The 50546-nt window shown below is 55.2% G+C and carries 47 protein-coding genes, 1 rRNA gene and 1 pseudogene; 23 read left to right on the top strand and 26 right to left on the bottom strand.

Going from position 1 to position 50546, the window contains the following annotated elements; translation table 11 throughout:
* Both rrf and rlmM read left to right on the top strand, forming a co-directional pair.
* Positions 1–89 (top strand): 5S ribosomal RNA (rrf, locus tag HZS81_RS17045); the annotation flags it as partial.
* Positions 90–243: 154 nt separating this feature from the next.
* The gene (gene rlmM / locus HZS81_RS17040) at positions 244–1311 is read left to right on the top strand and encodes a 23S rRNA (cytidine(2498)-2'-O)-methyltransferase RlmM (protein ID WP_338401876.1); all 1068 of its coding nucleotides are present in this window, start codon (positions 244–246) and stop codon (positions 1309–1311) included.
* A gap of 27 nt (positions 1312–1338) precedes the next feature.
* On the opposite strand, the gene HZS81_RS17035 is transcribed toward rlmM, so the two are convergent.
* Positions 1339–1626, bottom strand: a complete 288-nt coding sequence (locus HZS81_RS17035) for an antibiotic biosynthesis monooxygenase family protein (RefSeq protein WP_179931716.1) — start codon at positions 1624–1626, stop codon at positions 1339–1341.
* 42 nt (positions 1627–1668) lie between these two features.
* Between HZS81_RS17035 and tusA the strand changes: the two genes are divergently transcribed.
* Positions 1669–1908: a sulfurtransferase TusA gene (gene tusA / locus HZS81_RS17030; RefSeq protein WP_422141822.1), complete on the top strand. Its 240-nt coding sequence runs from the start codon at positions 1669–1671 to the stop codon at positions 1906–1908.
* A gap of 63 nt (positions 1909–1971) precedes the next feature.
* Here the strand turns inward: tusA and HZS81_RS17025 are convergent, their stop codons facing one another.
* The 3 genes from HZS81_RS17025 to HZS81_RS17015 all read right to left on the bottom strand — a co-directional run bounded on the left by HZS81_RS17025 (position 1972) and on the right by HZS81_RS17015 (position 5240).
* Positions 1972–2670 (bottom strand): hypothetical protein, encoded by a 699-nt coding sequence (locus HZS81_RS17025; RefSeq protein WP_179931714.1) that lies wholly within the window; start codon positions 2668–2670, stop codon positions 1972–1974.
* A 122-nt stretch (positions 2671–2792) separates the two neighbouring features.
* Complete coding sequence (locus HZS81_RS17020; protein ID WP_241697546.1) at positions 2793–3821, bottom strand: DUF3080 family protein; 1029 nt, start codon at positions 3819–3821, stop codon at positions 2793–2795.
* Between the two features lie 6 nt (positions 3822–3827).
* Positions 3828–5240: an MATE family efflux transporter gene (locus tag HZS81_RS17015; protein WP_179931713.1), complete on the bottom strand. Its 1413-nt coding sequence runs from the start codon at positions 5238–5240 to the stop codon at positions 3828–3830.
* Positions 5241–5433: 193 nt separating this feature from the next.
* On the opposite strand from HZS81_RS17015, the gene HZS81_RS17010 reads away from it, so the two are divergent.
* Together HZS81_RS17010 and HZS81_RS17005 are read left to right on the top strand one after the other, a co-directional pair.
* Positions 5434–5991, top strand: coding sequence for an elongation factor P hydroxylase (locus tag HZS81_RS17010; protein ID WP_179931712.1), 558 nt, complete (start codon positions 5434–5436; stop codon positions 5989–5991).
* A gap of 89 nt (positions 5992–6080) precedes the next feature.
* A complete protein-coding gene (locus tag HZS81_RS17005; protein ID WP_179931711.1) occupies positions 6081–7310 on the top strand; it encodes a permease in 1230 nt (409 codons plus the stop codon).
* Positions 7311–7332: 22 nt separating this feature from the next.
* On the opposite strand, the gene HZS81_RS17000 is transcribed toward HZS81_RS17005, so the two are convergent.
* Together HZS81_RS17000 and HZS81_RS16995 are read right to left on the bottom strand one after the other, a co-directional pair.
* Positions 7333–7812 (bottom strand): hypothetical protein, encoded by a 480-nt coding sequence (locus HZS81_RS17000; protein WP_179931710.1) that lies wholly within the window; start codon positions 7810–7812, stop codon positions 7333–7335.
* A gap of 79 nt (positions 7813–7891) precedes the next feature.
* Positions 7892–8737: a TatD family hydrolase gene (locus HZS81_RS16995; protein ID WP_338401875.1), complete on the bottom strand. Its 846-nt coding sequence runs from the start codon at positions 8735–8737 to the stop codon at positions 7892–7894.
* 150 nt (positions 8738–8887) lie between these two features.
* Between HZS81_RS16995 and HZS81_RS16990 the strand changes: the two genes are divergently transcribed.
* Positions 8888–10819: an ATP-binding cassette domain-containing protein gene (locus tag HZS81_RS16990; protein ID WP_179931708.1), complete on the top strand. Its 1932-nt coding sequence runs from the start codon at positions 8888–8890 to the stop codon at positions 10817–10819.
* Positions 10820–10878: 59 nt separating this feature from the next.
* On the opposite strand, the gene HZS81_RS16985 is transcribed toward HZS81_RS16990, so the two are convergent.
* A complete protein-coding gene (locus tag HZS81_RS16985) occupies positions 10879–11331 on the bottom strand; it encodes a universal stress protein (protein ID WP_179931707.1) in 453 nt (150 codons plus the stop codon).
* A gap of 176 nt (positions 11332–11507) precedes the next feature.
* Between HZS81_RS16985 and HZS81_RS16980 the strand changes: the two genes are divergently transcribed.
* Positions 11508–12062: a preprotein translocase subunit YajC gene (locus tag HZS81_RS16980; RefSeq protein ID WP_179931706.1), complete on the top strand. Its 555-nt coding sequence runs from the start codon at positions 11508–11510 to the stop codon at positions 12060–12062.
* Here the strand turns inward: HZS81_RS16980 and slyA are convergent.
* The gene (slyA, locus tag HZS81_RS16975) at positions 12051–12506 is read right to left on the bottom strand and encodes a transcriptional regulator SlyA (RefSeq protein ID WP_179931705.1); all 456 of its coding nucleotides are present in this window, start codon (positions 12504–12506) and stop codon (positions 12051–12053) included. The two genes, HZS81_RS16980 and slyA, sit on opposite strands and share 12 nt — an antisense overlap.
* Positions 12507–12615: 109 nt before the next feature.
* On the bottom strand, positions 12616–13755 hold the full coding sequence (locus tag HZS81_RS16970; protein WP_179931704.1) for a DUF5924 family protein: 1140 nt from the start codon (positions 13753–13755) through the stop codon (positions 12616–12618).
* Positions 13756–13964: 209 nt separating this feature from the next.
* On the opposite strand from HZS81_RS16970, the gene fadB reads away from it, so the two are divergent.
* Both fadB and fadA read left to right on the top strand, forming a co-directional pair.
* Positions 13965–16127, top strand: a complete 2163-nt coding sequence (gene fadB / locus HZS81_RS16965; protein ID WP_179931703.1) for a fatty acid oxidation complex subunit alpha FadB — start codon at positions 13965–13967, stop codon at positions 16125–16127.
* A 24-nt stretch (positions 16128–16151) separates the two neighbouring features.
* The gene (gene fadA / locus HZS81_RS16960) at positions 16152–17330 is read left to right on the top strand and encodes an acetyl-CoA C-acyltransferase FadA (RefSeq protein WP_179931702.1); all 1179 of its coding nucleotides are present in this window, start codon (positions 16152–16154) and stop codon (positions 17328–17330) included.
* A 69-nt stretch (positions 17331–17399) separates the two neighbouring features.
* Here the strand turns inward: fadA and HZS81_RS16955 are convergent, their stop codons facing one another.
* Together HZS81_RS16955 and HZS81_RS16950 are read right to left on the bottom strand one after the other, a co-directional pair.
* Positions 17400–18488: a histone deacetylase family protein gene (locus HZS81_RS16955; protein WP_179931701.1), complete on the bottom strand. Its 1089-nt coding sequence runs from the start codon at positions 18486–18488 to the stop codon at positions 17400–17402.
* A gap of 120 nt (positions 18489–18608) precedes the next feature.
* Complete coding sequence (locus HZS81_RS16950; protein WP_179931700.1) at positions 18609–19070, bottom strand: flavodoxin family protein; 462 nt, start codon at positions 19068–19070, stop codon at positions 18609–18611.
* A gap of 107 nt (positions 19071–19177) precedes the next feature.
* Between HZS81_RS16950 and HZS81_RS16945 the strand changes: the two genes are divergently transcribed.
* From HZS81_RS16945 to HZS81_RS16905, 9 genes are all read left to right on the top strand, one after another.
* Positions 19178–19654: a YbhB/YbcL family Raf kinase inhibitor-like protein gene (locus HZS81_RS16945; RefSeq protein ID WP_179931699.1), complete on the top strand. Its 477-nt coding sequence runs from the start codon at positions 19178–19180 to the stop codon at positions 19652–19654.
* A 96-nt stretch (positions 19655–19750) separates the two neighbouring features.
* On the top strand, positions 19751–20092 hold the full coding sequence (locus tag HZS81_RS16940) for a zinc ribbon domain-containing protein YjdM (protein ID WP_179931698.1): 342 nt from the start codon (positions 19751–19753) through the stop codon (positions 20090–20092).
* 313 nt (positions 20093–20405) lie between these two features.
* The gene (locus tag HZS81_RS16935; RefSeq protein ID WP_179931697.1) at positions 20406–20870 is read left to right on the top strand and encodes an SUF system Fe-S cluster assembly regulator; all 465 of its coding nucleotides are present in this window, start codon (positions 20406–20408) and stop codon (positions 20868–20870) included.
* Positions 20871–20963: 93 nt separating this feature from the next.
* The gene (gene sufB / locus HZS81_RS16930) at positions 20964–22406 is read left to right on the top strand and encodes a Fe-S cluster assembly protein SufB (RefSeq protein WP_179931696.1); all 1443 of its coding nucleotides are present in this window, start codon (positions 20964–20966) and stop codon (positions 22404–22406) included.
* Between the two features lie 76 nt (positions 22407–22482).
* Positions 22483–23232, top strand: coding sequence for a Fe-S cluster assembly ATPase SufC (sufC, locus tag HZS81_RS16925; protein ID WP_179931695.1), 750 nt, complete (start codon positions 22483–22485; stop codon positions 23230–23232).
* Positions 23229–24572, top strand: coding sequence for a Fe-S cluster assembly protein SufD (gene sufD / locus HZS81_RS16920; RefSeq protein WP_179931694.1), 1344 nt, complete (start codon positions 23229–23231; stop codon positions 24570–24572). Before sufC ends, sufD begins: the two co-directional genes overlap by 4 nt.
* Before the next feature lie 29 nt (positions 24573–24601).
* Positions 24602–25870 carry a cysteine desulfurase gene (locus HZS81_RS16915; RefSeq protein ID WP_179931693.1) on the top strand — a complete coding sequence of 423 codons (1269 nt, stop codon included), beginning with the start codon at positions 24602–24604 and terminating at the stop codon, positions 25868–25870.
* Between the two features lie 20 nt (positions 25871–25890).
* Entirely contained in the window at positions 25891–26460 is a 570-nt protein-coding gene (sufT, locus tag HZS81_RS16910) for a putative Fe-S cluster assembly protein SufT (RefSeq protein WP_179931692.1), read from the top strand.
* Positions 26461–26547: 87 nt separating this feature from the next.
* Positions 26548–27198, top strand: a complete 651-nt coding sequence (locus HZS81_RS16905; RefSeq protein ID WP_179931691.1) for a SanA/YdcF family protein — start codon at positions 26548–26550, stop codon at positions 27196–27198.
* Here the strand turns inward: HZS81_RS16905 and HZS81_RS16900 are convergent.
* The 4 genes from HZS81_RS16900 to HZS81_RS16885 form a co-directional block, all read right to left on the bottom strand.
* Positions 27195–27641 (bottom strand): hypothetical protein, encoded by a 447-nt coding sequence (locus HZS81_RS16900; RefSeq protein ID WP_179931690.1) that lies wholly within the window; start codon positions 27639–27641, stop codon positions 27195–27197. The two genes, HZS81_RS16905 and HZS81_RS16900, sit on opposite strands and share 4 nt — an antisense overlap.
* Before the next feature lie 88 nt (positions 27642–27729).
* Positions 27730–28638, bottom strand: coding sequence for a 30S ribosomal protein S6--L-glutamate ligase (gene rimK / locus HZS81_RS16895; protein WP_179931689.1), 909 nt, complete (start codon positions 28636–28638; stop codon positions 27730–27732).
* A 116-nt stretch (positions 28639–28754) separates the two neighbouring features.
* Positions 28755–29195, bottom strand: a complete 441-nt coding sequence (locus HZS81_RS16890; protein WP_179931688.1) for a putative ATP-dependent zinc protease — start codon at positions 29193–29195, stop codon at positions 28755–28757.
* A 26-nt stretch (positions 29196–29221) separates the two neighbouring features.
* The gene (locus tag HZS81_RS16885; protein WP_179931687.1) at positions 29222–30280 is read right to left on the bottom strand and encodes a DUF3549 family protein; all 1059 of its coding nucleotides are present in this window, start codon (positions 30278–30280) and stop codon (positions 29222–29224) included.
* A gap of 286 nt (positions 30281–30566) precedes the next feature.
* Between HZS81_RS16885 and HZS81_RS16880 the strand changes: the two genes are divergently transcribed.
* Positions 30567–30899, top strand: a complete 333-nt coding sequence (locus HZS81_RS16880) for a YqcC family protein (protein WP_179931718.1) — start codon at positions 30567–30569, stop codon at positions 30897–30899.
* Positions 30900–30966: 67 nt separating this feature from the next.
* On the opposite strand, the gene HZS81_RS16875 is transcribed toward HZS81_RS16880, so the two are convergent.
* The 7 genes from HZS81_RS16875 to HZS81_RS16845 form a co-directional block, all read right to left on the bottom strand.
* Positions 30967–31632 (bottom strand): OmpW/AlkL family protein, encoded by a 666-nt coding sequence (locus HZS81_RS16875; RefSeq protein WP_179931686.1) that lies wholly within the window; start codon positions 31630–31632, stop codon positions 30967–30969.
* Positions 31633–31934: 302 nt separating this feature from the next.
* Positions 31935–35600: a bifunctional proline dehydrogenase/L-glutamate gamma-semialdehyde dehydrogenase PutA gene (gene putA / locus HZS81_RS16870; protein WP_179931685.1), complete on the bottom strand. Its 3666-nt coding sequence runs from the start codon at positions 35598–35600 to the stop codon at positions 31935–31937.
* Positions 35601–35895: 295 nt separating this feature from the next.
* Positions 35896–37386: a sodium/proline symporter PutP gene (gene putP, locus HZS81_RS16865; protein WP_179931684.1), complete on the bottom strand. Its 1491-nt coding sequence runs from the start codon at positions 37384–37386 to the stop codon at positions 35896–35898.
* A gap of 247 nt (positions 37387–37633) precedes the next feature.
* Positions 37634–40825 carry a bifunctional proline dehydrogenase/L-glutamate gamma-semialdehyde dehydrogenase PutA gene (gene putA / locus HZS81_RS16860; protein WP_179931683.1) on the bottom strand — a complete coding sequence of 1064 codons (3192 nt, stop codon included), beginning with the start codon at positions 40823–40825 and terminating at the stop codon, positions 37634–37636.
* Between the two features lie 181 nt (positions 40826–41006).
* Positions 41007–41867 (bottom strand): AraC family transcriptional regulator, encoded by an 861-nt coding sequence (locus HZS81_RS16855; RefSeq protein ID WP_179931682.1) that lies wholly within the window; start codon positions 41865–41867, stop codon positions 41007–41009.
* Positions 41868–41890: 23 nt separating this feature from the next.
* Positions 41891–42250 carry a hypothetical protein gene (locus tag HZS81_RS16850; protein WP_179931681.1) on the bottom strand — a complete coding sequence of 120 codons (360 nt, stop codon included), beginning with the start codon at positions 42248–42250 and terminating at the stop codon, positions 41891–41893.
* 281 nt (positions 42251–42531) lie between these two features.
* Complete coding sequence (locus HZS81_RS16845; RefSeq protein WP_179931680.1) at positions 42532–42939, bottom strand: CBS domain-containing protein; 408 nt, start codon at positions 42937–42939, stop codon at positions 42532–42534.
* Positions 42940–43136: 197 nt separating this feature from the next.
* Here HZS81_RS16845 and HZS81_RS16840 point away from each other — a divergent pair, with 197 nt between their 5' ends.
* The 4 genes from HZS81_RS16840 (at position 43137) to HZS81_RS16825 (ending at position 46628) form a co-directional block, all read left to right on the top strand.
* Positions 43137–43670, top strand: coding sequence for a YqaE/Pmp3 family membrane protein (locus tag HZS81_RS16840; RefSeq protein ID WP_179931679.1), 534 nt, complete (start codon positions 43137–43139; stop codon positions 43668–43670).
* A gap of 86 nt (positions 43671–43756) precedes the next feature.
* Positions 43757–44626 (top strand): carboxylate/amino acid/amine transporter, encoded by an 870-nt coding sequence (locus tag HZS81_RS16835; protein ID WP_179931678.1) that lies wholly within the window; start codon positions 43757–43759, stop codon positions 44624–44626.
* A 62-nt stretch (positions 44627–44688) separates the two neighbouring features.
* Entirely contained in the window at positions 44689–45624 is a 936-nt protein-coding gene (locus HZS81_RS16830) for an NAD(+) kinase (protein ID WP_179931677.1), read from the top strand.
* Positions 45625–45626: 2 nt separating this feature from the next.
* The gene (locus tag HZS81_RS16825) at positions 45627–46628 is read left to right on the top strand and encodes a metallophosphoesterase (protein ID WP_194249410.1); all 1002 of its coding nucleotides are present in this window, start codon (positions 45627–45629) and stop codon (positions 46626–46628) included.
* 261 nt (positions 46629–46889) lie between these two features.
* Here the strand turns inward: HZS81_RS16825 and HZS81_RS16820 are convergent, their stop codons facing one another.
* The 4 genes and pseudogenes from HZS81_RS16820 to HZS81_RS18120 all read right to left on the bottom strand — a co-directional run.
* Positions 46890–47657, bottom strand: a complete 768-nt coding sequence (locus HZS81_RS16820) for an ABC transporter ATP-binding protein (RefSeq protein WP_179931676.1) — start codon at positions 47655–47657, stop codon at positions 46890–46892.
* A 201-nt stretch (positions 47658–47858) separates the two neighbouring features.
* Positions 47859–48656 (bottom strand): inositol monophosphatase family protein, encoded by a 798-nt coding sequence (locus HZS81_RS16815; RefSeq protein ID WP_179931675.1) that lies wholly within the window; start codon positions 48654–48656, stop codon positions 47859–47861.
* Positions 48657–48766: 110 nt separating this feature from the next.
* On the bottom strand, positions 48767–50374 hold the full coding sequence (locus HZS81_RS16810; RefSeq protein ID WP_179931674.1) for an ATP-binding protein: 1608 nt from the start codon (positions 50372–50374) through the stop codon (positions 48767–48769).
* Between the two features lie 58 nt (positions 50375–50432).
* Positions 50433–50546, bottom strand: a pseudogene (locus HZS81_RS18120) (IS30 family transposase); the annotation flags it as partial.

Raw genomic sequence — 50546 nt, 5'->3', positions numbered from 1 at the left:
CCTGATCCCTTGCCGAACTCAGTAGTGAAACCGCTCAGCGCCGATGGTAGTGTGGGGTCTCCCCATGCGAGAGTAGGTCATCGTCAGGCACTTATCCGAAAAATCCCCCCGGGCTTATGCCTGGGGGGATTTTTTATGTGCGCCATCATAACGCTTGAGCATGATATGATGCCGCGTGAAAGTTACCGTGTGTTCTATGCGCGTTTGTTTATCAAGTGGCAAGTTAATCAAAAGGGGAGATCAGTGGCTCACGCGGTTCCATCAACATGGCTGGTGTATTGTCGACCTGGCTTTGAAAAAGCTGTTTTAGCCGAGCTGCAATACCATGCGGGTGTACATGGGGTTCTGTGTGTCGAGGAAAGTGGCGATGGGTGGGCAAGTCTAACGAGGAAGAACGAAGAGCCAATCAACACCTTACACCGTTTAGCTGCGTTTGATTTACTGATTTTTGCGCGACAAAGCTTAGTGGCAGTGCCGGAGTTAACGTTGAGTCGTGAGGATCGGTTAAGCCCTATTGTCGATCAGCTGCTAGAAGCTGGGTGGAGTTTTGATGCCATTTGGCATGAAACCCCTGATACCAACGATGGCAAAGCGCTCTCTCGCTTACTTAAGGCATTATCGCGCCCGCTTGAAAGCACATTGAAAAAGCGAGGCGCATTGCGTCGAAAAGCCGGAGGTCGGCGACTGCACGTATTCTGGAAAAGTGGTACTTGCGTGCAGCTGGGTATGTCGTTTCCGGGGAATCGCAGCGAACTGCCAGGGGGAATACGTCGCCTGCGGTCACCTTCACGTGCCCCAAGCCGCTCAACGCTTAAGCTCGAAGAGGCTTGGCATGAGTTTATTCCCAAGCAAGAGTGGGAACAGAGGCTTTCACCTCACATGACAGCAGCTGATTTAGGCGCAGCACCCGGCGGATGGACGTGGCAGCTCGTGCAAAAAGGCATGTATGTATATGCCATCGACAATGGACCCATAAATGCTGACCTGATGGCAAGCGGTCAAGTGGACCATCTAAAAGAAGACGGTTTTACGTGGGAGCCACCACAACGTTTGGATTGGTTGGTATGTGATATCGTCGACAAACCTATGCGTGTACTGGCGATGGTTGAGCGCTGGTTGGTTCGGCGGTGGTGTAAAGAAGCGGTTTTTAACTTGAAGTTACCCATGAAGAAGCGCTGGGAAGAAGTCACCAAGTGCCTTTCTCATCTCGAGTCGTCGCTGCATCAAGCAGGGGTGAAAAGCCGGATAAGATGCCGTCACCTTTACCACGACCGCGAAGAGGTGACGGTGCATGTCCGGCTGGAAAGCTAAGCATAGCCTTTCTAAAAATAGCTTTTGTTAATAACTGCCTTCGTAAACACGGATGGTTTCTTCTTCTGTGAGAAGTGGCAAAATACGTTGCATAGCAACAGCGCGATCTTCGCTGGAGTGCCACTCTTTCCAAGCACGTAAGTCGCGCCATTTGGTGATCATAAGGCGCCTGTCAGGATGCCCCATTTCGACTAAGGTTTCGCCCCCGACGAAGCCGCGAGCACCTAATGAAGCGCGCATTGCTTCGCGTGCGGCTTGCTCAAATTCTTCTTCCAGGCCAGGCATAATTCGCCGTTCAATGATAATTTTGATCATACCTTTTTGCTTCCTAAACCGAGGGTCTAAATGGCTGAGAACATGGAAACTTTACCTGACTACGACGCATTATTGGATACCAGCGGTCTCTATTGCCCCGAACCTATCATGATGATGCACAACAAAGTGCGTGATATGGCGCCGGGACAAGTGCTGCAGGTGGTCGCGACTGACCCTGCTACTACGCGAGATGTGCCTAAGTTTTGCCAATTTTTGGAGCACGAACTCATTGCCCAAGAAACGTCAGGTGAAACGTACCGCTATTTTATCCGCCTCGCCTGACTTCTCTAACCGTATGCTTTGATCGGCAGCCTACAAGGAGCATCTTGCTTGGCTGCCGTAGTGTTACGGCGCTGAAGGAACGGCAATGAGGGCTAAAGCTTCAAGCGTTGCGGGATCTTCTTCCAGAATGCGATTGGCGATATGGCGTTGGAAGAAATAAAGCTTAGGATGCCGCGAACGAGCACTGTAAAGGCAGGTATCACCTAGCAAAATGGGCGTCATTGTCGCTTTGTTTTCATCGGCAAGCAGCGCATCAACGTTACCATCGCTGTAGAGGTTCCAGCCATAAACCGGCTTCATCTGCCAAGGAGCCTTGTTGGTATCCATGCAGAGAGCGTGAGTCCCGAGCATATCGGGAATTTGCTGAATCAGCGTTACTTCTTGTGAAGCTTCATAGTCAAAGTAATCAGCAGCACTGGTAAGCTCATGCCATTTATGCTCAGGCGGCTCGGTAAAAATCTCTTCGGTTTCGGGGTCACGATAACCAACAAAGCAGCCGTTTTCATGGCTATCAAGGCGGTGGCATGGTGTCAGTGTCTCCATCCAGGGGATGAGCCCCACGACTTGCCCATCTTCGCGTAATCCCCAAGCCAATACCGGCATGCCGTAATAATTTTCTGGATCGGTGTCGAGCTGATACACCATTTCTAGCCCATCTAGCTCAGGGGCTAAGCGGGTCAAGCCCTTTTGCGCCTGTTGGCGCCGACGAACGGTTTCCAGGTCGATGACCTGGGCAGAACGGGGTGACAGTGATGCGCCCATGATGTCCCTCCTGGTGCTGCGTGGTCTCGACATTGGCAAAGCAGGCCTAGCAAGCTTTCCGCATAACTCACCAATAGCACAGCTTGAGGCGAAGGTTAAGGCCTAGGCGCAATTTTCCCTTATTAATCCGATGCTGATGCTTGGCACGCAGGAAATTCACGGCGTGCCGCTGTATGTGTTGTTAGCGCACGTTGGAAGTTTTTCCAGGGGGCATCCGGTGCTTCAAGCGATATCCAAGCACGGTAATAGCGCTGCCACTTGGCAGGGGGCGCCACGGGATGGCTGTCAATAAGCGTAGCGATCACGCTAAGCCAGGTGAAAGCGGTCTGTGCGAGTTGATCCAGGTAAGTCTGCCCCCAAGCGGGTAAACAGCGGCTTTGATCAGCGGACTGCAGTAGCGCGTTAGCTTCGTCCAAACGTTGTGTCGCCAGCATCAATGAGCGGAGCAGCTCGGCGGTTAAGGGGCGTTCTTGTAGCGTTTTAAGATGGTTCTCTAGTTGGCTGGAATCCTGTTCCCACTCTCGATCAAACTGGTGGAGTGTCATGTCGCGTAGATAGTGGAGAGCATCGAGACCTGACTTTATATCGCTTGTCTCTGGCGAAAGGTTTAGCTCGGTGGCGGAAAGCGGTTGGCTAGCACGTGAAAAGTTCTTTTCCCACTCACTTGAGTCAAAAATCGCGTTCCAACTAACGTAAGGCAGTTGCTTAGTTTTGGTCAGCGTAATCTCACGCAAGCGCTCGAGGTTTTCGGCGCTAAGTTCATTTGGCGCGTCGGTATTCCAGCAGTGACTGATGCGCTGCCACAGCTCGCGCTCATACAGCCACTGTTGGCTAGGCGGGGCAACGCGGCCGAGCTGGTTATTGCGGGCGGCAACCAGCGAGGTAATGTCGCACTCACGTAGCGCATAGACATTGAGCAAGCTTGCGCGGGTTTCGCTAATGTCAAAAAGCATCGATTGCCGTTCAGGAAACGCACCGATATTAGGCGGAGGCGAGCGATCAATATCGGCTGCGTTCAGTGAACCGCTAAGCTGCTGATGGTAGTCCTGCCAAAAACTTTCTGCCCCGCTGCCCTGACCGCAGCCCGTTAAGCTAAATAGCAACAAGCTGCTGATCATCCAGAGGAGGCAAGGACGTACCATGTGGCGCATAGTGGGCTACCTTTGGCGGCTAATACGGTGTAATCGCCAGCCCAATAGTAGGGCAGCAGTGCTCAAGCCAGCAATGAGTCCGATCCAGTAGCCATGAACCCCTAGTGCGCCAGAAAAAGCACCCCAGGTGCCAAGCCAGTGCCCGCCGCCGAGCCCGACAAACCAGTAAGAAAGCACGGTAATCACCATGACAATACGCGTGTCTTTATAGCCTCGCAGGGCCCCGGCAAGGTTGGCTTGCAGCGAGTCAGACACTTGATAGAAAACGGCCAATGCCAGCAATGATGCCGCAAGTGTTTGTACCTCAGAGTCAGTGGTATAAAGCGAAATAACGAACTCACCGGTCAACCATAACAGGGCGCTGTTGATCAAAGCGGTTACAAGGCTCACTGCAATGCCATTCCAGGCGACTAAGCGTGCATGCTGCCGGCGTTGTTGACCGAGGGTATTGCCCACACGCACGGTCAACGCCATGCTCAATGACATCGGTAGCATAAACAAAATCGTGGTATAGCTCAGGGCGACCTGATGGGCGGCCACCGTGATTTCACCGAAGCTGGCAATAAAGAGCGCGATCAGTGTAAACAGCGTGACTTCGACGAATATAGCGACGCCGATAGGAATGCCGACAATCGTCAGCTCTTTGATGCCCGCCCACTGCGGTGGTGTCAGCCGCTCCCAAAGCGACACCGCGCCGTAAACGTGCTTTCGGCGCGTGTAAAGCATCATGGCGAGCGCCATCGTCCACATCGAGATCGCGGTGGCAATGCCGCAGCCTAGAGCGCCCAACGCAGGTAGTTGTTGCACGCTTTGCGGTAGCCAAACGCCGAAAAGATCGACCAAGCCGTCGCCGCCGTAAATTAGCAGGTAATTCGCGGGGATATTAACGCTCAAGCCAATCAGGCTGATCCAAAGCACGGGGCGAGTATGATTCATGCCATCCGAAAACGCGCGCAGTGCCTGAAATAACGCAATTCCCGGCATACCAAACGCTACTGCGGCGAGGTAGGCAGCGGATGTTTGCGCGACATCCGCTGGCACATCCATAGCGTTAAAAATCGGAATGACGATCAGCCACAACAATGCGGCAGAAACGACACCGAGCAACAGGGCCACCCACAGCGCCTGGTGCACGGCAGGTCGAATAGCATCATGGCGTTGCCCGCCAAGTAGATGCGCCACAATCGGCGTTAGCCCCATTAGAGTGCCGGTCATAAACAGCATCAGCGGCATCCATAGGCTTGACCCCACCGACACAGCGGCGAGCGCGGTGGGGCTCTGGCGTCCGGTCATCATGACATCGACGACGCTCATACCCGCCTGAGCTAATTGCGCGCCACAGATAGGGAGTGCTAAACGCACAAGTGAACGCGTTTCAGGCCAATACAGTGTGGTGAATCTTTTGGCGGCACTACCCAACGTTGCGCTCCTTAAGAGTGATTTTTGCTGACTAATGAGACTATGGTAGCAGGAGTTGCTGTTGCTCGCGCTAACCACCGAGCGCACGATTTATCCTTACCCTAGCTTGCGATTATACTGCGGTCTTTTTTACGAGCGTTGGCTTTATCCCCGCGCTTTGGCCAACGTTTGCGATCTGAGAAAGGAGGGTTACATGGAAGGTGAATCGCGCTGGACCCTTGCCGACATTACCGCGCTTTTTGATGGACTTTTTGCCCAGCGTTACCAAACACGTTTGGTCCGCGGCGGTGATGAGCCGCTTTATACACCCGCTGATGCCACAACGCCTTATCACCAGGTGATATTTGCGCGCGGGTTTTACGCCAGCGCCCTGCACGAAATAAGCCACTGGTGCATCGCCGGTGCCAAGCGTCGCCAGTGGGAAGATTATGGCTACTGGTATTTGCCTGATGGACGCAATGCTGAGCAGCAAGCCGCTTTTGAAAGCGCTGAAATTGCGCCTCAGGCACTAGAGTATCTATTTACCCAAGCCTGTGGGCGTCGCTTTCATATCAGCGTCGACAATCTAGGCGGTGGCGTGCCTGTGGATCGTGACGCCTTCCAGGCGCGAGTCATGGACCGTGCGCAGCGCTACGAACGCGAAGGCTTGCCAAAGCGCGCAGCTGCTTTTTGCCATGCGTTGGAAGCTTATTATCAGCAAGGGCTTTCGTGTGAGGTCGCCATCGCTCAAGGCATTGCGAGATTGCAGTAAAGGCGACTATGTTGAAACGGTCGCATGAACCTGAATTCATCAAATAAGCGTAGCTTGAAGCCAATAATTCTGACTAAAGGACGATTTCGATGGATGATTTTTTTACATCATGGAGCGAAGCGGCCATGACCAGTATCGGTTTCTTTTGGATGGCGCTATGGGCTTTTGTGCTTGGTTACATCATTAGTAGCCTCATTCAGGTGTTAGTGACCAAAGAGCGCATGCAGAAGGTGATGGGCAAAGACGGCCCGCGCAGCGTTGCATTGGGCACCTTTTTTGGCTTTCTTTCGAGTTCCTGCAGCTTTGCTGCGTTAGCGACTACGCGTAGCATTTTCCAGAAAGGAGCTGGGCTCGCGCCGACAATGGCCTTTATGTTGGCCTCAACCAACTTGGTGATTGAGCTAGGCATCGTCATTGCCGTGTTCCTCGGCTGGCAGTTCGTGGTGGGGGAATATGTGGGAGGAATTATGCTGATCTTGGTGACCTGGATACTCATCAGGATTACGCGCCCACGTCGACTTGAAGCCCAGGCTCGCAGAAACGTTGGCGAGCCTGATGGCGGGGGGCAGCAGGTAGGCAAAGACTGGAAAGAAAAAATCACTAGTCTTCAAGGCTGGAAGGAGATTGGTCAGACCTACGTCATGGAATGGCAGATGGTTTGGAAGGATGTACTCATCGGCTTTACCGTGGCCGGGATAATTTCGGCCTTCGTTCCGGATGCTTTCTTTCAGACGTTGTTCATTGGCTCAGGTGGCGAAAATAATGCCAACCCTGGATTTCTGTCTGTACTGGCGCAAACGATTGTTGGCCCAGTTGCCGCTTTTTTCACCTTTATCGGGTCAATGGGAAATATTCCGCTGGCAGCGGTGCTGTTTGGCCAGGGCGTCACTTTCGCCGGCGTGATGGCGTTTATCTTTTCTGATCTGATCGTACTACCCGTTCTACGCATTAATGCCACTTACTATGGTTGGCGTATGGCTCTCTATCTGCTGGGGCTGATGTTCGTGGGCATCGTGTCGGTTTCACTGATTTTGCACTACACACTGGCTTTTATGGGGCTATTGCCAGACTTCGCCAGCGTGACAGCGCCAGGAGATCGGGAGTTCTTTAAGGTTAATTATCAGCTTTTCCTTAACATCGGTTTTTTGATCTTGACGGGCGTTATGTTCTGGTTCTGGAAGCTCTCTCAACAGGGACACCATGGTCATGAACATCATCACGACCACGGTGGTGCATCCCTGACGGATAAGGTACTAAAAGTCCTGGTTGTGATCGCCGTCGTTTGGCTGTTTGGCGGCCTCACGTTGTCATTGCTGTAAAAAAAGAAATGCTTTTGTGCGCTTAACCGTCTTCTGTCAGACGCTGATGCATTGACAGCATGACCTCAAGTTCATGCTCGGGGCGCATCGGCTCTAAGCCTAACTCGCTGAAGGTTTCCCGCCGCTGGCGATGCCACTCGCTAGCGGTAATCGAAGGGTAGAGCACCGAGGCCGGGGCTAGCTCCACGAAAGGGTCTAGTCCATAGGTGTCAAATAGCCGCGCCAGCGCTGCTTCGTCATCGCCGTTGTCGCTGGTATAGAGCGTGGCGGAGAAGTGGTCGTTCTCAAGCTCGCGAATCACTTCAAGAGGACTGACCCCCAAGCTCTCAAGCTCTTCAATACTGTAGGCACCCATGGCATTGGTATCTTCTTTGATCCAGCTATCGTCCGGCTGAATTAATGTTTGCTTCACTCGTCCATCGGGCATCGACCAGGCAATGGCTAGCGGTAGGCCCTCTTCGTCGCCTGTTTCTATGGCAATAAAGCCCGGTATCTCGCTCATGCTAACTCCTGTTTTTTCTATTCTGTCAGTGCCTGTTTCTGTAAGCACCCTGTTCTGGCACTATTTTGATCGAAAAATATTATGCTGGTAGTCGAAAGAATGCCTGCGCTGTTTGGGTAGTACGCTGGCCTAGCTCCGTTTCGCTAATGCCGTACCAGTGGGCAATCTCGCGTGCAATCCATGGCAACAGTGCCGGTTCATGACGGCGGCCTTTCAGCTTCGCCGGTAGATTACGCGGCAGCAAATACGGGCAATCGGTTTCAATCATCAAACGGTTCAGCGGAATATCGCCGACTAGAGGGCGTAAATGGTGCCCGCGCCTTTCGTCACAAATCCAGCCCGTCAAACCAATATGTAAGTCTAGGTCGAGATAGCCATAAAGTGTCTCTTTGTCCGCAGTGAAACAGTGAATCACCGCATCCGCTAAATCATCGCGCCAGCTTTTAAGCATTTCGCGCATGCGCGGGCCTGCATCACGCTCGTGGAGAAATAGCGGCAATCCGTTTTCAGCAGCTAGGGCGAGTTGCGCTTCGAAAGCGCGCTCTTGATCAGTCGGTGTGGAAAAGTTGCGGTTGAAATCGAGCCCACACTCGCCCACTGCCACCATCTTAGGGTGAGCGTAAAGCGCGGCCATTTCGCGACCGAGTGCTGGCCTCCAGCGACTTGCATCGTGGGGATGAACGCCCGCTGTGGCAAAAAAACCAGAGTACTGTTCGGCAAGCGCGGCGGCTTGTTTGGCGTGCTCAAGGTCTGTGCCGGTCAAAATCAGCGTGCTGACGTTCGCGGCGCGTGCGCGCTCGACGACCGCGGGGAGATCACGCTGAAAACTTTCATGCGTGAGATTAGCGCCAATATCCACTAATGGCTCAGGCGCATGAAATTGAAGCGCTTCTGGAAGAAAGTCGTCAAAGGCAGAATGTGCCACAAAAAAGCTCCTTACGTTGAACGGTAAAGAAATTAGCGGATAGTCTAACGCGCTTAACGCCCAGCGACGATAATAACGGTGACGAGAGAGCAAACACCTACGCGCTTGCATGCGTTACACTGTGCGCCTTAAATCTGAGGAGGACGCTGCGTGACCCTGCTACGACTAGAACAGCTTCAACTGGCCTACGGCACCCATGTTTTACTCGACCACGCCGATTTAACGGTGGAAAAGGGCGAGCGGTTGGCGCTGGTCGGGCGTAATGGCACGGGTAAATCCACGCTTCTCAAGCTAGTAGACGGGGAGATTCTGCCCGACGATGGCATGATTTGGCGCGCACCCGGGCTTAAAATCGGCGTGCTGGCGCAGGAACTCCCAGCATCTTCAGGGCTCACGATATTTGAGGTTGTGGCGCAAGGCCTGCCCGAAGCCGGCGAGCTATTATCCGAATATCACCATTTGATCAACGCTGATGACCCGGATATGCAGCGGATGGCCACCCTGCAAACCCGCCTGGAAGCGATTGATGGCTGGTCCTTCCACCAGCAGATCGACGTGGTTCTCACCCGTTTGGGTTTACCTCCAGAAGCCGATATGAGTGCCCTTTCAGGTGGCTGGCGTCGCCGCGTGGCATTAGCGCGTGCGTTAGTGGCCCAACCAGATTTACTCCTACTCGATGAGCCGACTAACCATCTGGATTTGGACACCATCGCTTGGCTGGAAGAGCAGCTTTTGGCGTTTAATGGCGCGGTACTGCTGATCACCCACGATCGTGCATTCCTCTCTAAGCTTGCCACCAACATTCTTGAGCTTGATCGCGGCAAGCTAGGTCGCTACCCCGGAAACTATCAGGACTACCAGGCCCGAAAGCAGCACGAGTTAGAAATTGAAGCACGCGAGCACGCTGAGTTTGATAAGAAGCTGGCGCAGGAAGAAACCTGGATTCGCCAAGGCATCAAAGCGCGCCGAACCCGCAACGAGGGGCGAGTGAGAGCACTGGAGCAAATGCGCACAGAGCGTAGCCAGCGCCGCGAGCGCCAAGGTACGGCGAATCTCAGTGTGGATAGCGGCGAGCGTACCGGCAAGCGCGTGGTGGAGCTGAAGAACGTCACCCAGCGCTACGGCGATGAGGTAGTGCTTGCCAACGTCAATCTCGAGGTGCAGCGCGGGGATCGCATTGGCTTCTTAGGCCGTAACGGGGCGGGTAAAACCACGCTCTTGAAGATTATGCTCGGCGAGCTTACACCGTCTGAGGGCGATGTGCGTCTCGGCACCAACCTCAAAGTCGCCTATTTTGACCAGCTGCGGGCCGGCTTGGAGTTAAATAAAACGGTGTATGACAACGTCGCGCAGGGTAGCGACCGCGTCACGGTGGGTGGTAAAGACCGCCACGTCATGAGCTACCTGCAAGACTTTCTGTTTACCCCAGACCGGGTGCGCCAGCCGGTGAAAGCGCTCTCGGGCGGGGAATCCAACCGCTTGCTGCTGGCGAAGCTCTTTACGCAGCCCGCTAACGTGCTCGTGCTTGATGAGCCGACCAACGATCTCGACATGGAGACGCTGGAGCTCTTGGAAGAGCTGCTGCTTGATTTTGACGGCACACTGCTACTGGTGTCTCACGACCGGACCTTTATGGACAACGTCGTGACCAGCGTGTTGGCCTTTGAAGGCGAAGGGCGCGTTCAGGAGTACGTCGGCGGCTACACAGACTGGATGCGCCAGGGGGGCAAACTGCCGCCCGCGCCTTGGGATGCTGACAGGAGCCAGCCGACAACGGAGTCCATTGAAGCGACTCGCCCTGCGCCAGAGGCTTCTGCGCCTGCAGCAAAAACGCCGCCGAAAAAGGCCGTCAAGCTTTCCTACAAGCTGCAGCGTGAGCTTGATACGCTGCCAGCTGAGATTGAGCGGCTGGAAAAGGACATCGAAACATGGGAGGCTAAAATCGGCGATCCTGGCTTTTACCAACAAGAAGCGAGCGTTGTTACCGCAGCGCTTGAAGCATTAGGTGAGTCGCAAAAAGCATTGGAAGCGGCCATGGAGCGCTGGATGGAACTGGAGGCGATGGCCGAAGGCGACGCGTAAACACAGCATAAACATAAAAGGCGCCTGCTGGCGCCTTTTAAATGAATATTAAATCTCACTTATTCGTCGCTTTTTTCGCCTTTTTTACCCACACGCACGGCGAGTACGTCACACTCTGCGCCATGTAGCACGCCGGTGGAGGTGGAGCCAAGCAGTAAGGCAAAACCGTGGCGACCGTGTGAGCCGACAACGATGAGATCGACATCGTTTTCTTCAGCAAAACGGTGAATTTCGGTGTCGGGCATACCCACCACAACGTGTTGATCTTCTGCTGATATATGCGGGCTCGCGATTTCGGCTAAGCGCTTTTTTGCATGGTCGTCGAGTTGATCTTGGATGCTGGTGAGGTCCATGGGGATATCACCACCGTAAGCGAAGCCAAGCGGTTCCAGCGTGTGCATGATCGAAATTTTGGCGTCTTCGTTACGAGCAGAAATGCTTACTGCACGTTCCAACACCTTGTGGGAATCTTTGGTCAAATCGACGGCGACAAGAATATGGTGGTAGCTCATAAGGTACTCCTTCGGCGAGAGGCAGAAGCTCGCAGGAAGCTCTGCTGCGGATACTCAACTCCCCATACTGTAGGATGACTCCCGTTGTTTAACAACGATATAGATCAACATTTAGCTTTGCCGATGATGATTACGCCGGTGATACCGGCAACGCTTTAGTATAAGGAATCGACAGGATGGAATGGCTACTGATTGTATTCGTCTTGATGCTAGTGGGGGCGCCTATCATGTGGCTTCAGCCCAGCCCAAGGCAAAAGCGCCAGATGCAGCTAAGAAAGCGTGCCCGCGAACACGGCGTTGAGGTCAAAATCGAACCACCGCCGCTTCACTACTTTAAAGGGACGATGCCGTCGTACCGTTGGCGCTACCCGTTGGATGAACCCGGCCCGGATTTTTTATTGGTCCGAGAAGAAGAAGCGAGTGAAGAACTAGAGCCTTATCATTCAGGATGGCGTTGGCGGATCGCACCGCTTCGCCCATTGCCTCGTGAGGCGAACACCCGACTAAAAGCGCTACTGGAACGCTTGCCTCAAGATGCCCTGGTGCTGCAGTCAAAGGAAACTGCGCTGACTCTGTGGTGGTGGGAATCACAAACCGGCGAACGGTTTGTGACGTATGTTGAGGATTTTCAGCAACTACGTGATGAGCTCCGCGGGCGTGCCGATCGCTCTCGCACTCAGCCGCTAACGCCGCCTGCCTCTTCCAAGGATGATGGCTTCTCAGGGGGATAGTGGCGTTTCTTGATCCTGCGCTTGGATAGCGAGTCCGTTCTCTTCAATGCGCGCAAGCCAGCGATTAAGCTGATCAATATCTTCCTCGCTTAAGCCCGCGAGCATTTCCTGTCGGGCCTCGGTAGCCATGCGGTCTATTTTTTCCAGTAGCGGCATGGCCGCATCGGTCAGGTAGATCCGTTTGGTGCGGCGATCATTTTCGCAGGCGTGGCGTTCAATCAACCCCTGAGACTCTAGCTGACTCAGCGTGCGGACCAGTGATGGCGCTTCAACGCCGATGGCACGGGCTAGCTCGCATTGGGGCTGGCCATCACCCATGCGCCATAAGTGATAAAGCGTCACCCAGCGTGTTTGGGTGAGGCCGAGTGGCGCTAAGCGGCGATCCAAAATAGAGCGCCAGAGGTGGGGGAGGCGAGCGATACGAAAACCGAGAGTGGTAGCCATAAGGAAAAACGACCCGAATAAATGAATGGGCGAATTTTCAACAGCTCAGCGGTTGAATGCAAGGCGATTTAATCACGGTGGGCTTACTTCACTCTCAACCCATTCTCCCTTAATCGTCACTTGGTTTTGATTGGCCAGGAATAAAACGCTGCAAGTCCAGCTTTCTTAGACCACTGGCGCGTATTTGGCTATCCACCCGTGTGGCTTCTCCTTCATCCTCGGAGACCGTAAATCGAACTAACCCTAAGCGTTGCCCGCCTGCCGTCATGATATCGACTCGCCACTGGCCTGCTGGGTCTTCGGGGAATTGCATCTTATGGCTCCAGGCGCGATATCCCTCCTCGCGCCCGCCGTCAATATCGAGATCGATAGTGTCGAGTCGCTCGCCGTTTTGGTGCCAATCGTGCGTAATGGTTTCGCTCAAGCCACGTGGCGCGCGAATCGCGGTATACACATAAAGGCCGCGTGATTTAAGTGCATCGGGGGTTAGTACCATCGTCCCTTCGGGGTCACGCTGCTCCACATTAAGCGCGGGGGAAAGTGCGCTCCCGGTCATCCAGAGCGTTGCCGGAGGCACCCATATTCGCCCCAGCCATCCTGCGCTCGCCAGCAAGAGAGCTAAACAGCCAAACACCATCCAGCCGCGCCAGGTACGTTGTTTGAGTAAATGTAAAAAGCTGGGAAGGCCGGTTAACACCATCACGCCGAGGGCGAGCAGCAAACTCTGTGCCGTGGTGAGTTTCAGCATGATCGGAAGCGTGACAATGGTGACTAAGAAGACGCAGTGGGCGTGAAAAACAAAATAGGCGCTGCGCCATTTTTCGGCGACTTTGTAATACAGCGGGTCGGTGATAGAGAGAATGGCCATCGCTACGACCATAAGGGCGAAAAGCGCTTGGCCGCTATTCCATACCGTGGTGGCGAGAATGAACGGAAGAGTGAAAAAGAGTGTCTCTTGGTGAACCATTTGGGCGATAAACGTGGTGACACCGCGTGGAAACGTTGGGTAGCCGTGCTGGACTAGCCAGCGACTTATCACGCCCTCAGTAAGCAAGAGTACCCAGGCAAATAGCAGCCCTAAGGCTAAGGCAGCGCCTAGCCACTGCTGGCGGTCGACCAGAAACAAACTGCCAAGCCCCGCAGCAAAGGCCACCGGTGGCCAGAGCCACGTCCAGGGCCTAACGCGCGCGACAAGGCGTTCGATATTTTGTTGTAGCTGAGTAACGCGAGCAGTAGAGAGCTTAAGCATGGTGAGCCATCATTAAAAAACACCCGTTATGTTATCAGTCGCGCGATGGAATCTCTTCGCCCAAAGTCAGGGCTTGACGCCGCCTGATATCTCAACCAAGCTAACGCAATCAAACGGCCGTATGAATATACGGTGTCAGCGAAATCGTTCTATTTCGGCGGCGCTTAACGAGCGCTTCCGGAAAAGAGCCCTTCTGTGGAGAGACGCGGATGATTTATCAAGGTAATGCCATCACGGTGGCGCGTGGCGATGACGACATCGCGACCCTAACTTTCGACCTGAAAGACGAGTCGGTCAATAAACTTTCCAGCGCTGTAGTGTCCGAGCTAGAAGAGGCAGTAAACGCCCTGCAATCCGAGAGTGGCTTAAAAGGTTTGATTCTCACCAGTGCCAAAGAGGCGTTTATCGTTGGCGCTGACATTACAGAATTCCAGAGCATGTTCGGCAAGGGTGACGATTTTGTCTCCGATATGCTCAAGCGCGTTCATTCCATTTTCAACGCCATTGAAGACTTGGCGTTTCCCACGGTGACGGCGATTAATGGCTTAGCGCTTGGCGGTGGCTGCGAAGTGCTGTTGACCACCGATTTTCGTGTGATGGGCGAAAAAGCCAAGATCGGCCTGCCGGAAACCAAGCTCGGTATTATCCCCGGCTGGGGCGGCTGTGTACGCCTACCACGCCTGATCGGCGCCGATAACGCGATTGAGTGGATCTCCGGCGGTACCGAAAACAAGGCTGACGCGGCGCTAAAAATGGGTGCGGTGGATGCGGTGGTACCCAATAGCGAGCTCGACGCCGCCGCTCGCGATATTCTCGAGCGTGCCAATACCGGTGAGCTGGATTATCAGGCGCGCCGGGATGAAAAGAAAGGGCCGCTGAAACTCAACGCCATCGAGCAAATGATGGCGTTTGAGACCGCCAAAGGCTACGTGAAAGGTGTCGCCGGGCCGCACTACCCTGCGCCGGTGGAAGCCATCAAGGTCATCCAAAAAGGCGCCGGCGAGAGCCGCGAGCGTGCCCAGCAAATTGAAGCGGCAGCTTTCGCTAAAATGGCGATGACGGATGTCGCGTACAATTTGGTCGGTCTGTTTATGAACGATCAGGTGGTGAAGAAAAAAGCGGGCAAATACGAGAAACAATCCCAGCCGGTTAAGCAGACGGCGGTACTTGGTGCCGGCATTATGGGTGGCGGCATCGCCTACCAAAGCGCCTCCAAGGGCACGCCGATTTTGATGAAAGATATCAAGGATGAGGCGATTGAGCTGGGCCTGAAAGAAGCCCGCAAGCTCTTTGCCAAGCAGGTTGAGCGTAAGAAGTTAACCACCGAGCAGATGGCGGAAAAGCTCACCAATATCCGCCCGACGCTCTCCTACGGCGATTTCGGCAATGTCGATCTGGTGGTCGAAGCGGTTGTCGAAAACCCGAAAGTCAAAGACGCTGTTTTGACCGAAGTCGAGGGGGTGGTGAGCGAAGACACGATTCTGACTTCCAACACCTCAACGATTTCGATTAACCGCCTGGCGCAAAACTTAAAACGCCCGGAAAATTTCTGTGGCATGCACTTTTTCAACCCGGTGCACCGTATGCCACTGGTGGAAGTCATTCGCGGTGAAAAAACCGGCGATGCGGCCGTCGCGGCCACGGTGGCCTATACCCGCGCCATGGGCAAAACGCCGATTGTGGTTAATGACTGCCCGGGCTTTCTGGTCAACCGCGTACTGTTCCCTTACTTCGGTGGCTTTAGCTTCTTGATGGAGCATGGGGCTGACTTTCAGCACGTGGATAAGGTCATGGAGAAGTTCGGCTGGCCGATGGGCCCAGCCTACCTGTTGGATGTGGTCGGACTGGACACCGCCGTTCACGCTAACGAGGTGATGGCCGAGGGGTTCCCCGACCGGATGGCGCGAGAGGGCAAAACCGCGATCCAAGTGATGTTTGACAATGACCGTTTAGGCCAGAAGAACGACAAAGGCTTCTACGCCTACGAAGAAGACAAAAAGGGCAAGCCCAAAAAGGTCAGCGACGACAAAGCCTATGCGTTGGTGAAAGAGGTTGTTAACGAACAGAAAGAATTCTCTGACGACGACATTATTGCCCGCATGATGGTGCCATTGTGCTTGGAAACCGTGCGCTGCCTAGAAGATGGCATCGTTGACTCCCCCGCTGAGGCGGATATGGCGCTGATTTACGGCATCGGTTTCCCCCCGTTCCGCGGTGGCGCGTTGCGCTATATCGATGCGATGGGCGTGGCCGAGTTCGTTGAGCTGGCTGAAGGGCTCGCCAAGGAGCTGGGGCCGCTCTACGCGCCGACCGATAAGCTGCGTCAAATGGCGCAAAACAACGAACGTTTTTACGCTGCCAACGCCCAGTAAGCCACCGCGCTAAGGAGACAAAAGATGAGCTTGAACCCAAGAGATATCGTGGTGGTCGATGCAACACGTACCGCCATGGCCAAAGCCAAAAATGGTGCTTTCCGCCACGTGCGTGCTGAGAATCTATCGGCGGCAGTGATGCAGTCGCTGTTTGATCGCAATCCGAATTTAGATCCAACCGAAGTGGATGATGTGATCTGGGGCTGCGTTAACCAGACGCTAGAACAGTCCATGAACATCGCGCGTAACGCCGCGATTATGACCGGCATACCTCGCACTGTGCCCGCGCAGACGGTTAACCGTCTATGCGGTTCATCGATGACGGCACTTCACATTGCATCTGCCAATATCAAGGCGGGAATGGGAGATTTCTACGTCATCGGCGGTGTTGAGCACATGGAACATGTGCCGATGGCACACGGCGTCGACGTCAACCCGGCGGCGAGCAAGCACGCGGCCAAAGCGGCCATGATGATGGGCTTAACCGCCGAACTGCTGGGCAAGATGCACGGCGTCTCGCGTGAAGAGCAGGATAAGTTTGGGGTGCGTTCGCACCAGCGCGCGCAAGCTGCGATGGAGAAAGGCTACTTCGATAACGAAATCGTTGGCGTGGAAGGCCATGATCAGCGCGGCTTTAAAGTCTTGGTGAAAAACGACGAAGTGATTCGTCCTGAGGCGAGCTTGGAGTCGATGGCAAGCCTAAAGCCCGTGTTTGACCCTCGCGCTGGCACCGTAACGGCGGGTACGTCATCGGCGCTTTCTGTTGGCGCCTCGGCGATGGCGGTGATGAGCTATGAGCGCGCTCAAGCGTTAGGGCTTGAGCCAATTGCCAAAGTACTCTCCACCGGTGTGGCAGGCTGCGATGCTTCCATCATGGGTTACGGTCCAGTGCCGGCATCCAAAAAAGCCCTGAAAGCGGCCGGCCTGACAGCGGACGATATTCAAACCGTCGAACTCAACGAAGCCTTTGCCGCTCAAGGGATCCCTGTACTGAAGGACCTGGGTTTTCTTGATGCCATGGACGAAAAGGTCAACTTGCACGGCGGCGCCATTGCACTTGGCCACCCGCTTGGTTGTTCCGGTTCGCGCATTTGCACGACGCTGCTTAACGTCATGCGTGAGCGCGACACCACCTTAGGGCTTGCCACCATGTGTATCGGCATGGGCCAAGGTGTAGCGACGGTGTTTGAACGGCTTAAGTAATCAGCTCTTGAGCTAGGTAGTGAGGCAGTAAAACGGCACCTTACGGGGTGCCGTTTTTTTGCCCGCCGCTTATTCGGCTTGAAACGCGTTGCGGTGAAACTTCGCCGCCGCGTCGACTTCGGCAATGCCGCAGGTATCCGGCACCGGGACGCTATTGCCGGCCAGTACCGAGAGCACGGCGTGGGTGCCGTTGGCGAGCGATTCCAAGTTGTAGCCACCTTCCAATACAAATACGAGTCGGCCTTCGCAATGTTGTTCGGCCAGTTGTTGTAAAAAGCCCGTCATTGCGCCAAACCCTTCATAGGAAACATTGAGGGCTAAATCATGCCAGTGCGGGTCAAACCCTGCTGAGACAAGAATGATATCGGGCTTAAACCACGCGGTAGCCGGGGCCAAAATGTCACGGAAGGCTTTGAGGAAAGCTTCATCGCCTGCGCCAGCAGGGAGTGGCACATTGACGGTGGTGCCTTCGGCTAAGCCGGCGCCAACTTCTTCAAGATGGCCCGAGCCTGGGTAGAAGGGGGCCGCACGATGGATATCGAAAAACATCACATCGGGTTCTGCCCAAAAGATATCTTGCGTGCCATTGCCGTGGTGGGCGTCCCAATCCACGATAAGCACGCGTTCGCAGCCAAGCGCGCTGCGCGCATGCGCCGCGGCGACGGCCACATTGTTAAATAAGCAAAAACCTCGTGCGCGCACCGGCTCTGCATGGTGGCCCGGTGGGCGAATTAGCGCAAAAGCACTCTGTGTGCGTTTTTCCATGACCGCTTCGACGGCGGCAATAGCCGTGCCCGCAGCGACTTCAGCGGCTTCGATGCTGCCCGGCGAGACTGCCGTCGTGTCGACATCCAACCAGGCGTTTTTGCCTCTCAAGCTAAAGATATCGCTTAAATAAGACGTTGTGTGCACGCGGGCTAGCTGTTCATGCGTGGCTGCCTTACCGCCTTCGATGCAGAGCCCTTCGATGGGGAGCGTCTCAAGTATCTGTTGAATGGCTATCAGCCGCCCGGGGTGTTCGGGATACTTCCACGGAAGGGGGAGACCGGAAAGTAGCTGCCGAATGCGCTTGTCGATACGGTCGGGTAAAAAATCGGCCTCGATGTTGGGTTCGTGAGCGAGGACACGATCATCATAAAAAGCGATGACGTTGTGCATAATGATTACCTGAAGTACATGCGTTAGATCACGCTAATAGCGCCCCGCGATAAGAGAAGCGACCGCCATTAGCGCAACAGGCACGGAATGCGTCTTTACAGTAAGGCAGGCTTAGCTGAGTTATACAATGCCGCTTTCCAGACTTACCGCTAAATACATCGAGAGCTCTTCTACCTGATTTTCAAAGTCATCCTGCCACTCGCCGCGCAAAATAAGCGGCGGTTGAACAAAGCGCCAACGCAGCCCCGTCACAATGCTTTCGATAGCACGCTGGGTGCCGGTGCCGTCATGGCCCGCGCGGATATAAAGCGCGAACGGTAGACCCTGTTTCTCCTCCAGCACCGGGTAGTAACTGCGGTCAAATACGTCCTTTACTAAACCGGCCATATAGCCCAAGTTTTCGGTCGTCCCCAACAAAAGGGCGTCGCAGGCGAGGATGTCTTCCGGCGTGGTCTCAAGTGGGGCTTTAACCATGCAGCGCACATTATCAATCTCGTTGTTTTGGGCTCCTTTTGCCGCTGCATCACGTAGGCGCTCGGTATTGAGCGAAGGAGCGTGGGCAATCACTAATAATGTTTTCATCAAAGCCTCCGCTAGTGATCCTGGGTGCTTACCATGTTGACACAGCGGCGCGTTTCTACAACGCTAAAATCTTTGATGTAGCAAGTTAAACGACCAAGGAGGTTCCTATGGCATTTGCTCTTTCCAATATGCAAGTCACCAGTGACGCATTTGGTCATCATCGGGATATTCCCACCCAGTATACCGGTGAGGGGGAGGATGTTTCTCCTGCGCTTGCGTGGCAGGGCGCACCCGAAGGCACACAGGGATTTGCCGTGGTCTGCCACGACCCCGATGCCCCCCTGGTACAAGACGGTACCTACGGTTTTGTGCATTGGGTGCTCTACAACCTACCGGGGACGCTAAGCGAGCTGCAAGAGAATACCCAAGAGGGCGTTACGGGCAAAAATGATTTTGGCAACGTGGGCTATGGTGGGCCTATGCCACCCGATGGCCACGGTAAGCACCACTATTACTTTTGGGTGCTGGCACTTGACCGGCAAACCTCACTGCCCGAAGGGCTGAGCCTTCCTGAGCTGTTAAAAGAGATTGAGCCGAATCTGCTCGGCATGAACCGCCTGATCGGCACTTTTAAACGCGACTAACGTGCGCGCGTGACGCTCAAGGCCTGTGTCTCTGGAGCCTTAACCCCAATCCGTGTAGGCTCTGCGCTTTATTTCAGCTTGGCGCGGAGCCTATTTATGTCTGCTTTACCCCATTGCCCTACCTGTTCTTCCGAGTTCACCTACGACGACGGCCTACAATTTGTCTGCCCGGAGTGCGGCCACGAGTGGTCCAAAGAGGCGGCAGATAATAGCGCGGAAGAGAGCGAGAGTGTACGCGATGCCAACGGCAACCCGCTTGCCGATGGCGACAGCGTGACGGTGATTAAAGACCTTAAGGTCAAAGGCAGCTCACTAGTGGTGAAAGTGGGGACTAAAGTAAAAAGTATCCGCTTGGTCGACGGCGATCACGATATCGATTGCAAAATCGATGGGGTAGGCGCGATGAAATTGAAATCTGATTTTGTCAAAAAAGCGTGATACGGCACACATCACTTGCTAGCTAACCCCGCGGTTGGCGTGTTTTGCGGTTTCCTCCACCCGCCTTATTACGGATAAGGCGGGTTTTTTAATAGCGGTCAGTTCTCTGGGTAGAAAGGTGAGCCATAGTTATTACAAATGATAATGATTGTTGTTTTTGATGGTAAAAGCGTCGATCGTGCTGTGAAAATGCAGGATAATTGTTGAGTATTTTACTCAGGGTCTTCACATCAAATTTATACAGGACTAAAATGGTACTCAATTAAACGTTCAGCTATTAAGTGGCTGAGACTGGCTGAAAGAGGGAGATGACATGCTCAAGCTTTCGCGGTTAACCGATTACGCGGCAGTGGTGATGGCACAAATTGCTCGGCACCCAGAGGCGCCGCATGCGGCCGCGGAGCTTGCCGAAGCGGTGCAGCTTCCTCATCCCACGGTGAGTAAGACGCTCAAAATGTTAGTGAAGGCAGGACTTTTAGTGTCACAGCGAGGCGCCCAGGGCGGGTACCGTTTAGCGCGTCCGGCATATCAAATTACCGCCGCCGACATTATTGCCGCCATCGAAGGCCCTGTGGCGATGACCGAGTGCAGCCAAGCCGAGGGCGACTGCGAGTTAGTTGATACCTGTGGTGTGGCCGATAACTGGCAGCGTGTATCGCTTGCGATGCGCACCTTACTTGAGAGCGTGACGCTTTCGCATCTGGCGGATGCCACGCCAATCAAACTCCCCGTACAGCTACCGATTCAAAGCGTGAGCGTATCGGCGGTTTCCGCCTAGGGCGAATGCCACCTTTATCGGTTTTATACGGATTGATTTTTTATTGATTACGGCGAGCTGACCTCGCCACCCAACTGCCCGGAGGGTATGACCATGGCAACTGAAGAAATGGAACAGTTGGTTCGTCGCGAATATAAAGAAGGCTTTGTCACCGATATCGAAAGTGACACGCTGCCGCCCGGCTTGGATGAAAACACCATCGCCTTTATTTCTCAGAAGAAGGGCGAGCCTGAATGGATGCTGGAGTGGCGCCTGGACGCGTATCGCCAGTGGCTCAAGATGAAAGAGCCCTCCTGGGCGCATTTGAACTACCCACCCATTGATTACCAGTCGATCTCGTATTTCAGCGCACCCAAACGCCCGGAAGATCGCCCGCAGAGCCTCGATGAAGTTGACCCCAAACTGTTGGAAACCTACGAGAAATTAGGCATTCCACTGCATGAGCGCGCGGCACTGGCCGGGGTTGCCGTCGATGCCGTGTTCGACTCGGTGTCCGTTGCCACCACGTTTAAAGAAACGCTTTCCGAGGCTGGCGTTATCTTCTGTTCGATTTCTGAAGCCGTGCGCGATTACCCTGAGCTGATTAAAGAGTACCTGGGCACCGTTGTGCCCAAAAACGATAACTACTTCGCCGCGCTAAACTCCGCCGTGTTTACCGATGGCTCGTTTGTTTTCGTGCCCAAAGGCGTGAAGTGTCCGATGGAGCTTTCCACCTATTTCCGTATCAATGCGGCCAATACCGGGCAGTTTGAGCGCACGCTGATTGTGTGCGAAAGCGGCGCCGAAGTGTCTTATCTGGAAGGTTGTACCGCGCCAATGCGCGATGAGAACCAGCTCCACGCAGCGGTTGTTGAGATAGTGGCGCTAGACGATGCCTACATCAAGTACTCCACCGTGCAGAACTGGTACCCGGGCGATGAAGACGGTAAGGGTGGCATCTACAACTTCGTGACCAAGCGCGGCGACTGCCGTGGCGACCGTTCGCGCATCAGCTGGACGCAGGTCGAAACCGGTTCGGCGATTACCTGGAAATATCCCTCCTGCATGCTGCGCGGCAAAGATAGTATCGGTGAGTTTTACTCTGTGGCGGTGACCAACGGTCGCCAACAAGCGGATACCGGCACCAAGATGATCCATATTGGTGAGGGCACACGCTCTTACATCGTCGCCAAAGGCATTTCCGCTGGCAAGAGCGACCAATCCTACCGCGGCCTCGTCAAAATCGGCCCGCGGGCAAAAGGAGCGCGCAACTTTACCCAGTGCGACTCGCTCTTGATTGGCGATACGTGCGGTGCACATACCTTCCCGTATCAAGAGATTAATAACAGCACCGCCACCGTGGAGCACGAAGCTACCACCTCAAAAATTGGCGAAGATCAGCTGTTTTATTGCCAGAGCCGCGGTATTACCGAGGAAGACGCGGTGAGCATGATCGTTAACGGCTTCTGTAAAGATGTCTTCCAGGAGCTGCCGATGGAGTTTGCCGTCGAGGCAGAAGCGCTCTTAAACGTCACGCTCGAAGGCGCGGTGGGTTAAGCCGGCCGTTACCAGATAAACGCGCGCCGCGCTAAGCGACGCGCTACTAAATACGTATTTTTGAAAGGGTTTTACCATGCTTGAAGTTAAAGATTTGCACGTCACCGTTGAAGGGAATGAGATTCTCAAAGGCCTGTCCCTAAGCATCAAGGCAGGGGAAGTGCATGCCCTCATGGGGCCCAATGGCGCCGGCAAGTCGACCCTCTCCGCTGTGATTGCGGGCAAAGACGGCTACGAAGTGACGCAAGGCTCGATTACGTTTGAAGGCAAAGACGTTCTCGAAATGGAAATAGAAGAGCGTGCTCAGGCCGGGCTACTACTCGGGTTCCAGTATCCGGTGGAAATTCCCGGGGTAAAAAATATTTACCTATTGAAAGCCGCGCTTAATGCGCAGCGCGTGGCACGCGGTGAAAGCGAAATTCCGGCACCGGAATTTATGAAGTTAATCAAAGAGCAGCTTAACTTCATGAAAATGGACCCCAGCTTCCTGCAGCGCGCGGTGAACGAAGGTTTCTCCGGTGGTGAGAAAAAGCGTAACGAGATCCTGCAAATGCTGGTGCTACAGCCGAAGCTTGCCATGCTTGACGAGATTGACTCCGGTCTCGACATCGACGCGATGAAAGTCGTTGCCGATGGCGTCAACAGCCTGCGCGATCAAGAGCGTGCCATTTTGCTGGTGACGCACTATCAGCGCCTACTCGATTACATCGTGCCGGATAAAGTGCACGTGTTGGTCGATGGCCGCATTGTCAAAAGCGGCGACGCGGAATTGGCCAAAGAACTGGAAGCGAACGGGTACGAAGGTATCGAGGAGTCCGCAGCATGAGTGAGGTATTAACCTTTTTGGAAACGCTGAAAGCGCGCAGCCAACAGCGGGCAGAGGAGCCGACCTGGATCGCTGCACGTCGCCAGGCGGGCGCTGCGCGTTTTGAGGCAATGGGCTTCCCCACGCGCCGCGATGAAGAGTGGAAATATACCGATGTGCGTGCCATCTCGCAGACCCATTTCGCCCTTACCGAAAACGCTGAGTTTTCTCAGGCAGGGGCAGCGGCGCTTACTCTTCCCATTGATGCCTATCGGCTGACGTTTGTGGATGGTGTTTTCTCCGCAGCGCTGTCGGATCTCGACGGCCTGCCGCAAGGGCTGCAAATTCTACCGCTGTCGCAAGCGCTAACCGAAAACCACGAAGCCGTGGGTGGCCCGCTGGGACGCTTGACCGGCGTTGAGTTTTCGCCGTTTGCCGCGCTCAACACCGCCTTTATGGAAGAGGGCGCAGTCGTGCGCCTTGCGCCGGGCACCGTGGTGGAAAAACCTATTGTGCTACAGTTTCTGTCGCGGGCTAACGCCGAGCCGGTCATGTGTCACCCACGGGTATTGGTCGAAGCCGCAGGTCGCAGCGAAGCCACATTGATTGAGCATTACACCGGTGAGGCTGACGCGCAAAACTTCACTAACGTGGTGGGTGAGTACATGCTCGACCGCGGCGCGATTTTTAACCACTACAAGCTGCAGGAAGCGCCGCTGGGCGACTACCACGTGGCGAGCATGCACGTGGAACAAAACCGCGATAGCCGCTATAGATCTTACAACCTGAACCTGGGCGGGGCGCTGGTACGCAACGATTTGATCAGCGATCTAAACGGGAAGGGGGCTGAAGCGAACTTCCTCGGCCTGTTCTTTGGTCAAGGGCGCCAGCACGTGGATAACCACACCAAGGTGAACCACAATGCGCCGCTGACCTTCTCCAACGAGAACTACAAGGGCATCTTGGGTGACCGTGCCCACGGCGTCTTCAACGGCAAGGTATTTGTTAAGCGTGATAGCCAGAAGATTGAAGGCTTTCAAAGCAACCAAAACCTGCTGCTTTCCGACCGTGCGCGTATCGATGCCAAGCCCGAGCTCGAGATTTATGCCGACGACGTGAAATGCTCCCACGGGACGACCACCGGTCAGCTTGATGAAGAGGCCGTGTATGCCATGCGCACCCGTGGCATCGATAAAGCCACGGCGCGAGCGCTGCTGACTCTCGCCTTTGCTGGCGAAGTCCTGGAAGAGGTTACGTTGGATGCGATATCCGAGCGGGTGGAGCTTGCCGTGGCCGGCAAACTGCCCGAGCGCTTCAATCTGACCGGGCTTGTTGAAACCGCTTCGGCGCTTAACGAGTGATCGCGCTGACCGATTTAAAGGAGTGATAAATGTCCCACACCGTTGATATCGCCCCTGCACCCAGCGCCGCTGAACCTGCGTTTGACCTCAATGCGCTGCGTGAGGATTTCCCGGTGCTGCGCCGTGAGGTTCATGGCAAGCCACTAGTGTATTTTGATAACGCCGCGACGAGCCAAACGCCCCGTCAGGTGATCGAGGTGTTTAACGACTACTACAGCCGTTATAACGCTAATATTCATCGCGGGCTGCATACGTTGGCCGACGAAGCCACGGCGGCGTTTGAAGGCACGCGCGAAACGGTGCGGGCATTTATTAACGCGGAAGATTCGCGCCAGATTATCTTTACTCGCGGTACGACCGAGGCGATCAACCTGGTCGTCAATAGCTGGGGGCGCACTAACTTGGGCCCGGGCGATGAAGTGTTGATTTCGATGTTGGAGCATCACTCCAATATCGTCCCTTGGCAGCTGCTCGCGCGTGAGCTTGGTTTTGCCATTAAAGTGATTCCCGTTGACGCTGACGGCGCCTTGGATATGATGGCCTATCGCACCTTGCTTAACGAACGCACCCAGCTCGTTGCGGTTAACCATGTGTCGAATGCGTTGGGCACCATCAACCCGGTCGCCGAAATAGCGACGTTGGCGCATGAGGTGGGGGCCAAAATTTTGGTTGATGGCGCCCAGGCGGCGCCGCACCAAACCGTCGATGTGCAGGCAATCGATGCGGATTTTTACGCCTTCTCGGGCCATAAAGTGTACGGCCCTACGGGTGTGGGCGTGCTTTATGGCAAGCGCGAGCTGCTTGAGGCGATGCCGCCTTGGCAGGGCGGGGGCGAAATGATTAGCACCGTCTCGTTTGAGGCGGGCACCACGTTTGCCGCGATTCCACATAAGTTTGAAGCGGGTACACCGGCCATTGCTGACGTCATTGCTCTGGGGCGTGCGCTTGATTGGGTTCAGGGCGTGGGCCTTGAGGCTATCGGTGATTGGGAACAAACGCTTCTCAGCTATGCGACACAGCAGGTGCGCGAGATTGACGGTCTGCGTATTTTGGGCACCGCACCGCATAAAGCCGGGGTGCTCTCCTTTGTGGTGGATGGCGCTCACTCGCAAGATATCGGGCTTCTTATCGACCAGTTGGGTGTGGCGATTCGCACCGGGCACCACTGCGCTCAGCCGCTTTTGCATCATTTTGGCGTAGACGCGACGTGCCGCGCTTCATTTGCCGCGTATAATACGGTGGAAGAAATCGATACCTTTGTCGCGTCGCTCAAGCGTGTCATCGATATGGTGCGCTAGAGGTAATAGCAAGGAGCGTTATGGATATTGAACAAATTGCTCAGTTAGAAAGGGGGCAAACGCTTCCGCTCCAGCGCGATGTGGAAGCGATTGCCATCCCTTTCGGAAAGAGCGAAACGCTGCCGGAAGATAGCGTGGTCAGCGTAATGCAGGCCAAGGGCAGTTCGGTGAGCGTGGGCTTTGAAGGGCGTCTTTACCTAGTTGAAGGCAGTAACCTTGATGCGCTTGGGTTAGAGTCGCTACCTCGCCCCACGCTACATGAAGATGCCACGGATGACGAGATTGAGCAGTTTGTCTGGGATCAGTTGCGAACCTGCTTCGACCCGGAAATCCCGGTCAACATCGTTGACTTGGGGTTGGTTTATGGCTGCCGTATTGAACGCTTGATTAGCGGCGAACGGATTGTCACTATTCGCATGACGTTAACCGCACCAGGCTGTGGTATGGGCGATGTGATTGCCGCCGATGCGCGCAATAAAATTTTGGGTGCGCCGCAGATTAGCAAGGTGCATACCGAGATCATCTTTAGCCCACCCTGGAGCCGCGACATGATGAGTGATGAGGCCAAGCTTGAACTGGGCATGTTCTAAATCTTATGACGTTCGCCACTGCTTTATACGCCATCGCGCATTTCAGCGATGCGGGTAAAGTGGCTAGCGTGGTTGAAGCGGGTATTGATGTCGCTAGGAGCCTTATTGCTGCTGGCGATTTTGCTGTTTTTGGCGGGTAACGCTTGGGTTATCGCCCGTTCTTCATCGTATATTGAATCAACCGTCACCCAGTGTGGCCCCGAGCGCGTTGGGGTGGTGTTTGGCACCTCGAACTGGACCCGTAGTGGGCTGCGTAATCCGCATTTTCATTCCCGTATGCGTACCGCCGCCGCACTGATTCATGCTGGCCGTGTTGAGCAGTTGTTGCTTTCCGGTGATAACCGCACGCGAGCGTATAATGAACCACGTGCTATGTGGCAGGACTTAACGCGTCGTAATGTCGACGGCGAGCGACTCACGCTCGATTTTGCCGGCTTTAGCACCTTCGATACGCTCGTGCGAGCGAAAAACGTGTTTCTACTGGATAAGGCAGTGCTGATTACCCAGCGCTGGCATTTGCCGCGTGCAGTGTTTATTGGCAGAGCACTGGGGATGGACGTGGTAGGGTGCGTGGCAAACGATAATGCCGTGAAAGGGGAGTGGCGCTTAAGATTGCGCGAGTGGTTCGCGCGGGCGGCTATGTTGGGCGATCTTTATATATGGCATCGAGAGCCCTATTTTTTAGGGCCCGCCGAGCCGATTATGCCATTTAACGCCACAGAGCCTGTGACCGATTAGCGCCGTGGTTTGCGCTTTTGCAGACCGTAAAGTTCACGGATCAGCAGTCGGCAGTTTTTCATGCACTCTTCGATAACTGGCTCGATAGGATCGGGGAGCGGGTGCGTGAAGAGGGTCGAGAGCGCCTGCATCAGTACGCGCTCTTGTTCCAAAAGCTCGTTGATAAGCACTTGGCTGTCGTTACCGACAAAGCTTTTGAGTCGACTCCAAAGCCATAGAAAATCGTCACGCTCAACGTCAGCATCTCGTGGCAGCATTTTTAAATGCGCACGGGCAAGCTCCTGCAACTTTCTCATCTGCTCTAGGCGCTGTTCGTAATGCGGCTTCAGCGCTTCGCGCAGCGAGGGGCGCAGGCGTTCGACATTATCCTGAAAATAATCAATGCTGTCGGCCAGCGCTTCTAGCGCGCTGTCCATCGCCACTTGGCGATTGTCGAGAAACATGAGCGTCTACCTCCTTCGGTGACGCAGATTGTGGCGGTGCCGGCGTGCTTTTGCCACCCCTTCTGTGGATTATTTTTACTTTTAGGCCTTAGCCTTTCGGCTTGGGCGGTGCTTTACGCGGCGTGATGGCATTTTTCTCGATATAGTCGATAATCAGCCCGGCAATGTCTTTGCCAGTGGCCGTCTCAATGCCTTGCAGACCGGGTGAGGAGTTGACCTCCATAATCACCGGGCCGTGGTTAGAGCGCAATAAGTCCACCCCCGCGACCCTCAGCCCCATGGCCTTCGCCGCGCGAATTGCAGTCGAGCGCTCTTCTGGCGTGATGCGAATAACGCTGGCGCTACCGCCACGATGCAGGTTAGAGCGAAATTCGCCATCAGCCGCTTGGCGCTTCATGGAGGCAACGACCTTATCGCCAATCACAAAACAGCGGATATCGGCGCCTTTGGCCTCCTTGATGTACTCCTGCACCATGATATTGGCTTTCATGCCCATAAAGGCCTGGATCACCGACTCCGCCGCTTGGTTGGTTTCGGCCAAGACCACGCCAATGCCTTGGGTGCCTTCCAGCAGTTTGATCACTAGCGGGGCGCCTTTGACCATTGTGATGAGGTCGGGAATGTCATCCGGTGAGTGCGCAAAACCGGTAATCGGCAAGCCCAGCCCCTTGCGGGAAAGCAGTTGCAGCGAGCGTAGTTTATCGCGAGAACGGGTAATCGAGACGGAGTCATTGAGAACGTAGGTGCTCATCATCTCGAACTGGCGCAGCACCGCGCAGCCGTAAAATGTGACCGATGAGCCGATACGCGGAATCACCGCATCAAAGGGCTCAATTTCTTCGCCCTTGTAGTGAATGGAAGGGTGGTGCGAGGCAATGCTCATGTAGCAACGCAGCGTGTCCACTACACGCGCCGTATGGCCGCGGTTTTCCGCCGCTTCGACCAAGCGCCGGGTGGAGTACAAATTGCGATTTCGTGAAAGCAGGGCGATATGCATATGAGGCTCCATGCCAGACTAAAGTGATCTTGGCGACAAATAGTGGATGTACCCGGTGTGGATGTACCCGGTGTGGATGTACCCGGTGTGGATGCACCCGGTGTGGATGCACCCGGTTAGGGTTCACCGTGTAAAAAAGCAGTCCCAGGGGCGATTAGCAAGCGACGCATCGCACGGCGCCCAAGGAGCATAGGGTGGCGCATGTCACTTCTGTCGGTGAGCGACAATTCCACCGGGAAATTCAGCTCGCCCATTTGCATTGGCGTGCGGATGATATAGCGCCATTCGCTATGGCCGTTTGAACTAGTGATGCGTCGGCGGTCGTGCAGGTGCAGTTTAACCCGGTGTGCTGGCGTTTCGGGTCCGCCGGAGTGAGTTACAAAGCTCACCCACAGCTGGCCGTGTTCATCTTCAGAGGTATGAATATCCTCTGCATGCAGCGCGGATGTCCGTGCGCCGGTATCCGCTTTGCAGCACAGGTGTAGCTTGAGCTCAGGCAGGGTGACCATTTCGCGTCGACCAATGACTGCCTTTGCTTGAAAAGGTAGCTCCTTCACAGTACCTCCTTAGTCGTCCATTGCGCTTAAGTGATAGACGCAAGCCGCTGTTGAATAGTGGAGCCCTCGGGGGCATCGCGCAATAACATAATCACCGGTAAGCGTAGCCGTGGAATCAACGCAAGATCGCGAATAACGGCGCCAAAGTCGCTGCGGTCATCTTCCGCCAGTCGATTTAGGTAAAGCGGCAAGCGTGCGTTATCTTCCAAATGCATCCAGCCACGACCGGCAATCGCCGCGAGTAAATCAGGCCCGCAAGCATGGGCATCTTCCAACAATTGCTGGTACCACTCGCCGACAAGCGTTGTCTCGCTACTACCCACGGCGCGTACGCAGGCGCATAAGGTTTCGACGTCGCCTTGTTGTGCTGCTTGCTCGCCGTAGTCGCGTAACGCATTCACTAAGGCAGTAGGCAGGGCAGTGTGCTCTAGGCAGTAGCAAAGCGAGTGCAGCATCTCAACCGGTAATGTCTCAAGGACGCCGGTAAGTTGCTGTGCCTGGTTATCATCCATACGTACCACAAAATCGGCTACGCCTTGCAGCCCTAGTGCTTGCCAGTCAATGGTTTGCTGGCGGCTGATATAAGCCTCAATTAGCTCTAGGTGCTGGCTGGCGGGCAAACCTAAGTCATGGGTCGCGCGAGCGTTGAGCATCGCCTGAAAAGGCAGGCTCGGCGTGAAAGCCACCGGATTATCCTTCATTAAGTGCTCAACCTCGCGAGCGCTCTCATCGCTGATCTGCTTGGCACCGTTTTGATCAACTTCGTGCTTATTCGTATTCGCGTTGCGCCCCAGCGTTTCGAGCAGGCGCTGCAAGAAAGCATCGCGCTGAGCAGGAGATAAATACCCTTGTTCATCAAGCGGCAAGCTGAGAAACCAAATAGCGGGCTCAGGCATATCGCCTAGGCGAAACACAATACCCAGACGCGCGTGTCCTTGCCAAGGTTCAGGCCACGGCGCGTCACCGGTTTCAAGCGCGGTGAGTGCTTCGCGCGGGCAAGGCGTAACCCGGCGACCCATGTGGTAAAACGAAACATCAGCGCCGCTGCGTATAAAAAAGTCGTCAAGCGTATGAATAGGTTGCATGGCATCCTTCCGCGTTTTGAGCGAGCACTTTACCTTGCCGCTTGCTGAGTGTCAGCCGGTCAGGGTGAAAAAACAGCTCAGCATTTTACGCGGTGGTTAAATAATAAACAGTCTCGGCCATAGCCCATGAGGAAAGGCTAAACGGCATCTTTCCATAGTTTATCCACAGGCTCTTACAAGGTTTCTGTGAATCTATTCGGCTTGGGGAAAAGTGCGCGTCAACCGGGTAGCCGCCATGGTGTCTGGCTGGGATAATGTGGCCCTATTTCTTAAATGGATCACGATGATGACGGCACATCAGCAACTAGCCCAGGCGCTAGACGAGTTGGAAGCAACGCTCAAGGTGTCAAATCTATGGCGAGTGGAGGAGCCGAGTGAGGCGGATTTCGCCAGTCAGCAGCCGTTTTGTGTGGACACCATGTCGCTACCGCAGTGGTTGCGCTTTGTGTTTATCCAGCGTTTGCAAGCGTTAGTGGAGGCGAAAGCACCGATGCCGGCGAAGTGCGAGGTGGCGCCTGCGATAGCCGCCTACCTACAGCAAGAGAAGATTCGGGCGAGCGACCAACTTTTGGTCGTGCGAGCGGTGGAAAGAGTGGATGAGTTGGTAACGGAAAACTAAAGCGCTAGCCTAAACGCAACAGCCCGCCAAAAGGCGGGCTGTTGTTGTCTTTAAGCGCTGTACTCGCTTAGAAGCGGTAGCTAGCGCCCGCCATCACCACGACCGGATCGATTTCGACTTCTCCAACATTGCCTACGCTTTCAACTGACACATCAGTATTGATATCGATGTACCAAGCGGCTGCGTTTAGTGCCCAGTTGTCGTTGATCAATACGTCAACACCTACTTGACCAGCAAGACCCCAAGAGTCGTCAAGTTCTACATCCAAGCCATTCAGTGTATTGTTAGCAGAGCTTAATTCTTCTTCGCTGAAAAACTTAGTGTAGTTAAAGCCGATCCCTGCATAAGGCTGAACTCGAGCTTCTGTACCACCCAAGGGGTAGAATTGGGCGGTTACGGTCGGGGGGAGGTGCTTGGTTTCAGAAGTGGCCGCACCGCCTGCAATTGAGATGTCATGCTTGAAAGGTAGAGCAGCAAGCAGCTCAACGCCAAATTTGTCGTTGAAGCGATAACCCAAAGTGAAGCCTAGGTTAGTATCGTCGTCTACCTCAACCCCTAAGTCACCAAAGCCAGGTACGAAGATATCTCCGTTGTCACTTTTGGGATCAACTTTTGTGACACCAACACGCGTGTAGAAATCACCTGCACCGTAAGCAAACGCTTGGCTTGAGGTAGTGATGGCAGCAGCGGCGATACCGGCCGCAAGAAGGGTGGGGAGAGCAACTTTGCGCATGGGTACAACTCCTTGCAAGAAACATGGGTTACCGCCTGGCAACCGCGTGTTGAAGACAACCACGTATTCAATGGATAAGATTGTAATGGTCACTTAGCGGTCGGATATTGACCTGGCGCAAGAGTTGAGAATCTCACTGAATACATATAAAAAAAGCCACCCGAAGGTGGCCTTAAGAAAACGCTTCTTTCTGCTATGTCGGCTCTTTCTAGCAGATAATGTGCTGATATTCGCCTGCGTTAGCAGTCACACTGTCCACTACCATTTAATGGCGAAATGGGACGCAGGCGAAGCTGGCAGATTTATTCAGCCGTTGCCAGCAGGCTGGCGTTGCCACCCGCTGCGGTGGTGTCGATGCACAGATGGCGTTCCGCCACGTAGCGCTCCGGCGAGATGGTCTGGGTCTCAAGCGGCACGATGGCGCCGTCGCGCTTGGCAAGCGCAACCCGTAGCTCACGGGTCCAGTCGCTATCGCCGGCCGCGGCTACCGCCGCAATGCCTTTGACCTCACTCAGCGTCTCGGCCTCAATGCTGCCATCGAGGCCGGCTACTGGTGCTCCTGCATCGATAAGCGGCTTGACGGCTTGAACGGCGCCTGGGGCAACGACGACGGCCGCACAGCCCGCGCCGAGGGCCTGCGCTGCCTGGGCAGCGGCGATATCCAGGGTTGGCCCGAGGCAGAGAACTGCTCCCTTCGGATAGAGTGCCAAGCGATTGCTTTCTCCTGTTGGCCCCGGCAGCGTCTGTGGCGTCATGTCGAGGGCAGCCGTTTCATTGAGTGCCCTACGAACCACGCCACCCGTGCCCGAGAGCGTCTTGCGCAGCACCTCGACTCGATCGCGACGTGCGGCCCAGTTACGGGCATCCAACCCATCGAGGGTCGACTGGACATCCTTGAGGGCCACAGCCTTACCCTTCGGCGCCTCGCAATGCTCAGCGGCGGCGGTGCGACGGAAGCGCGTGACATAAAGCGGGCCACCGGCCTTGGGCCCGGTGCCCGAAAGGCCCTCGCCGCCGAAAGGCTGAGAGCCGACGATGGCGCCGATCTGGTTGCGGTTTACGTAGACGTTGCCGACATGAATACGCTCGACGATCTGCTGTACACGGTCGTCGATGCGGGTATGCAGGCCGAAGGTCAGCCCGTAACCCTTATCGTTGATAGCGTCGACGACTTTGTCGATGTCGCGCGCCTTGAAGGTGGCTACGTGGAGCACCGGGCCAAAGATTTCACGTTCGAGATCCTCAATGCCTCCGACCTCGACCACCGCTGGGGTGACGAAAGTGCCGGTTTCTGGCGCAGGTAGTGTCTTCAGCACCTTGCCTGCCTTCTGATGCGCGGCCACATAGTCACTGATCTCGGTCTGGGCGTCGCTGTCGATCACTGGCGAGACGTCGGTATCGGTGTTCCAGGGGTCGCCAATGGTGAGTGCGTCCATGGCGCCATAGAGCATGTTGAGCAACCGATCACGCGCTTCTTCCTGGACATACAGCATCCGCAGCGCAGAACAGCGCTGGCCAGCCGACTGGAAGGAAGAGATCAGGATATCGCGCACCGCCTGTTCGGTCAGCGCTGTGGAGTCCACGATCATCGAATTCAGCCCGCCGGTCTCGGCGATCAGCACGGCATCCGGCCCTGCGTTTTCTGCCAGGGCTTTGTGGATGATTTGTGCCACTGGGGTCGAGCCGGTGAAGCAGACGCCCGCGATACGCGGATCGCTGGTTAGCGGGCCGCCCACCGTCGGTCCGTCGCCAGGCAACAACTGCAGTGCCGCTTCTGGCAGGCCCGCTTCGCGCATCAACTCGACGGCTCGAGCGGCGATCAAGGGAGTCTGCTCGGCGGGCTTGGCAAGCACCGCGTTGCCTGCTACCAGGGCTGCCGCGATCTGGCCCGTAGTGATGGCCAGCGGGAAGTTCCACGGGCTGATACAGACGAAAATACCACGGGCGCTGCCGGGCTCTTCCGCTTCCAGCCGCTCGCCTTCGTTGGCGTAGTAGCGCAGGAAATCCACCGCTTCCCGCACTTCGGCGATGCCATCGAACATCATCTTGCCGGCTTCGCGGGTGGTGATCACGGTTAGTTCGGCGATGTGTTCTTCGTAGAGATCGGCGGTGCGGCGTAGCACTGCGGCGCGTTCGGCCGCCGGGCGGGCCGACCATTCGCGGAAGCCTTCCTCGGCGGCGTCGAGGGCGGCCGTAACTTCGGCTGGGGTGGCCTCATGCACCTTGCCGATCACGCGCGTACCGTCGGCGGGGGAGAGGGCATCGCGAGCGGGCCCTTGGGGCGCTGGGTTGCCTACCAACATGGGGCCTGCCGACCAGGTGGCGTCAGCAAACGCTTCGCGGGCGTTGAGCAGTGGCAAGATCGAGGCGGGCTCGTTGATACGATAGCCCTTGGAGTTCTTGCGATCAGGCGCGAATAGCTCACCGGGCTGGCGGATCAACGGGCTTGAGACGGCGCCGCCGAGTTGATGGAAGACGTCTACCGGGTCTTTCGATACCTCGCTCGGGGGGATTGAGCTATCCACCACCTGGTTGACGAATGAGGAGTTAGCGCCATTTTCCAGCAGGCGGCGAACCAGGTAGGCAAGCAGGTCGCGGTGCGCGCCAACCGGGGCGTAGATGCGGCAGTGCGTGCCTTCTGACTCTTTGACAATGTGGTGCAGCGATTCACCCATGCCATGCAGGCGCTGAAATTCGTAGCTGTCTTTGTCGTCGCCCGCCATGGCCACCACGGCGGCGCAGGTGTGGGCGTTGTGAGTCGCAAACTGCGGATAGATGCGGTCGCGCCGGTCGAGCAGCATTTGGGCGCAGGCCATGTAGCTGACATCGGTATTGATCTTGCGGGTGAAGACCGGGAAAGTTTTCACTCCCATCTCTTGGGACAGTTTGATCTCGGTATCCCAGTAAGCGCCCTTGACCAGCCGCACCATGATCTTGCGGTTAAACTTCTCGGCCAGTTCGTAAAGTGTCTCGATCATCGGCGCGGCGCGGCGCCCGTAGGCCTGCACCACGACCCCGAAACCATCCCATCCATCCAGGCTGGGATCGGCCATTAGGGCCTCAATCACGTCGAGGGACAGATCCAGCCGATCCTGCTCTTCGGCATCAATATTGAAACCGATATTGGCCTTGGCGGCCTGCTGCACCAGCTCTTTAGCGCGCGGTACGAGTTCCGCCATCACCGTGTCACGGTGGGTGTATTCATAACGCGGATGCAGCGCCGAGAGCTTCACCGAAATGCCGGGGCTGCCGCGCACATCGCCTTTGGCCTGTTTGGCGATGGCGGTAATCGCCTGGGCATAAGCCTCGTGATAGCGGACGGCATCCTCGTCGGTGCGCGCCGCTTCGCCTAGCATGTCGTAGGAGTAGGTGTAGCCCTGTTTTTCGAGTTCGCGGGCATTTTTCATGCCTTCTTCGATGGTCTGGCCGAGCACGAACTGGCGGCCGAGAATCTTCATCGACTGGCCAACGGCCTTACGCACTACCGGCTCGCCCATACGGCGTACCAGACCGCGTAGCGCCCGTGTGGGGCCTTTGGGGTCGTCGTCTAGCACTTTGCCGGTTAGCAACAGAGCCCAGGTGGAGGCGTTGACCATCGACGATGACGACTTGCCGAGGTGTGCGCCCCAGTCGGAGGGCTCGATTTTGTCGTGGATCAGGTCATCGATGGTTTCCGCATCGGGCACCCGTAGTAGCGCTTCGGCCAGACACATCAGGCCGACGCCCTCGGTAGTCGAGAGACCGTACTCGGCCAGGAACGCCTCCATCATCGAGGGCGATCTTTCCTTGCGCACACGCTCCACGTAGTTGGCGCCGACGGCAGCCACCTTGCGGCGGTCATCGTCTGACAGCTTGATACGCTCGACAAGCCCGTGAAGCACATCTGCCTCGTTGGCATCGTAGTTGGTGCGAATGCGTGAGCGTAGATCACTCACTTCGCTATGCAGATGAAGATTGGCTTCGGTCATGCTGGGTCTCTCCTTGCTAGCCGACACCTAGCGTTGATGCGTTGGCTAGGATGTAGTCATTCTTTTCGAAAGCAAATTATCGCTCGTCTCATGACCCTGACAGGTCACGTTCTCGGGTGGCCTGTGGTCATGGGCACTGAATATTGGATGACATAGTGAATAATATAGCGGATGACAAAGTGGACTATTATCCAGTTGAGCGATTCCACGGTTGGTTAGGTCTTCTTTCATCCATATGCATAAGGGCTCCCGCGGGAGCCCTCACGCTACGCTGAATGCGTCCTACGCGCTGTTATTAGCGATCAATGTGCTGATATTCACCTGCATCGTCCGTCACGCTGCTCACTACCATGATGGCAATCAAGGAAGCGATGAAGCCAGGAATAATCTCGTACACACCAGGGCCACCCATGAACTCACCGTTCCAACCCAGTGAGATCCAGATCATGACAGTGGCAGCACCTACGACCATGCCTGCGATGGCGCCATTGCCGTTCGTGCGTGGCCACATCAGCGACAGGATGATCAGCGGCCCAAACGCCGCACCGAAGCCTGCCCAGGCGTTACTGACCAGCCCCAAAACCTGAGAGTTTTCGTCAGACGCAATAACAGCAGCCACAATGCCCACAATCACCACACTAACACGGCCTACGGCCACACACTCTTGCTCGGTTGCTTCCTTGCGCAGGAAAAGACGGTAGAAATCCTCAGTCAGAGAAGAAGACGACACCAGAAGCTGGCTGGAAATGGTGCTCATGATCGCAGCAAGCAGTGCCGCATAGAGGAAACCGGTGATCAGCGGATGGAACAGCAGCTCCGCAAGGATAATAAAGATCGTTTCCGGATCTTGGACATCCAAACCATTGCGGATCGCATAGGCCCGGCCAAATACCCCCAGAGAAACGGCACCAATCAGCGAAATAAGCATCCAGCCCATGCCAATGTTGCGGGCAACAGGCACATCCTTTAGCGTCCGGATAGCCATAAAGCGCACAATGATGTGCGGCTGCCCGAAATAGCCCAGCCCCCAGGTCACGGCAGACAGCCAGCCGATAAAGGTCAGTCCCGACGTCCAGGATAGCAGCGTGGGATCGACCTCATTTAAGGTCTGTGTCGCCTGGGAGAAACCGCCGCCACCTTCGCCGAACAGTACAACCGCCGGCATAATTATCAGTGCCAGCATCATGATGCAGCCTTGCACGAAGTCCGTCATGCTCACGGCCAGGAAACCGCCGACAACGGTGTAAATAAGCACTACGCCTAGCGTGATCATGACACCCATGGCGTAGTTGCTCATGTCGCCGAAGTTATAAATGCCGGAAAACGCGCTCTCGAACAGCTTGCCGCCTGCCACTAAACCTGACGCCGTGTAGACCGCAAAGAAGATAACGATAACGACAGCGGACACCGTGCGCAGAGAAAGCGCACGTGTCGGGAACCGGTTCGCCAGGAACGCCGGAATAGTGATCGCATTGCCATAGTGAACCGTCTGTTCACGCAGACGCGGTGCGACTAGAACCCAGTTGAAGAATGCACCCACAAGTAGGCCGATCCCGATCCACGCCGAGCCTAAGCCGGATACGAACATCGCCCCGGGCAAACCCAGCAGCAACCAGCCGCTCATGTCCGAAGCGCCAGCCGACAGGGCCGCCACTTGTGGGCTGAGGGTTCGCCCACCCAGCATGTAATCTTCGGATGAAGAGGTGGATTTACGCATAGCATAAACGCCGATGGCGATCATGAGCGCAAAGTAACCAAATAAACTAATCCAAACACCAGTTGCCATGAAATATCTCCAATTCGTCAGGACGGAGCTAGCTCCGACAGATTAGTGCGCTTACCAAGAAGAATCCGGTAGTGGCGCGGCCTTATTTTTGTTTACTCCTTTTCAAATTCACGTTACTGGTCCCAGCGTACGGCTGACCAAAATGTAGTCAGAGGCTACGAAGGTGGAGGCTATCGCTATATTGTTTTCAGCCATGAGACGGTTCCTTTTTATTTAGGGAGTTTAGGTTGTTGATATGATGAGTGGATCACTCATCGCCGAGCGCCAGAAGCGACGCGTTGCCACCTAGAGCGGCGGTATTATTGGTGACCGTTTTTTCGGTCGCAAAACGCAGCAAATAGTTCGGTCCGCCGGCTTTTGGCCCTGTGCCCGAGAGCCCTTGGCCGCCAAATGGCTGAACACCGACTACGGCACCAATAATGTTGCGGTTGATGTACACATTGCCTGCACGAATTTTTTGCGCTACGTCAGCGGCAAAGGATTCGTTGCGGCTATGTACGCCAAATGTTAGGCCATAACCCCGGCCGTTAATGTCATCGATAACGTGGTCCAACTCTTTCGTCTTGTAGCGCACGATATGCAGGATCGGGCCGAACTGTTCGCGGGTGAGGGCGTTCATGCTGTCGATTTGGAACGCCGCAGGCGCGATAAAGGTGCCGTCTTGCGTTTGTTCGGCGCTAAGCGGTGTTTCGGCAATTAGGCGGTTTTCACCTTTCAGGGTCTCAATATGGGCCTGCAGGTTCTTGCGCGCGTCTTCATCAATTACCGGACCAACGTCAGTGCCTAAATATCGAGGATCGCCGACGCGCAGCTCATTCATGGCGCCTTTTAATATCTCAATCACACGGTCAGCAACGTCGTCCTGCAGGTAAAGCACGCGCAGTGCCGAGCAGCGCTGCCCCGCGCTTTGGAACGCTGATTGAATCACATCGACGACCACTTGTTCCGGCAGCGCAGTGGAGTCGACGATCATGGCGTTCATACCGCCGGTTTCGGCAATCAGCGTGGGCAACGGTGCGTTTTCGCGTGCGGCGAGCGCGCGGTTGATAATTTGCGCGGTATCGGTGCCGCCGGTGAAGACCACGCCGGTGACGCGGGGGGCTGAGGTAAGCACGCTCCCTACGGTAGGGCCATCGCCCGGTAGCAGCTGTACGACGTCGCGCGGCATACCGGCTTCGTAGAGCAACTCAATTACCCGGTGAGCGACGATCGAGGTTTGCTCGGCGGGTTTGGCCAGAACGGTGTTACCCGCCACCGCCGCCGCCACTACTTGGCCACAGAAGATCGCCACCGGGAAGTTCCACGGGCTAATCGCAGCGAAAACACCCTTACCGCCCATCATTAAGCGGTTGGATTCGCCGGTGGGGCCGGGTAGCTCAATCGGCTCGCCAAAGATGTCTTCGGCGCGCATGGCGTAGTAGCGGCAGAAATCCACTGCTTCTTTGATTTCATCCACACCATCGGTCAGTAACTTACCGCCCTCGCGGGAGCATAGCGTCATCAGCTCCGCCATGTGGGTTTCCATCAGATCGGCTAAGCGGCGCAGGATGGCCGCACGCTCGGCAACCGGTGTGGCATCCCAACGCGGGAACGCAGCCCAGGCAGCATCAAGCGCTTTGGCGGTTTGCTCTTGAGTGGTCCATTGCACATGACCCACGGTTTGGTGCCGATCAAACGGGCTCGTGACGGTATGCGTGTTGAGAGCATCATCGGCAACGTCGAACGCCAGCAGGGGCTTTGCCAGGTACGCTTTTTCCATGAACGTCGCCATGTCATCCATTAGCGGATAAAAGTGGCTACGAATGTTCAGGTTAACGCCGCGCGAGTTGCGACGTTTGGGGCCGAAAATATCTTTGGGCAACGGGATGCGCGGGTTAGCAAAGGTTTTGTGCTGGCGCAGGGTTTCAATCGGGTGCTGACACAGCGATTCCACCGGTACGTCAGGGTCGACAATTTGGTGTACAAACGATGAGTTCGCGCCGTTTTCCAGCAGTCGGCGAACCAGGTAAGGCAGCAGGTCTTTATGTGCTCCCACCGGCGCGTAGATGCGGCAGTAAGTGCCTTCAGGCGCACGCTCAAGCGCGGCATCGTAAAGCGCTTCGCCCATGCCATGCAGACGCTGAAACTCGAAAGGGCGGCTAAGGTGGTTAGCCAGTTCCAGAATCGTTGTCACCGTATGCGCATTATGGGTGGCAAACTGCGGGAAAATACGTCCTTTAGTGTCGCTTGACAGCAAGAACTTTGTGCAAGCCAAGTATGCCACGTCAGTGCACGCCTTACGGGTGAAAACCGGATAGCCTTCAACGCCAAGTTGCTGCGACTCCTTGATCTCGGTATCCCAGTAGGCGCCTTTGACCAAGCGCAGCGGGATTTCGTCGCCTTGCTGGTCCGCCAGGCGGTTGATGTAGTGAAGCACCGGTAGCGCACGCGAGGCGTAGGCCTGTACGACCAAACCAAAATGCCCCCAGCCCTTCGCCGCATCACTTTCATAGACGGCGCGGAAGACTTCTAGCGAAATCTCCAGACGGTCAATTTCTTCGGCGTCTATGGTCACTGCCACGTTCAGCTCGCGGGCCTGGTGTACCAGTTTGATCACGGTGTCGACCAGTTCAGTTAACACCTGCTCGCGGCGGCCGAACTCGTAGCGCGGGTGCAGCGCTGAGAGCTTGATGGAGACCGAAGGTGCTGGCGTTTTGTCGCCAAGGTTTTTGAACGTTTTGCCTACTTGCTCAATGGCGCGCGAATAGTCATCAAAATAGCGCTGAGCATCATCGCGAGTACGGGCGGCTTCGCCGAGCATATCGTAGGAGTAAGTGTAACCTTTGTTGAACAGCGGCTTGGAGCGTTTGAGGGCTTCATTAATATCGCGGCCCAGCACAAACTGCTTGCCCATGATCTTCATCGCTTCGTACATGGCGCGGCGAATAACCGGTTCGCCCATGCGGTTAACCATGCGATTGATAAAGTTAGCCGGTTGTCCCTCTTTAGGGTGGTCCATGTTTAGCACGCGGCCGGTCATCAATAAGCCCCAGGTGGAGGCGTTGACCATCCAGGATTCGCTTTTGCCGATGTGGGCTTGCCAGTCAGCTGGGCCAAGTTTGTCTTCAATGAGCGCGTCGGCCGTGGCTTTATCAGGAATGCGTAGCATGGCTTCTGCCAGACACATAAGCATTAGGCCTTCATGCGTGTCCAGGCTGTACTGTTGCAGCAGTTCGTCGATGGTGTCGACAGCGGTATCCATCTCACGGACATCACGCACAAGCGCAGCGGTATTGGCTTCAATGCGAGCAAAGTCATCGCGGTCTGTGTCCATTACTTCAATCAGCTCGTTAACAAAGCTGTCTTCATCTACAACGTAGTGATCGCTGACACGCGCCATCAGCGTGTCGAGATCAGTTTGCCAGGTGGCAGTGTCACGCAGTTTCTTCGCGTCGAGCATTGAAGCCCCCAAAAGTCAGAGCAGGAACGAATGTGCTACAGGTCGTTATGCCTGCATTGATGGACGAATGTAGAGCGAGCTGGCGCAAGGTGCATGTCTAAAGCGCGGCAAAACGTGTCAATTTCATGGCAAGCATATGAAGTTTTAGACATTAGTCGTGTGTGTGGGTGGTTAATTTAGGTTAGTCGGGCTTCTGTGAGCTTGCCAGTGAGCTTGTCAACGGCGCGTTGACGAAATGTGTGTTAGCCCATGCCGTGGTGGGGCTATGTAAGGGGGCTGGGTGCGCATTTTCGCGGAAGTGGCGGGGAGCGATACCGTAGCGGCGACGAAATGCATGGGAGAGCGCGCTTTGATTGGCAAACCCTGTTTGCAAAGCGATGTCGGTCAACGGTAAGCGGCTTTGGAGCAGTAGCTGACGCGCTGCACTTAGGCGTTCGCGGCGAACGTACTGCCAGGGAGAAAGGCCTGTCTGAGCACGAAAACGCGCGGAAAAATGGGCTTCGCTAAGGCAGGCGAGGCGGGCAAGGTCAGCGACGCGCAGGTCGTCGCTCAGGTGATGCTGAATATAACGGTGAATATGCGCCATATTGAGGCGCTTAAGTTGCGCCATAGGGTCATCCCCTAGGCGTGATTTTAGTGCCCCGAGTAGCGTCACGGCGAGACGGTCGTGCTGAAAATCGTCGCTACGTTGAGGGCTTTGCAAGATCTCGCTGTCGAGAAACGCTAAGTAGTGGCGCAGTGCGGTATCGAGAGAGAAAAAACGCGGGGCATCGAACAGTGCCACCAGTTCGCGATGCTCGCCGGAAAGCGCGGGTGCTTGTTCAGGTAGATCTAAGATTAGCTGTCGGTTCTGGGGGTTACCCGAGTAATAATGCTCGTGATTTGCGGGCACAATGCAACCGGAAAAAGCCTTAACGTGGCCGCCGAGACCTTCGATCTCAAATTCAGCTTCACCGCAAACGGTAATCACGATTTGATGGAAATCGTGAGCGTGATGCCGGGTTGCGGTATCGAGGGGTAAGTGGCGAATAGTGCTAAACATAGCGATATCCTCGGTAGCACGTCTTATTGTTGGTGCAGTGCCGTGCGCGCGGCAAGGTGGTCACGCAGCGCCTTTAGCTCGGCTTGACCTGTCGTATCCAGCAGTGGCTTGCCTTGGGCGATTTGCCAGCGGCGACCATGCTCCTCCATTAAGCGTGCTGCGCGGCGGCGGACGCCGTCAAGATACTCGTTGTGGCGAACGGGATAGCCGATGATAGCATTCCATTCGCTTTCGCTGACTTGGCTTTCCAGTGCTTTATCAAACAGAGCCAACAAATCTTCTGGCTCCGTGCGGTAACGCGGCGTACGCGCCGTGAGCAAAATAGCAATCACGCTGCCGATCACTAGCAAACATACGCCGAATACCAGTAAATAAAGCGCCATGCAGCGCCTCCAAAAGAGGGGTGAAAAAACGGGCGGTAAAGCCTTTGTCCAGTATACGCTTACGCTGTGCAAGAAAAAAAACGCTAAGCTGACGAACTTTTTCACGTATGGGTGTCTGATTAAGCACAGGCAACAAGTGATAGCAGTCGCTAAAGGTGACGTTAAAAGGCTTTTTAGGTTTGTTGCACTGGCTATTGTTTTCGATCCCTTGCTTCCGCTGCTCAATGAGCAGCGGTTTTTTTTGCTTAAGACAATTGCCAAGAGAAGACAGTCGCCAAGAGTTAATGGCGGCGAATTTTTAGCAGTGCAATCAGTACGTCGCGACGCGTAACAACGCCGACTAAGCGGGTTTGCTCCACTACTGGGTAAATTTTGGGTTTTGCTCCCAGCATTTCTTGAGCAAGATCGGTAATGCTCTTATTTGGCGTCACGCTTAGCACTTCATTGCGCATCATCTCTTTCACTAAAGGCGCCTCGCCGTCATTGTAGATGCTATCAAGTACTTGGCCGAGCACATCTTGTTCAGAGATAAAGCCGATAAGCCGGTCGGCGCCATCGACTACCGGCGCCCCTGGCAAGCGGTGAAGTGCAAGCCCTTGGGCAAGGGTTGTAATCGATGCTTCAGGGGAAACGCGGTAGCAGTCGCGGGACATGATATCGCGAACGGTATCGGGCTGCTTTTGACTCATGGCTATGCTCCTTAGAACTGACTGGCTGGCCGCTAGTCTGATGTGGGTACGGGCGCTTACCGATACCACCCCCTCTTGCGTGACAACAAGCGGGCTCGCCATGCGTGTGGGTACACGTTTACTGTAGTCAGACGGTGGGCAAGGTTCGAGCATCGCTTTCAACGCTAATGGGTTTACAATTTAAAGGAGCGACAGTTATGGATGCGCGTGAATATTTAAGCCGTAAAGGGGTTGGGTTGGACCGAGACCCCGAACGCCCCAATACGCTGGAAGAAAAGGCTTGGGAGCGTGCGCGAGGGGCAGGGCAACAACGCCCGAAAGTCGGCACCCCTCATGATTGGGAAGAGTGGGAGCGCTACCACGATGATCTCGCCGAAGATGCCGAGACCATAGAGCAAAAAATTGATAAAAAAGCGCACCGCCAAGCCGAGCAAGCAGGTGCGGCGTCGAAGCAGGACGCAAGCGTTCAGCACTTTACGCCCCCTCCATCTTCGTCAAAAGCGTCTTCACCTCAAGCGGAGGAGCAGCCTGCAGTGTCGCCGGCAGAACTTCCCGCTGGGTTTAAAGCCGCCTATATCACCCTTGCCGTGCTGCTGCCTCCGCTTGCGGTGGGTCTGCTCGGCGGGCGTGCTCGCAACATCTTGATTGCGCTTGCATTAACGCTGCTTGCATGGGTGCCAGGCGCAATTTACGCCGTGCATTATGCCAGCACTCGGCTAAAGCGCCGTTAACTTAACGTTGTTTTAAGGTTATCTCTTGGCAGTGGCAAAGAGCCCGGTATAATCTCGTCAACTTGTTTTTTTATATGGGGTTTACGATGACCTATCTGGTTGGCGTGACAGTACTTTGGGCATTCTCGTTTTCATTAATTGGGGTTTATCTAGCAGGACAGGTGGATAGCTATTTTGCTGTACTGCTGCGCGTTGGGCTGGCTTCCCTGGTATTTTTACCTTTTTTACGCCCCCGCCTTTTGAGCGGTAAACAGCGGGTGACGCTCATGGCAATAGGCGCCGTGCAGCTGGGGGTGATGTATATCTTCTTTTATCAGTCCTTTTTGTTGCTCTCCGTTCCCGAAGTGCTGCTGTTTACCATCTTTACGCCGATTTATATCGCGTTACTCGATGATGTCATGTTTGGTCGCTTTACCCCGTTTTACCTATTAACGGCGCTACTGGCGGTGCTAGGAGCGGCGGTGATTCGCTATGACAGTATTGATAGCGGCTTTTGGGCCGGCTTTTTGGTGGTGCAGGGCGCTAATATGTGCTTCGCGCTGGGCCAGGTGGGTTACCGGCGTTTGGCTGCGGAGTTTCCCACGTCGCTGCCTTGGCATAATGTTTTTGGCTGGTTCTTCCTCGGCGCGATGGCCGTGGTGCTGCCGGCTTTCTTGCTGCTGGGTAATACTGAGGCGCTGCCATCGAGCGGCTTACAATGGGGAGTGTTGGCGTGGCTGGGGTTAGCGGCCTCCGGCGGTGGGTACTTCTTATGGAACCGCGGCGCGACGATGGTGGATGCCGGAACACTTGCAATCATGAATAACGCCCTGATCCCGGCGGGCCTGCTGGTCAATCTAGTGATGTGGAACCGTGAAGCCGATCTAACCCGCCTGGTGCTTGGAGCGCTCATCATGGCGCTGTCGCTGTGGCTCAATAACTGGTGGCGGGAGCGTCACGGCTATAAAACGACATAAGTCGATTTGCCCGCTGTGATACGGATAGTGATAATGGGGCCTAATCTTAACGAGTTGGCCCCATGACGCATACGTCCTCATCGCAATCGCTACCGCCAACGGAAACCACCTCCGCTGATCGTCCCTTCAAGACGATTGGCTTGATTGGCCGGCTGGGCAGCCAGAAAGTTGTCGATTCGCTCCGGCGTCTCGTGACGTATCTGGTGGATCACGGTTACAAGGTGCTGGTTGAAGATCGCACCGCGACGGTCATTCCCGATCACGGGCAGCCAGAGGAGAGCCGCCGTGTGCTGGGTGAGCTTTGTGACTTGGTCATCGTGATTGGCGGTGATGGGAGCCTATTGGGCGCGGCGCGCACGTTGTGTCATACCGGCACGTTAATCTTAGGTGTCAATCGCGGCCGGCTGGGATTTTTGACCGATATTTCCCCCGATGAGCTGGAAACGCGAGTCGATGAAGTGCTTGCTGGGCAGTTTGAGCGCGAGGAGCGCTTTTTACTCGATGCTGAGCTCTACCGCGACGGTGTCGCGGTGGGTAAAGGGGAAGCACTTAATGAAGTCGTGGTGCATCCGGGTAAAGCGGTGCGGATGATCGAGTTCGAGCTCTTCATCGATGGCCAATTTGTATACAGCCAACGCAGCGACGGCTTAATTGTGGCCACTCCTACCGGTTCAACGGCTTACGCACTCTCCGGCGGCGGCCCCATTATGCACCCCAAGCTCGATGTCGTGACGTTGGTGCCGATGTTCCCGCACACACTCTCAAGCCGCCCCATCGTGGTGGATGCCGCCAGTGAAATTCGCATTCATATCGGCGAAACCAATCAAACCTATCCGCACATCAGCTGCGATGGGCAAACCCGCTCAGTTGCCAAACCGGATGATGTTCTGGTCATTACCCGCAAACCGCAGCGCGTTCAGCTGGTGCATCCGCTAGGGCACAACTTCTACGAGGTGCTGCGCAGTAAACTGGGGTGGAGCAACCGGCTGGGAGATTGAGCATGGCGGCAAGTCAGATCGAAGGCTACGACCTTATCGGCGATATTCACGGCTGTGGCGCCACACTTGCCGCACTTTTGGAAAAGCTCGGGTATACGCAGCATGGCGGCGTCTATCGCCACCCTCGGCGCAAGGTAATTTTTCTCGGTGATTTGATTGATCGCGGCCCCCGCATTCGCTTGGCGGTTTCGATTGCGAGACGCATGGTGGAAGCGGGCGAGGCGCATATCGTCATGGGTAATCACGAATACAACGCCTTGGCCTACTGTCACCCGGCCCCTGTTGGTAGCGGCAAGCGCTGGTTGCGTGAGCATACGCCACGCCACAATCGCATCATTCAGGATACCTTGGAGCAGTATCGTGACCACACTAACGAGTGGGACGATACCCTAGCCTGGTTCAAGACAATTCCCCTGTTTCTGGAACTTGACGGTATTCGCGTGGTACACGCCTGCTGGGATAATGCCCTGATTGCTGAACTGCGTCAGCGCAGCCCCAATGCCTGTATGGACGAAGCTTTTTTGGTCGAGTCCACCGACCCGTCAACGCAAGCGTTTCGGATTCTCGACCGCTTAACCCGTGGCACGCATATCCCGTTGCCGAGCGGTATTGAAATCCACTCCGGTGATGGTTTTACGCGTAAGAGTTTTCGTACTCATTTCTGGAGCCAAGCGCCGCAGGTATGGGGCGATGTGGTATTTCAACCGGATAACTTACCCGGTGATTTGGAAGCGCGCCCTCTGACTGACACTGAACGCGCTCGATTGAGCTACTACGGCTCGGGTGAGCCGCCGCTATTTATTGGGCACTACTGGTGCGAAGGGATTCCCGCCTTACCCACCGCCAATATTGCCTGTTTAGACTATAGCGCGGTCAAATACGGGCGCTTGGTGGCGTATCGATGGAGTGGTGAAACTGAACTAAGGGCCGATCATTTTGTGTGGGTACGGGTGCCCAAAGAAGAAAACGTCTTACCCCAGCAGTGGGAAATTGATGCCGTCTGAGCAGAGTTGTTAAAAATATACATACTGTTACATATTTCTGTCGCAATGGCTGAACTTCGTACGCTTTTCGCTATCAGAGTAAGTGTTCCCTTGAATGATCCCTTGCTTTTACCCGGCGGCTCCCCCCGCCGGGTTTTTTTCGTCTGTGTGCTAAATATCTCATTAGCAAGACGAATCCTCGCTTCAAAGCCCGCCAGGGAAGAAATAAGCGCTAAAGAGGGAGAAGTTGAATAAGCGTCGGCGGGCCAGGGTGGCTGAAACTTACTGGGCCACGGCAATATTATGCTCTCCGTTGGGGTGCTTCATGACCTGCATCGGTAGGCCATAAATAGCCTCTAAGGTGCTGTCGCACATCAATTCGCCAGGGGCGCCGCACGCCAGCAAATGACCGCTGTGAAGCGCCATCAGTTCATCGCAGTAGCGCGAGGCCATGTTGATATCGTGCAGCACGATAATCACCCCGAGATTTAGCTCATCACACAGCTTGCGAATCAGTGCTAACACTTCGATCTGGTGGGCGATGTCCAGCGCTGCGAGTGGCTCATCAAGGAGTAAAAAGCGGCTGCCTTGCGCCAGCAGCATGGCCAGCCAGACCCGCTGGCGCTCGCCGCCGGAGAGGGTGTCGACCAGGCGATCAGCGAAATCCTCGGTGTGGGTGAGGGCAATGGCACGGTCAATAGCGTCTTTGTCTTTCTGCGTGTGGCGCCCTAGTAAGCCGTGCCATGGATAACGGCCAAAGGCCACTAGCTCACGCCCGGTAAGACTCTCAGCGCTGGGCAGATGTTGAGGCAGGTACGCGACTTGGCGGGCGAATTCGCGATTTCCCCAATCGCTTAGCGGGCGCTGGTCAAAGTGAATCTCCCCCTGGCTTACCGGCTGCTGCTGAGCCATCAGCTTGATCAGCGTCGATTTACCCGAGCCGTTATGGCCGATCAAGCCATATATCTTGCCCTCATGAAAGCTGTGGTCAATGGGATTTAGAATCGGCTTGCCATTGATTTCAAAGGTGGCGCCTTTGACCTCGAACATGAATGACTCCTGGCGATAGAGTTAATGATAATCTCTCCATTCTAGTGCTAATAGTTCTCATTTTTAACAAAAAAATGAAAAGATTTACGTCGAGGGGGTGGTGCGCAGCGTGAAAATGAACAGGCAAGTGGGAGGTATCCGTCAGATAGACGCCGCTTGAGCGTCTAGTCGATGAGAATTAGCGATGACGTTGATCGTTTATCAGCCGGAGGTTAAACACGCCAGCAATTGGTCATGCCGCTCGGGGTGCGCTGCAATCAGGCTGTTCCAATGGGCGGGATAGGGTTCGCCAGTGAGATCCGTAACGGTGTAGCCCACTTCCCGGGCAATCACAATACCGGCGGCGATATCCCAAAATTCGAGCTCAGCGCCCTGAGACCAAAAGGCATCAAACCGGCCCAGGCTGGTATAAGCGATCTCCAGCGCCGCTGAGCCCGGGCTGCGGATACCCGCCACCTGGGGCATTAGAGCAGCGAGTTGATCTAGGGCCGTCGTACAGTCGCCTTTAGCGTGGTAGGGCAGGCAGGTGCTTATAAGCATCTCGTTCAGGGGGCGCGGTTCAGGCGTCGTGAGCGGCGTGTCGTTGAGGAAGACGCCGGTGCCAAGGCTGGCCCAAAGCATTTCATCAAGCAGCGGTTGATAGACAACGCCGATGATCAGCTCATCGCCCTTAGTAACCGCGATGGAGACTGAGAAGTGAGGCACCCCATGCAGAAAGTTGCTGGTGCCATCAAGAGGGTCAATGATGACGGTATAGTCACTATCGGTGGGCGTAAGCCCGCTCTCTTCACCTAGGAAAGCGATATCGGGAAAAGCGCTGTTGATACAGTCGATAATGATGTTCTCGGCGGCCGTATCGTAGTAGCTGACAAAGTCTGACGCCCCCTTTTGCTCAAAGGCAATTCTGCCCTTTAGCGAATATCCCTCGCGTAACAGCGCACCTGCCTCGTACGCCGCCTGCTTCACCGTTTCGAGTAGGTCGTTACTGCTATCGAGCATTGTATTTCCCCTGGGCATTCATCGTGCCTTAGTGAATGGCAAAAACTGTATGCATTCAATGTAACTAGCCATTCATGACGCGGAGATGACAGTGGCGGATAGATTGGTAGCTAAGCCAAGGTCTCCACCTCAAACGCTACAATTTGGCGCTCAACGCTGGAAAACTCCACGCCGATCAGGTGGATGGGCTTGCCCGAAGCGCGGTGCTTATCGGCATAGCCTTTATGTTTGATCTGCTCCAGCGCTTTACCTTCCGGCAGTTGTTCCACCACTTTGAACTCAAACAGGTAGATATGCCCACCAAAATCCACGCTCATATCCACCTTGCCATGGTGGCTGGCGTCTTCCACGGTTACATCGAGTCCCAGGGCAGCAAAGTGGCTATAGAAAACGCTGGCATAATGGCCTTCGTATTTGGCGATTGGCTGGTTTTTGAGATCGTTGCGGTACCAGTCGTGGGGCAGACCTGCGTAGAGCGCTTTGAGGTGCGTTTCCAATCCGGCCAGGTCGTGCTGGCTTAAATGACGAAACAGTGTTCTGCGCTCGCGTGGGGCGTTCTCGACCCCCAGTGACGGCAGCAGCGCATGGTTGAGGCTGGTTTCGACTTCGCGGTTAGGGAAGCCAAGGGTGTACTGGCGGTAGCCCCGCAGAGGCTCTTCTACTTGCTGAATGGTGAGGTAGCCGGTTTGAAACAGCAGACCTTCAGTGCTGATCTGGTCAACATCAAACTGGCTGAGCAATTCATACTCGGTTTCCCAATGATCCAATGACGGGGTAAATACTCCGCGCTGCTTGAGGATATCCACCAAAAACGTCGGTGTGGCAGACTCAAACCAGTACGGGCCGAACTCGCGTTTCTGAAACAGTAACAGCACGTCGAAGGGATTGTAGACGGGCGTTACCTCACGGCCACCCCAGCGGTAGCCGTTATACCACTGGCGGATCGCCTCGCGATCAAGGCCGGGCAACTCAGCGGTGAACACCGTGTCAATGTCCTCGTCGGTATAGCCGCAAATCGTGCTGAAGGGGACATCCAGAGTGATATCGTTGAGGTTATTCAATCCTGAGAAAAGGCTGACCTTACTGAATTTGGAAACGCCGGTGAGCAACACAAAGTGCAAGTATGGGTCGGCGTCTTTAATAACGCTGTAAAGGTTCTTCAAACCCTCACGCAATTCCCGGGCGCGCTCCGGTACCAGGATATTGTCCAGAATCGGCTTGTCGTATTCGTCAATCAGAATGACCACCCGTTGACCACGCTGCTGGTGGGCGGCACGAATGAGGGCGGAAAATTCACCCGGTATATCGGTTTTATGGTGGTGGGTAATACCGAGTTGCTCACGCTGGACGCGTAGCTGCTCACGGATACGTTCATCCAACCCTTCACGGCTCTGCATCACGCCATCGGCAAAGCTAATACGAATCACCGGATAGCACTGCTGCCAGTCCCACCTGTCGTGGAGATACAGCCCTTCGAACAGCGCCTGGCGACCTTCAAACAGGCAACGCAGGGTGTCCAGCAAGAGACTTTTGCCGAAGCGGCGTGGCCGCGAGAGGAAGTAGTATTTGTTCTGGTTAACCAAACGCTCAATGTGCGGTGTCTTATCGACGTAGTAATAGTTGCCCTCGCGGATATCCGAGAACGTCTGAATCCCGATGGGTAGCTTACGGCGGTGGGCATCCGTCACGGTGGGTCTCCAGAGCAAAAACAGCGACATGGTCAATAGTCTAGCATGCTCACCGATTGCACTGTGCAGCTACTATTGACACCTGAATTCAACTAATAAGTGCAGCACCCGCGGTTTCTAGTGCTCCTGAATATTCTCCTAAGAACACCTGGGCTGGGGTTCGGTATCCCAGCCGCTTTCTGGGTCTATCGTTCAGCTTGTG

It is taken from the genome of Vreelandella salicampi (assembly GCF_013415105.1).
Classification (GTDB): domain Bacteria; phylum Pseudomonadota; class Gammaproteobacteria; order Pseudomonadales; family Halomonadaceae; genus Vreelandella; species Vreelandella salicampi.
Note: the sequence above shows the minus strand (reverse complement) of the source record. Positions and strands in the feature narration are given on the sequence as shown.

Coding starts and splice junctions, on each gene's coding strand:
- HZS81_RS17035 (WP_179931716.1), bottom strand. CDS start 1,626: ATGATCAAAATTATCATTGAACGGCGAATTATGCCTGGCCTGGAAGAA.
- tusA (WP_422141822.1), top strand. CDS start 1,669: ATGGAAACTTTACCTGACTACGACGCATTATTGGATACCAGCGGTCTC.
- HZS81_RS17025 (WP_179931714.1), bottom strand. CDS start 2,670: ATGGGCGCATCACTGTCACCCCGTTCTGCCCAGGTCATCGACCTGGAA.
- HZS81_RS17020 (WP_241697546.1), bottom strand. CDS start 3,821: ATGCGCCACATGGTACGTCCTTGCCTCCTCTGGATGATCAGCAGCTTG.
- HZS81_RS17010 (WP_179931712.1), top strand. CDS start 5,434: ATGGAAGGTGAATCGCGCTGGACCCTTGCCGACATTACCGCGCTTTTT.
- HZS81_RS17005 (WP_179931711.1), top strand. CDS start 6,081: ATGGATGATTTTTTTACATCATGGAGCGAAGCGGCCATGACCAGTATC.
- HZS81_RS17000 (WP_179931710.1), bottom strand. CDS start 7,812: ATGAGCGAGATACCGGGCTTTATTGCCATAGAAACAGGCGACGAAGAG.
- HZS81_RS16985 (WP_179931707.1), bottom strand. CDS start 11,331: ATGAGCTACCACCATATTCTTGTCGCCGTCGATTTGACCAAAGATTCC.
- HZS81_RS16980 (WP_179931706.1), top strand. CDS start 11,508: ATGGAATGGCTACTGATTGTATTCGTCTTGATGCTAGTGGGGGCGCCT.
- slyA (WP_179931705.1), bottom strand. CDS start 12,506: ATGGCTACCACTCTCGGTTTTCGTATCGCTCGCCTCCCCCACCTCTGG.
- HZS81_RS16970 (WP_179931704.1), bottom strand. CDS start 13,755: ATGCTTAAGCTCTCTACTGCTCGCGTTACTCAGCTACAACAAAATATC.
- fadB (WP_179931703.1), top strand. CDS start 13,965: ATGATTTATCAAGGTAATGCCATCACGGTGGCGCGTGGCGATGACGAC.
- fadA (WP_179931702.1), top strand. CDS start 16,152: ATGAGCTTGAACCCAAGAGATATCGTGGTGGTCGATGCAACACGTACC.
- HZS81_RS16955 (WP_179931701.1), bottom strand. CDS start 18,488: ATGCACAACGTCATCGCTTTTTATGATGATCGTGTCCTCGCTCACGAA.
- HZS81_RS16950 (WP_179931700.1), bottom strand. CDS start 19,070: ATGAAAACATTATTAGTGATTGCCCACGCTCCTTCGCTCAATACCGAG.
- HZS81_RS16945 (WP_179931699.1), top strand. CDS start 19,178: ATGGCATTTGCTCTTTCCAATATGCAAGTCACCAGTGACGCATTTGGT.
- HZS81_RS16940 (WP_179931698.1), top strand. CDS start 19,751: ATGTCTGCTTTACCCCATTGCCCTACCTGTTCTTCCGAGTTCACCTAC.
- HZS81_RS16935 (WP_179931697.1), top strand. CDS start 20,406: ATGCTCAAGCTTTCGCGGTTAACCGATTACGCGGCAGTGGTGATGGCA.
- sufB (WP_179931696.1), top strand. CDS start 20,964: ATGGCAACTGAAGAAATGGAACAGTTGGTTCGTCGCGAATATAAAGAA.
- sufC (WP_179931695.1), top strand. CDS start 22,483: ATGCTTGAAGTTAAAGATTTGCACGTCACCGTTGAAGGGAATGAGATT.
- sufD (WP_179931694.1), top strand. CDS start 23,229: ATGAGTGAGGTATTAACCTTTTTGGAAACGCTGAAAGCGCGCAGCCAA.
- HZS81_RS16915 (WP_179931693.1), top strand. CDS start 24,602: ATGTCCCACACCGTTGATATCGCCCCTGCACCCAGCGCCGCTGAACCT.
- sufT (WP_179931692.1), top strand. CDS start 25,891: ATGGATATTGAACAAATTGCTCAGTTAGAAAGGGGGCAAACGCTTCCG.
- HZS81_RS16905 (WP_179931691.1), top strand. CDS start 26,548: ATGTCGCTAGGAGCCTTATTGCTGCTGGCGATTTTGCTGTTTTTGGCG.
- HZS81_RS16900 (WP_179931690.1), bottom strand. CDS start 27,641: ATGTTTCTCGACAATCGCCAAGTGGCGATGGACAGCGCGCTAGAAGCG.
- rimK (WP_179931689.1), bottom strand. CDS start 28,638: ATGCATATCGCCCTGCTTTCACGAAATCGCAATTTGTACTCCACCCGG.
- HZS81_RS16885 (WP_179931687.1), bottom strand. CDS start 30,280: ATGCAACCTATTCATACGCTTGACGACTTTTTTATACGCAGCGGCGCT.
- HZS81_RS16880 (WP_179931718.1), top strand. CDS start 30,567: ATGACGGCACATCAGCAACTAGCCCAGGCGCTAGACGAGTTGGAAGCA.
- HZS81_RS16875 (WP_179931686.1), bottom strand. CDS start 31,632: ATGCGCAAAGTTGCTCTCCCCACCCTTCTTGCGGCCGGTATCGCCGCT.
- putA (WP_179931685.1), bottom strand. CDS start 35,600: ATGACCGAAGCCAATCTTCATCTGCATAGCGAAGTGAGTGATCTACGC.
- putP (WP_179931684.1), bottom strand. CDS start 37,386: ATGGCAACTGGTGTTTGGATTAGTTTATTTGGTTACTTTGCGCTCATG.
- putA (WP_179931683.1), bottom strand. CDS start 40,825: ATGCTCGACGCGAAGAAACTGCGTGACACTGCCACCTGGCAAACTGAT.
- HZS81_RS16855 (WP_179931682.1), bottom strand. CDS start 41,867: ATGTTTAGCACTATTCGCCACTTACCCCTCGATACCGCAACCCGGCAT.
- HZS81_RS16850 (WP_179931681.1), bottom strand. CDS start 42,250: ATGGCGCTTTATTTACTGGTATTCGGCGTATGTTTGCTAGTGATCGGC.
- HZS81_RS16845 (WP_179931680.1), bottom strand. CDS start 42,939: ATGAGTCAAAAGCAGCCCGATACCGTTCGCGATATCATGTCCCGCGAC.
- HZS81_RS16840 (WP_179931679.1), top strand. CDS start 43,137: ATGGATGCGCGTGAATATTTAAGCCGTAAAGGGGTTGGGTTGGACCGA.
- HZS81_RS16835 (WP_179931678.1), top strand. CDS start 43,757: ATGACCTATCTGGTTGGCGTGACAGTACTTTGGGCATTCTCGTTTTCA.
- HZS81_RS16830 (WP_179931677.1), top strand. CDS start 44,689: ATGACGCATACGTCCTCATCGCAATCGCTACCGCCAACGGAAACCACC.
- HZS81_RS16825 (WP_194249410.1), top strand. CDS start 45,627: ATGGCGGCAAGTCAGATCGAAGGCTACGACCTTATCGGCGATATTCAC.
- HZS81_RS16820 (WP_179931676.1), bottom strand. CDS start 47,657: ATGTTCGAGGTCAAAGGCGCCACCTTTGAAATCAATGGCAAGCCGATT.
- HZS81_RS16815 (WP_179931675.1), bottom strand. CDS start 48,656: ATGCTCGATAGCAGTAACGACCTACTCGAAACGGTGAAGCAGGCGGCG.
- HZS81_RS16810 (WP_179931674.1), bottom strand. CDS start 50,374: ATGTCGCTGTTTTTGCTCTGGAGACCCACCGTGACGGATGCCCACCGC.